Origin of the sequence: Desulfosporosinus sp. HMP52 (genome assembly GCF_000765145.1) — a bacterium.
In the GTDB taxonomy this organism is placed as follows: Bacteria; Bacillota; Desulfitobacteriia; order Desulfitobacteriales; family Desulfitobacteriaceae; genus Desulfosporosinus.
Genome location: NZ_JMGA01000050.1, coordinates 57,672 through 115,342, shown reverse-complemented (window position 1 = coordinate 115,342; position 57,671 = coordinate 57,672). Strand labels below are relative to the sequence as shown.

Below are 57,671 nucleotides of genomic sequence, written 5' to 3'. Positions count from 1 at the left end.
GTGGCAAAAACCTCTTTGATCTAAGCGAAAGCTTTGTGCAAGAAGCTGAAAAGATCAAAGAGAAAATTGATTCGTTGCTTAGGTAGAAAAAAACCTTAAAAGCAAGGCCTCCATCTGCAGATTTAAGATAACTGCAGAAGGAGGCCTTGATAATTTAATTTAATTTAATTTGAAACCACTACAAAATCGTCAATGGCCTTTATGTTCTAATATTGAATAACTTATAGAATTGCTTGAATGATGATAGGAGAAAATAGTTCCATTAAAGTAGATATCGTGGTTGGATAGAAGTTGTTTTTGATCTCATGATATAATGTAAGATAGTTTGATAAAACTTAGGAGGATTTAGCATGGACAATAATGATATCCTAATTAGATTAAGATATGCTCTAAATTTAAGGGATAAGGAAATGGTAGAGATATTTAAACTTGGTGGAGTGGAACTGGACGAAGAAACAGTGAGAAAGCTGCTCATAAAATCAAAAGATGTTTATCGTTACTATAACGAAGTTGACGAATCTAACGACATAGAAGATGAGGAAGAAAACATAAAATGCAGAAACAGTACGCTAGAGTCATTCCTGAATGGTTTTATTATTTATAAAAGAGGAAAGCAAGAGCCTAAACCAGATCAAGCGGAACGGCCGGGGCTGAAAAATAATGACAATCCTAATAATATGTTGCTTAAGAAATTGAAAATTGCCCTATCACTTACCAGTGAAGACATGATCGACATCTTAAAAGAAACTGGAGTCATCGTAACCAAAGGAGAATTAGGCGCACTCTTACGAAAGGAAGGTCATAAGAATTTCAAAGAGTGTGGAGATAAATACGCCAGAAATTTCTTAAAAGGACTAGCTAAAAAATACAGGGGATAGACACCCTTTAGATTTTCTGGAGAGAAAAGGTTCAGATCATTATTGTGGGGAAGAGAGGGATCGTTTAACAGAAATGATCTCTGCCAGAATACTTATGGCAATTTCGGATGGGGTTTGAGCATTTATATCTAAACCGATCGGCGCCTTTAAGCTTGTCAAAGCTTGAGAAGAATACCCTTTCTCTTGCAAGAAGCTTACAATGGCGGCGATCTTTTTTGTGCTGCCCAGCATACCCACATATTTAGTCGGAAATTTGAGGATCTCCTTAAGGCATTCCGCATCCGTAGGATGGCTTCTCGTCGCAATGACCACATAAGTATCCCTGTTAGGTTCATATTTCTTGATCCCGGCAGCAAAATCACTGCAGATAACTGAATGGGCACCGGAGAAAAACTCAGGCAGGGCAAATGTGGGACGATCGTCAATTATCGATACCTGGAAATCCAGTGCCTGGGCATAAAAAGCAACTTGTCTGGCCACGTGGCCTGCTCCTAAGATTAATAAACGCTCTGTTTTTTTGACCGGATCCACGAACCAGCGATACTCTTCACTGTTTCCAATCACTTCCGCTGGCTTGCCGGAGAGGATTTCTTGCCTTTTTATTGCTGAGAGAACCAAATTGTTTTGAGGTTGCCCTAAGAGAAGATTGCCATTTGTATCAAAGATACTCTTGGAATATGGAGGAACCAGAGCAGTTAGCAACACCGCATCTTTTCCCCATTTCAGAAAATCCTGAAGGAATTGCCAGAAATTCTTATCTTGGATGGGTTCTAATAAAACATCGATAGTAGCTCCGCAAACTGAAAACTTATCAGTGTGGGCCTTCGGATTTATGGCTTGGTGAAAAATTTCAGCGTTAGTTTCTTCGGTGGACGTTAAGAGTGCTAAGGCTCTGTTGGTGATAAGCTTTTCCGCAGTTCCTCCTCCAATAGTACCAATTGTTTGGCCGGTGTCCATAACCAACATTTGCGTACCTAAATCACGGGGTGTAGAGCCCTCAGTACGAATAATAGTGGCCAGTATTGCTTTTGCTGGCGTAGCTTGCGCCTTTACAATAGCATTTAGAATAATTTCCTCCATAGAGCACCCCCATATTGTTGTTTCCGATATCAAACGGCGTTGGATTTATAGCATTTTTATTTGAAGAGAAATGAAAACTTTGAGACTTATCGATTCTCTAGTATCATAATCGGTTATTGTTCTGCTATTCATTAAGAAAGAATATATTCCAAGAGTTCTTTTACTTCAGTTGGAAGTAGAATTCCCGTACCGTTACATTCCTCACAAACAATGAGGGGTGGATCATCTTGTTTTCCTGGTAATTTCTTTTCAACAACGATTAATTTCTTGTGTGTCGGGTTCGCGGTTTTTCCGAGGCCAAAACACTTGGGGCATTTCTTATCAAGAACATAACTTTCAGTCATAGTTAACTTCCTCCCTCTTGATTGATATTATTAATAGCATCATATTCAAAGGGGCTATGAAAGAATCTTAATCGTGGTATTGAATTATTATATGGTGAAGCTGAGCTTTTCGATGGGATATAATATCTATTATTGCAATTCTAAAATGAAATCTGATGATTGTTTAAATCACATTGATACCCTCATGTATAATAATAAAAAACAAGAACTCCAGTTGGTAGAGGTGAGCTTTGATGTCGGAGGAATTAGAGAGCCAATTTGAGACATTTTATCACGAGTACTATGAAAAGTTGTTTAGGACGGCCTTTCGTCTAACGGGTAATAGGGAAGATGCCCAAGATGTCATTCAAGAAGCTTATATCAATGCCTATCGATCCTTTTCGAAGTTTAACCACGCTAGTTCCTTTGGAACTTGGATCTATAAAATACTGCTGAATTGTACCTATCGCTATATGACGAAACGTGATAAAGTTCCAATTCATATTATAACGGCTGAAAGAGGTATATCTGAAACAGAGTTTTGGGAATCGATGAAATCCAAGGAGTCTGTTGAAGAGCATGCTATAGTTGAAGACATCCGCGAAACCTGCCTGCAGCTGTTTCTGAACTGTATCCCTAAGAAACAGCGGATTGCCTTCACTTTGAAAATTCTAATGGAGTTATCAATTGAGGAAGTCGCCGATATTATGGATATATCTGAGAGTGCGGTTAAAATAAATGTCTATCGAGCAAAACAGCATTTGAAAGACAACATGGAAGACAAATGTTCGTTTATTGATCCGGAAAATCCTTGCCAATGTGGAAACTGGGTGAAGTATCTGATCGATAACGGAAAGATAGACCTTATTTCTTCCTATAACCCAGTAAGAAGGAGAAGTACTGCAGAAATGTCTTCGATCTGGACGGAAATAGATTTTTTGAGAAAAACAATTCGGCTGTATGATCAACAGCCGGGCCATACATCCTATCAAGAATTTAGGGAGAAAATCAGGGAAATCATTGCTCAACAGACTCTAAAAATACTTACATAATTATAAGTTGTTTGTAACTTTTCTCCTCTCTTTGTATCTAAGTAAGTAGAGCAAGAATTTGAGGAGGAAATGGAATGAGTAACAATCAACTGGAAGTGAATCTAAGACTAGTCAATCAAAAAGTTCAATTTATCGGAGTATCTGAATCTAACCCTGACTACCCACTTACCTTAGACTATTTACCGCCTCTTGGCGACGGGCAAGGGTTTCGAGGCTTAGAGTTATTTCTGATGAGTTTTACTGGGTGTGTCAGCACGGCAATGGTGGGTTTATTGCGAAAAATGGGAAAAAAGATTTCTGGGTTTCATGTTAAGGCCAGCGGGATACCAGGGGAAAACCCTTTATCACTCCAAGGGATCCATTTAAAAGTGATTCTTGAATCGCTAGATGCAGTGGATTCAGACCTTCAAAATGTTATAAAGCTAGCAGAGGAAATATCTCCAGTGTGGTTAGTGCTAAACAAGAATGTTGAAGTTAAGACTGAATATGAAATTGTCAGGATGGATCCGATTAAAATGACTTCGGCAGTCTGCGGACTATTTTGTCCATCTTGCACGGTATTCATTGCGACAAAAGAGGAACCAGAACGATTAAAAAAAATTGCTGTAACTCTAAATCAAACCATTGAAGAAACTCATTGTGAAGGCTGTCGTTCCATACCCAAAACAGCATATTGCAGTAACTGTAGGATGATAGAATGTGCTAGGCAAAAAGGAATCGAGTTTTGTGGTGAATGTGAAGAGTTTCCCTGTAAAGAAATTAAAACCTTCCAAGCTCTTAAACCCCATCGACTTGATTTATGGCAATCACACCAAAGAATCAAGGATGTCGGGTATGAACAATGGGCAAGAGAAATGAGTGAGCATTATTCCTGTCCAAAATGTCACACACTAAACTCTGCTTATGATTTGGTTTGCCGAAAATGTGGAAATGACCCAAGTTGTGCTTATGTGGGAATGAACAAGGAGGCTATTGTTAGTCATATTTCCAAAGTCGAGTAATCTTAAAGCTAGACAGAAACCAAGAACCTGGAAAGGGGTTAAACGCTTTTTCCGAGAGAAGGCAGATAAGTAAATTAAGCTAGGCTGGCTCAGGGTAACTCTGAACCTAGCCTAGCTTTAACATGTCTAATAGGTTAAATTGCTTATAATTTGTACTCTATTTGGGTGTTATCGGATTCTATACCAAGGAGCTTGAAACCAAATGAATTAGAAGATGAGCTATTGTTAAGAAGGAATTCTTCGCATGGTTAGCAATTCGAAATTAATAATCACTATGGCAAAAAGAGTTATTAAGCCACCGATAAGCTGAATAGGCAGAACGCTTTCCTTCAAAAAGAGGTAACCGCTGAGCACTCCAACAACGGGGATGAGATTTAAATAGATGGTGGTTAGAGCCACATCCAAACGCTTTAGAGCATATATGTACAATAAATAGCCGACAACGGAGCAGAAAACTGCCAGAAACAGAAGATTACTCAAAGCGGTAAGAGAAAAGGGTTTCCATTCTTGATACTCTAAAAGTGACAAAGGAATAAAGAATAAGGTTCCAAAGATAGTTTGGTAAGTAGTTAAAAATAAGCCGGAATATTTTCCTTGCAGGGACTTATTAACCAAAGTGAAAAATGCCCAGGATAGCATTGCAAGAATCATTAATAGATTGCCAAGAAAATGGCTGGAATTCAGTTCAACGCTGCCATTGCCTGTAACAGCCAGGTAAGAGCCCACGACAGCTATCACTACTCCCAGTAGTTTCAGTAACGATAATCTGCCTTTAAAAAACAGTACATCTAATACAATTGTAATAACTGGAACAACAGAGACAATCAGTGAAGCATTTGTTGCTGTAGAGAATTTGACTCCGATGTTCTCAAAGATGAAATAAAGGGTGATGCCAAAAATTCCGCCTAAAACCATTTTAGGCAGATCCGATTTATGTAGCTTCGCCTGGGGTTCAACCCTCTGAATGATAATCCAGAGCATCAAGGAAGCCATCGCAAAACGGATAAGTGCCATTGTTATGGGGGGGATTTCAACAACCGCTACTTTAATACTAACATAGGAAATTCCCCAAACTATTATTACCGCAAGCATCGCCAAATTGGCCATAAATTGTCCTCTTGAAAGAAGAGCAGAGATTCTCCCGCTTCCTTGCAGCTCTTTGTTTAAAACGCTTTTCATCATATTACCTCTGTTCTTGTGGTCGCAACCATTGATTCTGCTATTAATTAGATACCCTTAGTTAGTGATGTGTTTTCGAGTACGTATAATACTACCATAATTGGTGCTTCATTGGTAGCAAAAAGGAGATTCTACACAGGACCTGAATGTTCAGAGTAAAAAAAAGCTCTTACTGTATATACTACAAATATCAACTAATTGTCTCCTAATATTAAACAGAAAGCTAAGGGAATCCTATGAATGACTTGAACTTTAAAGCCTTTGCAGTAACCAATGAAATCGATCTGAACAAAATTGCCGTGGAATGTAATATTCGAAAAAAATATACTTGGGAGGAGCCTCTTCTGCTCCAAGACCAGGTGTTAAAAGTAATCCTGGGAGAGGAGCCAGGTAAAGACGAAAAGATCTTAGTTTTTTCTTTTGGGAGTATTGTTTTTATTAACTCGACTCAACAACATATCGAGATATTGATGCGCTACCTAAAAACAATAAAACCGGACGTAGATATAGGGCGTTATGATAGGTTTCAAGACGTCTATGTACTTCATCCGGTTGCGGGTGAAGAGATTGAATTTACAGATCGCTTTGTTCAGATTCCCAATATGGAGTTGTTTTATCCGGAATTGATTTCAATCGTGATTGCCAAATCTGTAGCCCTGGAAAAGATTGAAGAACAACTGGGTAAAATTCTGGATGATCTGGAAAGTAAGATTGATAACCTAGAAAAGGGAAAACTTAATATTGGACACAAAGAACTGGCTAAGACAACTTCAAGGATTGTCAGGCATGAATACAATACCATTGCCTATATTATGATTCTTGATAAACCCGATATTACCTGGATTAACAGTGATGCTGCAGACTTCTACGAGAAGATGGCAGAATTTTTTGAGTTGAACGATCGGTACGAAGTGATCAAAAGTAAGACTGAGATATTGAAAAGCATCATTGACGGGTTTGGAACGATAAGCCATTCCATACGCGGATTGTTCGTGGAGTGGGTAATTGTGCTGTTGATTGTTATTGAAGTTGTACTTATGTTATTTGATTTAATAAGGTAAAGACAGACGGGTGGAATATGGAAAAAATAGTATTCAATACTTATAAAGTAGCAGTAAGGCTACCTCTCCTGCGGATAGCCTCCTTTATTAATCTGAAGAAGGATGCTAGCTGGAAGGAATATATTAAACTTGATGGGGCAGAGGTAGAAAAAATCTTAAAATATGCTTCAGTCAACAAATCAGTCTACATATATAGATACGGCTGTATGACCTTTCTAAATTGTAACCAAGACGAGATCTCGATTGTTCTTGAGTATTTGAGAACTTTGTATATTGATATTGATTATGAATTGTTACATAAGTTTAATGAAACCCATGAGATCCCTGGTTCCAGGGATAACTTTGTAAGCCTGTGGCCAGAAAGTGAGCTAAACTTTCATTATCAACCCTTCGTGGATGATATAGTGGCTGGTGTCTTAGCAAAGTCCGTCGAGCTTTACAATATTGAAACCGAGCTTTCAGAGGTACTGGATGCAGCGGGTCATTTCATAAGTCATCTTAATAAGGGATATCTAAGGGCTAATACTAAAAAGGTGGTTTCAGTCCTTACCAAAAGTATCCGGTTTAAGTACAGGAGCATAGAAAGCGTAAAGCTTCTGGATCGACCTTCAGAATTTAACAAAACTATAGAATCAAGGCAGATATTTGACAGGCTCAGTGAGTACTTCGAAGTTAATAAACGTTATATTGTTCTAGCCAATCAAATCAATATATTAGATTCTATAACGCGAGAATATTTCAGTTTTAGAACCAAACAATCAGAGAGGAGGCTGCTGCTCTTTGAGATATTGCTCCTTGCCAGCTTTCCGCTTCTGCATATCCTGTCGTGAGTAACGGCTAAAGCCGAGTGCTCAGATAATTGTGTTCCCTTTCTATAGAGGGGTGGTTAAAGAGGGGTTTGAGTAATTTTAGGATATTTGCAAATAATGCTAAAGAATAGACTGCATTCAGCTTTAACAACCTAATAGATCTGAAAGGGTGAAGATAATGAGTCAACCAGTCCTAGACTTAACTCGGTCCTTATATGATTTAACTGAGGATTATCCCGAACTGATCCCAATTCTTCATGAAATGGGCTTAGAGGGAGCCGCGAACTCCATTCTTAGAAAAACTGTAGGGCGAAAACTACCCGTTGCGGAAGGTCTGAAACGTCACGGTATATCATTAGAAGAGGCAAAAAGCAAGTTAGAAGCTAAGGGCTTCTGCGTAGTTAGTGAAGATGATCCGTCGAAAAATCGCAAAGAACGCAGGGAGCAGCTTAAAGAAATTATTCGAGATATTCATCGTCAAGAAGATCCAGTAGAATTGCGGGAAAGATTTAAAGACTTATTGAGGGATGTAGGGGCTACAGAAATAGCCCAATTGGAACAAGAATTAATCCAAGAAGGATTACACGAGACGGAGATCAAATCTTTGTGTGATGTCCATGTAGCGGTCTTCGAGGAAGGTCTAAATAACCAAGTTGTGGAAGAGGTGCAAGGCAGGCATCCCGTTCATACCTTTAAAAAGGAAAATAGAGAGATCGAAAAGATAGTCATCGAACTTGGTAAGCTTTTTGACCTATTAAGCCAAAATGAAAAGACACCTGCTAAACATGATATAGTTGAATGGCAGCAACTTCATGAACGATTATGCGAAATCGAGAAACACTATAGCCGCAAAGAAAACATCTTATTCGCTTACCTTGAGAAACATGGTGTTAACGCTCCTCCAAAAGTAATGTGGGCAATACATGATGATATTCGTGCCCTTCTTAAAGAAGTCAGTAAGTTTTTGCAGGATCACCAGCCAAACAATCAAGAGGTTAAGCAGATGATCGAAAGAACTGCTCGCCCGGCTTTAAAAATGATCACAGATATGATTTACAAAGAAGAAAATATTATGTTTCCCATGTGCCTGGACACGTTAACGGATGTAGAATGGGCAGAGATCGTGGAGCAAAGTGCGGAGATAGGATATCTGGTTCATCCAGATATTGGCTGGAAACCCGTTGAAGTACCAGAAGGAGCAGCTGCATTGAAACAGCCCCACATAGCGGGCGGGGCACTCGGAGGTTCTGAGGCGGAGATATCTTTTGAGACAGGGGTACTCACTCAGAAACAATTAAATCTTCTTCTTAATAACTTACCTGTGGACATTACCTTTGTGGATGAACAGGACAGAGTGAAGTATTTTACATTTGGCAAAGAACGTATTTTCCAACGCAGCAAGGCTATCATTGGTCGTCAAGTACAAAACTGCCACCCGCCGGATAGTGTACATATCGTGGAAGAAATTTTAGAAGATTTCCGCAGCGGTAAAAACGATGATGCTAAGTTCTGGTTGCACCTAGGAGATAAATATGTTTATATCCAGTATTTCGCACTGCGTGATGAACAGGGCAATTACGCCGGAACTATCGAGGTTTCTCAGGATATTCAGGGGATTCAACAGATTCAGGGTGAAAAAAGGATCTTATAATTGAAGAGGCAGTATTAAAGATTATTTAAGTCTTGAACCAAAAATTTAATATTATTGAAATCAACAAAAGTAGCGCCAGTCAGATTAAAAAGTCTGATTGGTGTCTTTATTTGTATTAAAACAGAAATAAAAGAAGGAAAAACAAATAAAATGTTGAATTTCAATGAAGTAAGAAAGGTACCAAACACCCATTTCTCTGTGTTTTGATTAATAGGGGATTTTTGTTTCCAGTATCCTGGAACCGGCTTATAAATTTTAACATATTATGGGGGGTAGAAAATGTCCAGATCTGATGAGCAAAAGACAGAAAAACAAGTATTTGAGAACTTTTTTACAATAAGCCAAGATATGTTGGGAATAGCTGATATGCAAGGGATTTTTATTAAACTCAACAATTCATGGAAGAATATACTAGGAAATACAGATGTTCTCGAAGGTAAGAATTTTCTAGAATTCGTTCATCCGGATGATATAAATATTACAGTTGCAGCTTTCAAAGTTCTTAAAGAGAAACATGAGTTAAATTTTATGAGTCGATATCAAAGTAAAAACAACTGCTTTAAAGATATTGAATGGCATATGCAGATTTATAAGAAAGTTATTTATATTACAGCAAGAGAAATTTCCAAGCAGAAAAAGTTAGAATTAGAAATGGAAAATGCCAATAAATTCTTAAACTCAATTATTGATGCTATTCCGGATGTGATTTTTTTCAAGGATAGAGACAGTAAGTATTTAGGGTGTAATAAATCTTTTGCCGAAAAGGTCGCAAACGCTAGTAAGAATTCGGTGATTGGCAAAGGGGATTTTGACTACGTAGATGATTTAGTGGCAACTCGAAATATATTACAAGACAAGGAAGTTATGGATTCGCAACAGAGCCGATTTAATTACATAACCTTGAAAACACCACAAGGGATTGGATATTTTGAAACAATTAAAAGTCCTTTGTATAACGAAAACGGAGAAGTTATAGGGGTCTTAGGTATTTCACGGGATATTTCTGCTAGAAAAAGCATTGAAGAAAAGCTTCGAGTAAGTGAGGAGAAAAAAAGTCAATTCTTAGCCAACATGTCCCATGAAATAAGGACACCCTTGAATGGAATTGTAGGATTCATAGAACTCCTCTCCGATATGCAACTGGAGAGTGAACAAGCTACTTACGTAGGTGAGGTCAAAGCTTCTTCGGACGCCTTGCTTTTGTTAATTAATAATATCTTAGATTTCTCAAAAATCGAAGCAGGGATGTTGTTAATAGACAAAATTCCCTTTAATTTACACAACCTTGTGGAAGAAGCAGTTTCTCTATTCTCGCCCAAGGCTTATAAAAAAGGAATCGAAATCGGTTCATATATTGCAACTGGAGTCCCTCGTGGAGTTCAAGGAGATCCAAGCAGATTGAGGCAAGTATTAAATAACATTATCGGGAATGCTGTAAAGTTCACCGATGAGGGTGAGGTTGTTGTTAAAGTAACCGCGTTAAAGGAATGCGCTGAAAAGGTACTCTTGCAAATAGAAGTTCAGGATACAGGCATCGGCATGTCAGAAGAAACAAAGAAAAAGTTATTCCAGATCTTTATGCAAGCGGATGCTTCAACAACCCGAAAATATGAGGGGACTGGTCTGGGGCTTTCGATCTCCAAAAAGATACTAGAATTGCTTGGCGGAGATATTGAAGTAGTCAGTGAGTTGAACAAAGGCAGCAGATTTATCATGACTCTTGAGCTGGAGAAAGGGATACCTGAAGATGAGCACCAAAGAATGTCTTCTTATACCTACAACAACTTGGACAAACTGACGGTGATGATTGTCGATGATAATCAGAGCAATAGGATGATCTTCCAAGAATATCTACGCATGTCAGGTTGTAAGGTAATTAATGCACAAGATGGGCAGGACGGACTTGCAATACTAAGAGATTTGCCCCCTGAAAGTTTGCCTCAAATAGTACTTGTGGACTATATGATGCCCGGAATGAGTGGGTATGAATTTGGAAGGCAGGTCTTTGAAGATGAGCAATTTAGAGATATCCGGTTAATTTTGATCACCTCTACAGCTCAAAAAGGAGAAGCCAGGTCAGCTAAAGACGCGGGGTTTTCCGGCTATATTTCCAAGCCTGTCCGAAAGATGGAATTAATTAAGATGATCTCGGATGTTGCCGCTTTAGAGACACGGGATGCAGTAAAAAATTGGGTGACAAGACATTCAATAAAAGAGCGACTGCAGTTAAAAAATGTTCGGATATTATTAGTAGAAGATATGATTGCAAATCAGAGATTAGAAAAGACTATGTTGAAAAAGCTTGGTTATTCTGTAGAATTAGCTATCAACGGTCAACAGGCTCTTGAAAAGTGTGATTCTGAAAAATTCGATTTGATCTTTATGGATTGTCAAATGCCTGTAATGGATGGTTATACAGCAACGAAAGAAATTAAGAAGGGGAGTATCTTTAACCGAAAAACTCCGGTCATTGCGATGACTGCCTATGCTATGGAGGGTGACCGTGAAAAATGTCTCGCCGCTGGGATGGATGACTATATTAGCAAGCCGATCACAATCTTAGGTCTTGAAGGGATAATCCGTAAATATTTAACTCTTGAATCTTTCTAGATCGATTAAACACAAGTAGACATCAAACACCCTTGGAAGGTTTAAACTCCCAAGGGTGGTTTTGATATTACATATTAACAGCCTTAGTTTGGGACGTTATCTTGTCTGACCTGCTAATAATATGGTTTACCACTTTGACAACAGTAGCCGGTGAATAGGTTAGTATAACAACACGAAATTCTCTGGAATTTTCACCATATAATACTCTTAGAATTCCTAATACTTTAGCTTTTGTATCAATGAATCCAGCCTCATCATTCGCTATACGAGAATCAGGCATACAAAGCTGTTCGATTTTATGGGATAATTGTAAAAGTTCTGTAAGGTAATGGAAATGCATAGGAGCCTCCTTAGAGTTGATTTATCACAAATACGCACGCTGTTATTATACGCAGATCGCCTTTATTTGTGTTTAAACTAAGCAATCAATTAAAACCAAAATGGTTCGAAATACAAGGTTAAGGTTTTACCAAGGTAGTCATTGTCAATGATATATAGATAAGGTACATTAAGATAAGCTTATTAAGGCAGTAAAAAACATGGCAGTGCTATAAATAGTATTTTAATAGAGATGGGTGTGGAGGTTACAATGAAAATCGACTGGAATCGGCAATACACTACGATTGCTATGTATAGCTTCATTGTCGTTGCGTCAAGTATACTGTTCTATCTTACTATGTCAGGACTGGAATACTTCAATCGAATATTGGCAGGTTATTATTCCGCCCTCTATCCCTTTATTTATGGGTTCATAATTGCTTATCTGGTGAATTTCCTATTAAATTTCATCATAAAGCTTTTAGGGAAAATTCCGGCAATGAAAAGAATGAAAAAATCCCAGTTCCATATGCTTTCGATTCTCCTAGCATATCTGATTTCAGGTTTTTTTGTCTATCTCTTCCTAGCCTTTATTTTTCCCCAGCTTATGGCTAGTGTCATAGGGCTTGTCCGCAACATCCCAGACTATGTGCGATCTGCGGCAGAATATATCGAAACTATTTCTGACGATATTCTTCTTCCGCCGGATGTTGTAGATTTTATCAATAAACGCTTAGACGAGCTGGCGATTTTTATTAGCGAGATCGCACGGGATCTGGTTCCCATGGTACTATATTTTCTTCGCAGCACAGCTCTCTCCCTTTGGAACGTATTTCTCGGCATCATCATCTCCATTTATATGCTGGTAGAAAAAGAACGGTTCATCAGTATGGCGAAAAAAGTAAACTATGGTGTATTCAGCGTTAAGACTGCAGATAAAATCATTGAGCTCTCAAAGCGCACTCAAAAGATATTTAGCCGCTTCTTGGGTGGGAAAATAGTTGACTCTTTGATTATCGGATTCATAGCGTTTATCGTACTGACCATCGTCGATATGCCCTATACGCTATTAGTTTCATTCATTATCACAGTAACTAACGTTATCCCTTTTTTTGGTCCTTTTATTGGGGCTATTCCCTCGGTGATCATCATCTTCTTCGAGTCACCGACCATGGCTTTTTGGTTCCTGATTTTTATTTTTATCCTTCAACAGCTGGATGGGAATGTCATTGGACCGAAAATTTTAGGAGATTCTTTGGGAATCTCTTCATTCTGGATTCTCTTTGCAATTCTTTTAGGTGGCAAGTTCTTCGGATTTATCGGCCTGATCATTGGTGTGCCGCTCTTTGTCCTTATCTACTCTATTATTAAAGAGGTTATAGAAATGCGTTTACAAGCCAAAGGACTTCCAATCGACACAAAAGATTATGGTAATGAATAGTGAGTCAGAATCACTGAAATAAACTTAGGGCAACTCAATTTTGAGAAATTCTAGGATTTTATAGGAAAGATAAAGTTGAAATAATACGTCACCATCATTCAAATCTACATCCAAAAGATCTTGGATCTTTGCAACTCTATGAAACATAGTGTTGCGATGGATTTTCAAACTATTGGCTGAGTCTTTGATGTTTTTGAAATTGCAGAGATAAGTGTAAAAGGTTAGCACATAATCGGTACTGTTTTCCCTATCATATTCAATCAGTCTTAACAAAGAACGATGAATCAACCTTTTTGCTTTTTCTCCATGGGAATAGTTGCTTATAAAATCAAAAATAATATAATCTTCGTATTGGTAGAAGTGTTGTTCACTATCTATATAATTTCCTAATTTTATCCCTTCGAGTGACTCAAAGTAGTGCTCTTTGACCTCCGTTAATTTTGAAAATGGGCGACTGATGCCTGCCAGCAGATTATTGGTCTTAATAAATTCTTTTAAAGATTTTAATTCTATCTCTTTAAAATGCCTTTCATTGTCAAAACTGGCCAGTATTATTATGTTTTGCTTATAGACTATCGCTTTAGCATAAGAAAATTTATGTTCAATTTCATCCCTTATGTAAGGCAGGGTTGACCTTGATTTATCAAGATTTTGTATATCAATGCTTATAACAAACAGCTTGCTTTTGAATTTTAAGCCTAAGATTTTTATTCGTTCAAGAATTATTCCTTCGTCTTCCAACTTACTATCCAACAAATCCTGCAAAAAGCTCTGATGAGTCAGTCCCTGTGGGACATCATACTTAGCTTTTTGCAATTCAATTGAAAATGCATCGCAAAGCAAGGCGACGACTTCCTTATCCCTTTCTTCAAAATCTCTATTATGAGCGCAAACCACCATATTGGCAAAATCCCTGTTGTTAATACGTATCTTCCCGATCAACCTGGGGTATTTGCAGTAGGGATCTGACCAGTAAAAAGGAACTTCATTGCTTGCAATTTGGCTAAATAAACTACTTTTTACATAGTATGAGTAGGTCTGGAAGATAAAGTAATTATTCATCTTAAGCTCGTTCCAGACAGGGTCATCAGTCACCGTTGTATTGCCGGTTGTAGCCAGTAGCTTTACACTGAAGTCGGTGATCGTAAAAGGGTTGCCCAGAGTTTTATACCCTAGATCAACCAGGGCTTGTAGGCCAGAATCGTTACTAAGTGTTTTGATTAAGCTCAAGGAAAGTTGAGACAGAAGGGAATTTTGTTCCATAAAGACCTCCTTGTCCTAGATCGAGTGCAAAATATACAGTCCACACCTTAAATTTTGTCATATTGCCCAAAGGTAATAGTTCGAAAAGAGCGAATATTAATTCATATATACAACTATACAACTATTCAGAAAAGAAAGGGGATTAAGGTTACTAATATTTTAACATGAAACATTGGATGAACGTAATTGATTAACGCAACCGATTATTCAAAATAGGGGTGACTGAACTTTGATAATTATTGGTGAAAAGATCAACGGAGCTATTCCTTCCGTAGCAAAGGCAATTGCTGCAAAGGATGCAGACTTTATTCGAAATCTGGCTAAAGCTCAGTCAGATGCAGGATCCGCCTTCATAGATGTGTGTGCCTCGGTGGAGAACAGCATTGAACTTGAAACGATAAAGTGGCTTATTGACTTGGTACAGGAGGTTACAGATACTCCCATTGCCATTGACAGTCCTAATGTACGTATCTGTGCAGAGGCTATGAAATTCTGCAAAAAGCCAGGTCTTATAAATTCAGTCTCCATGGAAGGGGATAAAATTGAGGTTATATTTCCGTTAATAGCTGATACAAAATGGGAATGTGTCGCTCTCTTATGCGATGATACAGGTATTCCCCAAGATTTAGAAAAACGTCTTGAAGTTTTTGCAGGAATTATGAAAAAAGCTAAAGAATATAACATTGATCCCTCCCGCTTGCATATTGATCCTTTAGTTCAAATGCTTTGTACCTCTGAAGACGGAATCAATACGGTTGTTGAAGTTATTAAAGAAATTAAAAAACAGTATCCGAACATTCATGTCACAGGAGGAGCAAGCAACATTTCTTATAATCTCCCTGTAAGAAAGCTTGTAAACCAGGCATTCCTCGTGCTGGCCATCAACGCAGGAATGGACAGTGGGATTATTGACCCGATAAACAGAGATATGATGGGTATGATCTATGCCACGGAGGCACTCTTAGGACAGGACGAATACTGCATGGAATATATCGGAGCATACAGGGAAGATAAATTTGGCCCCAAGAAATTATCATAAATACAAGGAGGAATTGAAAATGACAAAGATCGCTGAAGTAAAGGCTAAGGTAGAGGCTGGAAAAGCTAAACTAGTTCCGGCTTTAGTACAGGAAGCAATTGATGAAGGAAACGCAGCAGGAGATATTCTTCAGGCTATGATTGACTCTATGAGTGTGGTAGGTGACAAATTCTCGGCAGGAGAAGTATTTGTCCCTGAAATGCTAATGGCTGCTAAAGCTATGTCCAAGGGAGTCGATGTACTCAAACCTCTTCTCACAGGGACGAGCACCTCTTCTTTAGGAACTTGTGTTATAGGTACAGTTCAAGGTGATCTTCACGATATCGGTAAAAACCTTGTTTCCATGATGATCGAAAGTGCAGGATTTAAAGTCCTGGATCTGGGTGTAGACGTTTCCGCAGAAAAGTTTATGAATGCTGTTAAAGAGAATGAAGGTGTTACCATTGTAGCATTATCGGGGCTGCTTACAACAACACTGCCGGCAATGAAAGAGACCGTTCAGGCTCTGAAGTCTAGTGGGTTAGCAGGATTCAAGGTTATTGTTGGCGGTGCGCCAGTAAGCCAGGAGATGGCGGATGCAATCGGAGCAGATGGTTTCGCTCCGGACGCGGGGAGTGCTGCTGTAAAAGCCAAAGAACTGGTAAGTGCTTGAATTGACATTTTGGCTTAAGTTATGCTTGAACTAAATTAAAGGAGGCCGAAAAGGATGTTAACTAAAAGACAGAATTTATTGGAGACCATCAAAGGTGGAAATCCGGATCGATTTGTAAATCAGTACGAATTCATGGATATTATCCTGGAAGTCCCGGTACAACTGATGTGTCCACCAGGCTCAGAGTTCAAGAATAGTTGGGGGATTACTTTCAGATGGCCGGAAGGTCAGCTTGGTCAGTTTCCGGTGCATGATGATGAACACAAAGTCTTAAAGGATATCACAGAGTGGAGAAAATACGTTAAGGCTCCTGTCATTGATAATTCTGATGAAGCTTGGGCGGCAGCTGTAGCCCATGCCAATTCAATTGATCGCAATGAACAATTTGTAACGGCTTTCGTCGCCCCTGGTGTCTTTGAAATGTGTCATCACCTTATGAGTATGGAAGATGCCTTAATGGCTCTCTATGAAGAACCGGAAGCAATGCATGAGCTTATCGATTATCTTACGGAAGCTGAGCTAAATTATGCAAAAATCCTGATCGACCGTCTCCATCCTGATGCACTTTTCCATCATGACGACTGGGGCAGCCAAAAATCTTCCTTCATTTCCCCGGCCATGTTTGAAGAGTTCTATTTGCCCGCTTACAAGAAAATCTATGCCTTTTACAAAGCCAATGGTGTCGAGTTGATCGTCCATCACAGCGATTCCTATGCAGCTAATTTGGTTCCCTATATGATCGAAATGGGAATTGATATCTGGCAGGGAGTTATGACAACTAACAACACACCTGAATTGATTAAAAAATATGGGGGTCAAATCAGCTTTATGGGAGATATCGACAGTGGCGTTGTTGATTTTCCGGGGTGGACACCAGAAATTGTGGCCAAAGAAGTGGAGAGGGCCTGCAAAAATTGTGGGAAGTTATACTTCATTCCTAATTTAACTCAAGGTTTGAATTTTAGTTCCTTCCCTGGCGTATATGACTCGGCAAGTGAAGCGATTGACAAAATGAGTAAAGAAATGTTCTAGAAAACCAAAGACCTCCGAGGTACGTCCTCGGAGGTCTTAGTTGCCCGCATAGTAAAGAATTTATGATGTTTAAACCGATGCTTTAATTCAAAAGGAGTTGAATGTATGAGCTCAGGCATAGATAATCTGATGTCTTTGCTTAAGTCTCTGGGTGTGAATCAATCAGCTATTGTAGCAGTGGAAGATGTTCAATTTAATGAAGACTTTAGAAAACAATGCGAGCAAAACTCATGTGGAAGTTATAATAAGAACTGGATGTGTCCCCCAGCGGTGGGTTCCATTGAAGAGTTAAAGCTGAAAGCCTTAAAGTTCAAAAGTGGGCTATTATTCCAGACGGTGTATCAACTCGAAGATTCTTTTGACTACGAAGGTATGCAAGAGGGCATCAAAAAGCATACAAAGATATTAAGACAGGTAATAGACAATATTAAGGGAACAGGCGTTTTCAAGGAATTCCTCCCGCTAAATGTTGGACCGTGCACTTTTTGTGGCCGCTGTTCTTTTCTTGACGGTCAGGAGTGTCGGTTTCCTGATGAAGCTGTATCCTCCGTCGAGGCCTACGGGATAGATGTCATGGCCTTGGAGAAGGGGTGTGGGATGTCCTATAATAACGGCAAAGATACTATTTCATGCATCAGCCTTATTTTCTTCAACTAGGATAATAATTAATTTCTTGAATAAAACTAAATTTATTCCTTTTAGTTAAGATGAAAAATCCTCAATTCTGAGGGTTTTCTTTTTAATAATAAGGAATATTAAAGACTGCTGTATTCCCTGCAGTGGAAGGTAATGGTTAAAAGACGGAGAATCATTATTATTACAGCAAGATTTCCTAACAGGATTCAACCTACGTTTAATCTTAATCGGCATTTTGCTGAGCCATAATACTACGGTGCGATGGGAGCAAAATGCTGATTAACAAAGTAACCATTGAAATAGCGAACACCATGATAAAGACCACATGCAGGCCTTGGGCCATACCGCTTTGGTTCATAGTATTATTGAATACAGTACCAAACACAGCAATGCCCACGGTTTGTCCCAGCGAACGCGAAAAAGTATTGGAGGCTGTAGCCGCACCGCGTAAATTCCAACCGACAGCTGACTGGACTAGAACGGTTAAAGGAGTAAAAGAGAACCCCATCCCAAAGCCTATGACAACCATGACCCCAACGAAATACCAGTAAGGGGAACCCGTGTGGACAAGTAGCAGCCAGGCTGAACCTGCCATAATTAGTACTGCACCGAATACAGCTGTAGCTTTTGAGCCGATTCTGTACATAAACTGCCCGGCTAACGTTGATGCCAGCGGCCAAGCGAATGACATGGGCATCAGGGTTAGTCCGGAACTAGTCGCGCTATGACCAAGTAGTGTCTGTATCCAGATTGGCAAATACACATTGACGCCAATCAATACACCACTGGCCACAAAGCCCACAGCATTGGACACAGCAATGACTGGTATCTTAAAGAGTGATAGTGGAAGCATGGGTTCCTGTGTCTTAGTCTCCACATAAAGAAACGCTATCAGAAAAGCAACTGCGGTAGTAAATAATAAGATAATCTCTAGAGAATACCAGGCATATAATTGTCCTCCACTGATTAAGGCGAAGAGAAGTGAGCTCATAGAAAGAGTAAACAGTGCTGCTCCCCAATAATCAATAATTTTATTTGATTTTTCAAGGGGTGTTTCGTGCAGAAAACTAAGCACCAAGAAAATCGCAACCATCCCAATCGGGACGTTAATATAAAAAATCCAACGCCATGAGATGTGATCAACAAAGAGGCCGCCTACTAAAGGTCCCAGCAATCCAGCAACGCCCCAAACTGAGCTAAAGACACCTTGCATTTTTGCGCGGGCTTCACCCGGATAAAGATCCGCAATAATTGTAAACGTCAGCGGCATCACGGCACCGGCGCCGAGACCTTGAAATCCACGAAATATAATTAGTTGATACATTGTCTGTGCCATTCCGGAAACCATGGACCCGATGACAAAAAGTACGATCCCGAAGATGAAAATGGACTTTCTGCCGAATAAATCGGCAAGTTTTCCATAAATCGGGGTGGTTACCGATGATGTAAGTAGATAAATAGCAAAAACCCAACTTAGTAGATTCAAGCCGCCTAGTTGTTCAACAATGTGCGGCATAGCGGTAGTAACGATAGTCGTATCGATAGCAACCAGTAAAATCGATACAAGCATCGCAGTTGTGACCATTTTGCGCTGTGTAGTTTTCTCCATTAGTTAAATATCTCCTCTAAAATTATTAGCTAGTGTAATTATTATTACTTTCGAAATTATACCACTTCCTATGTATGTAACATAATCTGATTTTCAGTAGAAACTTAAGTTCAGTCCCTTTACGGAGAACAACCGACTGGTTAATGGATTTAGGGTGAATATGGTTATTAGTCATTTGTGACCAGTGGTTAAGAAACCACAATTTTCAAAGTAAATTTGTCAAGAGGTAGAAAATGATCGGAACATTAAGGATGTATGGAGTCTTTACTCGTAAATCTTTTCAAAGGGCAGCAGCTTATCGATTTGATGCTTGGACAAGAATTCTGGGCAATGTAATGATGCTCTTTATGTGGGGGTTTGTTTGGTATGCACTTTATCAGGGAAAAGGGTCTGTAGAAAGTGTTTCCTTCCATTCGATGTTGAGCTATATCTTAGTAAGCCAAGCCCTTCAGGGAATTCATGGTGCAGGGACGCCTCTGTGGGAGATTCAGGAACGGGTGAGAACCGGGGATATTGCTATGGAGATGCTTAGGCCCTATGATTATCCTTTGCGTATGCTGTTTACGGATTTTGGAAGTATCTTTTTTCACTTCTTAACGGCAGTCTTACCTCTATACACAGTTATCTTTCTTGTTTTTAGTCCTGCAGTCCCTACAACCCTTGGGCAGGGAATGCTGTTCATTATTTCAGCCGTGCTGGGGTATTTCATCCGTTACTGTATAGAACTGACCTTCGGGTTGTTTACCTTTTGGTTGGTTGAGACGGGAGGGGTAGAGGATATTTTCTATTTTTCCATTTCTTTATTCTCAGGGTCAGTGGTTCCTCTGTGGTTTTTTCCGGATTGGCTGGAGCAAGTGGCTCTTTACTTACCCTTTCAAGGAATTTATTTTGTGCCGAATTCTATTTTTGTCGGACAACTAAGCGGAAAAGCCCTGTTGATAGGGCTCTTTACTCAGGTCGTCTGGCTCGTAGTGTGTTACGCAATTCTTCGCTATGTCTGGGCTAAGGCGTCCATGAAAATTGTCATTCAGGGAGGGTAGATCATGATGCAGTCTTGGCTAAGAGGAATAAAAATGTATTTTTATATGATTGGGGTCAGTATTCGAACCCAGCTGCAATATCGTTATGCCTTTGTCATGAATATTCTTGGTTGGGCCATGACCTACGCCGGAACTGCTATTACCATGTGGGTATTGCTCTACTCCTTTGGAGCTATCGAAGGTTGGAGTTTCTGGGAACTCCTTTTTCTATTTGCCCTTTCCGTATTATCATGGGGAGTTTGTGTGGTTCTCTTCTTTCATTTCCGGACTTTGGATCAATTCATTATTCAAGGAACGTTTGACCGATTTTTAGTTAGACCTATTCATCCGTTTTTCCACTTTATGGCTATGAAATTTGATATAGGAGCTTTCGGGCAGTTTCTCTTTAGTATTGTTGCTGTGGCAATGGCTTACCAACGTCTGGGGCTGCACTGGAACCTTTGGCAGTGGTTAGTTTTCCTCGGAGCTGTAATTGGAGGAACTCTTATTCAAGGAGGACTTTTGATAGCGATCTCAGCAATGGCCTTTTGGACGACTCGTTCGGAGCGTTTTTACTGGGTCGTGATGTGGCCGGCTAAAAGCCTTATGAACTATCCCCTCTCCATCTATCCTCGGATGGTGCAGATATTAGTGGCTTTTATCCTGCCCTTTGCGTTTGTTAACTATCTTCCTGCGTTGCTTTTATTGGGGAAAAAGAGTGGGATTTATCCGCCCTATTGGGGTTTCTTCAGTATCTTGGTCGGAGTACTTTTCTTCTGGCTTTGTTTTCAACTTTGGATGTTGGGTTTAAATCGTTATAAAAGTGCTGGATCATAAAAGTTAATTTAGACTTGGGGAGGACATAATTACATGAGTCTAATAGAGGTTAATCATCTCTCGAAGGAATTTCAAATTGCTAAACGTCAAGAGGGTATAGGGGGAGCGCTGCGAAGTCTATTTCATAGAGAATATACAACGAAAATGGCTGTGCAGGATATCTCTTTTGCTGTAAACTCTGGGGAGATTGTAGGGTATATCGGCCCTAATGGAGCAGGCAAGTCTACGACTATTAAGATGCTGACGGGTATTCTTGTGCCGACTTCGGGGGATATCCGGGTCAATGGGATAATACCTTTTAAAGAACGCCAAAAAAATGCACGTCAGATAGGTGTTGTCTTTGGACAGCGAACACAACTTTGGTGGGATTTGCCGACGATTGAATCCTTTGAACTCCTACGACAAGTATTTCAAATTCCCCATGAACAATACCGGAAAAATATGGCTCGATTTTCTGAAATCTTAGCGCTCAATGAGTTCCTTCAAACCCCCGTCCGACAACTATCCCTCGGGCAACGAATGAGGGCAGACATTGCCGCTTCTTTACTCCATAATCCACGGATACTCTTTCTTGACGAACCGACGATTGGCTTAGATGTGGTGGCCAAGGAACGAATGCGAAACTTTATTCGGGAGATTAACCAAGAGAGTGGGGTTACTGTCATTCTTACGACCCATGACATGTCCGACATCGAAAAGCTCTGTCAGCGAATGATTCTAATTGATGGTGGACAGGTGATGTATGATGGGGAGTTAGCGAAGATCAAAGAGCGGTTTGGTAAGAACCGGGTATTAATCATCGAGCTTGAAGAGGAGACAGGCGGTTTTTCTGTCGAGGGGGCTAAAGTGATTAAGCAAGAAGGAAATCGTCAATGGCTGCAGTTTAACCGTGACGTAATGAGTGCAGCTCAATTGATTAGCCGGATCTCGGAGAACTATGAAATTAAGGATTTATCAATCCAAGATCCAGAAATCGAGGTCATGATTCGTAACATTTATGAAACTGGAATCACTCAAATATAGGAGATGCTATATAGTACGGTTGTTAGTACATGTATGGGAATTTGCTAAAGGCCCAGAGTAATAGTTAGTCAACGAATAGTAAGAGGCGACACAAGAAAAAAACCACCTTAAGGAAGCAAGTCAGCTAGGATGACTTGCTTTTTTTACCTAAAGTGAATGATTGCTAACTTGTGATTACGATAGTTTAATAGATTTGTCCTGAAGGTTAAACTTCAAAGTACTTATCCTGAATTGACAAGCATAGGATATTTACAAGTTATTAACTGGAGGTGGATGATTTTGGAGACATATTTTCATAATGATCCCCGAATTGGAAAGTGGATTAATCAAATCATTGAGAGGATCTTTACCGTCTGTATATTAAAAGGGGTGGATTCAGAAGAAGAATTTCAAAGAGGATGTCAGATCGTTATAAAGCTTACATTATTATTAAAGAATACTCTAACCCTCCCATCCGAATTCTTAGAGGATGGTATTAAGCAACTTCTACAACAACAGCTTCCTGATGCACGTGTTATTAATAACTTTCCTGAATTTCATAACATCATGGAAAGAATGTTACGTGAGGGGATAATGAAAGCCACTGAAACTCATAACCAAGAGTCAATAGAAAGTATTAACAAAACAGTTCATGCAACAGATATTCAATCTCATCTCTTGGATCATTCCGTTGTTTCTATAACCCACACTGACATAAGGGCAACTAAAATCGAAAAACAAGCGGAAGCTGACGCCCTGGCTTTAGCAGAGGCACGAGAACAAGTTAAGGCTTATGCCCAAGCAGAAGCTAAGGCTAGATCAGAAGCAGAGACACTTAGAGAGACACTTGCGCAGGTTGAAGCCCAGGCAAGAGCGGAAGCTGAGGCACTCAATGAGACTCTTCTCCAGATTAAAACTCAAGCGAGAGCGGATATAGAAGTACTCACAGAGAGGCTTATCCAAGTCGAAGCTCAAGGGAAAGTGGATGCAGAGAAGTTAGCAGAGGCTCATGCCAAGGCCGAAAAACAAGCGGAGGCGGATGCCCAGGAGCTAGCAGAGGCACGAGCACAAATAGGGACTCACGCCCGAGGAGAAGAACAAGCAAAAGCAGCAACTGCGTCACTTAGTGAGAAACTGGCGCAGGTTGAAGCTCAAGCAAAAGCGGATGAACAGAAGTTAGCAGAGGCTCTTGCCAAGGCTGAAAAACAAGCGGAGGCAGATGCCCGGGCGCTAGAAGAGGCAGGAGCACAAATAAAGTCTCACGCCCAAGGGGAAGAACAAGCAAAAGCAGAAGTAGCGTCACTCTTAGAGAAACATGCCCAAGTCGAAGCTCAAGCGAAAGCGGATGAACAGAAGTTCGCAGAGGCTCTTGCCCAAGCCGAAAAACAAGCGGAGGCAGATGCCCAGGCGCTAGCAGAGGCACGAGCACAAATAGAGACTCACGCCCAAGGGGAAGAAGAGGCAAAAGCTGAAGTATCGTCACTCACAGAGAAACTTGCCCAAGTCGAAGCTCAAGCGAAAGCGGATGAGCAGAAGTTCGCAGAGGCTCTTGCTAAGGCCGAGAAACAAGCGGAGGCAGATGCCCAGGAGCTAGCAGAGGTACGAACACAAATAGAGATTTATGCCCAAGGGGAAGAACAAGCAAAAGCAGCAACTGCGTCACTTAGTGGGAAACTTGCCCAAGTCGAAGCTCAAGCGAAAGCGGATGAACAGAAGTTCGTAGAGGCTCTTGCTCAAGCCGAAATACAAGCGGAGGCAGATGCCCGGGCGCTAGAAGAGGCAGGAGCACAAATAAAGTCTCACGCCCAAGGGGAAGAACAAGCAAAAGCAGAAGTAGCGTCACTCTTAGAGAAACTTGCCCAAGTTGAAGCTCAAGCGAAAGCGGATGAACAGAAGTTTGCAGAGGCTCTTGCCCAAGCCGAAAAACAAGCTGAGGAAGATGCCCAGGCGTTAGCGGAGGCACGAGCACAAATAGAGACTCATGCCCAAAGGGAAGAACAAGCAAAAGCAGCAGTAGCGTCACTTAGAGAGAAACTTGCCCAAGTTGAAGTCCAAGCAAGAGCGGAAGCTGAGGCACTCAATGAGACTCTTCTCCAAGTTAAAACTCAAGCGAAAGCGGATGAACAGAAGTTCGCAGAGGCTCTTGCTCAAGCCGAAACACAAGCGGAGGCAGATGCCCGGGCGCTAGCAGAGGCAGGAGCACAAATAAAGTCTCACGCCCAAGGGGAAGAACAAGCAAAAGCTGAAGTAGCGTCACTTAGAGAGAAACTTGCCCAAGTTGAAGTCCAAGCAAGAGCGGAAGCTGAGGCACTCAATGAGACTCTTCTCCAAGTTAAAACTCAAGCGAAAGCGGATGAACAGAAGTTCGCAGAGGCTCTTGCCAAAGCCGAAAAACAAGCTGAGGCAGATGCCCGGGCGCTAGAAGAGGCAGGAGCACAAATAAAGTCTCATGCCCAAGGGGAAGAACAAGCAAAAGCAGAAGTAGCGTCACTTAGTGAGACGCTTTCGCAGGTTGAAGCTCAAGCAAGAGCGGAAGCTGAGATGCTTGCAAAGAAATTTGCCCAAGTCGAAGCCCGAGCGAAAGCAGATGCACAGAAGTTTTCGGAGGCTCTTGCTCAGATAGATACAAAGTTAGAAGCAATAAACAGGATAGAACGCTTTGGACAGAGTGAACCCATGTCTCCGTCTAAGGATTATTTCCTAGAGCCTTGTAGTAAGACTGATAAGCCTTTCGATGTTGTAAATGACCTACAATCTGGTGGAAATATTAAAGTTCCCGCATTATTCACATCCATCCACTCCAAAATTTCTCAATTATCCAGCACTTCTATAGTTCCTAAGCAGGCAGATACTCTTAGGCATGTTCTAAGCAATATCTTCCCAAAAGGGACTGTGTATTGGAATAAAAGAATAATGGGTAAGACATTTCTGGCCCAGGTTGAAGATATCTTGATATGCCTGGATGATCCAGAGCATCTAAGTGATCTTAATAAGTTAAAATCAGATGGCTGGAAGGTACTGGTTTTTAATAATGAAGATCTATCATTTCCGCGTAGGTTGGAAAGACGAATCAGACAAATTCAGCGTTTAGGAAAAATATCGATAAATGTATAGTAAAGTTTCTAGCATCTTCTGAGTTGCAGGCACAAAAAAGCAGCTAACTAAAAGGTTAGCTGCTTTAATTATCCCCGGATTAATGTTTTATGAAGGTTACCATTTGTTTCAATTGAAATGACTAGGTAGTAATTTTATTCTGTTTTGGAAAGTGGGAGCATGGCCGGAGGAGTCAGAGCAACAATAACTTTCGCAGGGGTATGAGTAGCGTTTTGGCAAAGGTGGGGATAACTTCCGTCCCAGTGAATACTATCTCCTTCTTCCAGAATTGCCGAAAAGTCCCCTTGGATAACTTTAACTTTACCAGCAAGTACCATAATCCACTCTTCTCCGTCGTGGGTATGCGCACAATTACCGGCTTGATATCCAGGAGGTAACTCTACCATTAAAATCTGTAGTTGCCTGCCAAAGGGTGCTGATAAAATTTCAAGTTCAGGTTCATCCCCGAATTTTATTTTAGGACGGGCGTTTTTGGTAACAAGTTCTGGTGGAAAAGGTTCATCGGCTAAGAAATTTCTAATTGGTACTTTTAAGGCAATAGCCATTTTTTGAAGACTTTCTAAGGAAAGGGAAACCTTGTCATTCTCCACTTGACTGATGAAACCCCGTGACAGTCCTGTCATATCTGCCAACTGTGGAATCGTTAAATTTAATTCTTGTCGGAATGCTTTAATTTTAGGCCCAATAGACATAATTACATCCTCTCGGAGTTTAGTGTAATAAAAATAATATTGACATCACTAATAAAGATTGTTAATATGTTACACAATAATGTTATTATAACAAATATATTATCTCTTTTACTAAAACACAAGTAGTTGGGGAAACTTTTCAGTATTGTACTAACAGGGAGGAGAAAAAATGGTTAGTAGCTTTCATTGGTTGCACCAAACTCTAACAACTCTGGTTCTATTAATGGTATTATGAAGGGCCTTTGTAGCTTCACTGGGACAGTGGAGAGGAAAACAGGTATGGGGACATAAAATGGTAAGTGTTACGGCGAACTCCCTCTTGGATACTCAAATATTACTAGGTGTCATTCTTTTGTTATTTGGTGGGAAACTATCTCTAAACCACATACTATTAGCGCTAGCAGCTGCTGTCATGGCTCATTATAGCTATTCTGTGGAGAAGCGCCGTGGAGGCAGTATTGCTACATTGGCAAGTGCATGGGGAGCAGCAATTCCTGTGATAATTCTTTATGTCTAGCCGATAGAAGTGAATGTAGACTTAAAAGTAGAGCGCATATTAATTATTGTTAGAGAAACCTCATTGAAATTGCTTCTCGGAGAAATTTCAATGAGGTTTTCAGCACTCAGTAAAAGATACAAAATAATTGGGCAGGAATGTGAGTCGTTAAAGGATCTTTTAGCATAGACTTTAACTTACTGGGCAAAATTGCCGTTTTTGAAGATGGGGACTTCTTTACCGTCGCAAGTCGTTCCTAAGATTTCCAGATCCCTGGTTCCAATCATAAAGTCTACGTGCACTAGGGATTCGTTGATTTCCAGTGTTGTAAAGTCTTCTTGGGTTAGCTTTTCACAATTTTTCATACAAACAGGATAAGCTTTTCCTAAAGCCAAATGGCAGGACGCATTTTCATCGAAAAGGGTATTATAAAACAAGATCTTTGAATTTGAAATTGGAGAATCAAAGGGGACTAAAGCAACCTCTCCGAGAAAATGAGAGCCCTCATCTGTTTCAATAATTGACTTTAGTGTTTCATAACCTTTTTCAGCACTAAAATCTACAATTTTGCCATTCTTAAAGGTCATTGAAAAGTTCTCTATGAGATTTCCATTATAGTTTAGAGGTAATGAACTGACGACTTTACCATTCACTCCTGTTTTTTTAGGTAAGGTAAATACCTCTTCTGTAGGCATGTTAGCTATAAACTCGATACCTTCCGGGGTATACTCAGAACCGCCGAGCCAGATATGGTCTTCAGGTAGCTCGATTGTTAAATTAGTTCCTAAAGAATTTGTGTAACGTAGTGATCTTAAGGTTAGAGAGTTCAAAAAATCCATTCTTGCTTTAAGGTTAGTTGTATGTTCTAGCCAAGAGAGAATAGGGTTTTCAGTATCGACTCGTACCGTTTGAAAAATAACCTCCCATAGTTTTTCCATCGACTCTTCTGTAGAAAGGTGTGGAAAGACCTTCTCGGCCCAAGCTGTCGTTGGTATTGAAACAACGCACCAGGTGTTTTGGTTGCTCATAAGCCGATCCCGATAATCCTTGAGGGCAATGTTGCTTGTTTTTTGAGCCTTGGTTATTCTTTCGGGGTTAACATCCTTCATCAACTCAGGATCTGAAGCGGCTATACTTAAGAAAGCCGCTCCTTGGTGTACATAAGAAAGGTAGAATTCCTTTTGCCACTCTGGAAATTCCTCGAAAATCTCTTCTGGAGCATGGAGATAGCGGATCTTTGAAAATAATTCATCTCGCCATTGGATGACAACATCTCGTGCGCCTTCTTGGTAAGCATTCTCTGCGACCATTCGTGTAAAGAGTGCACATTCAATAGGAGAAGAAATAACTAGAGTTTGATTTTTTTGGAGGTTTAAACCTGTTTTAACAATAAGTTGAGCATATTTCTTTAATGAATTTTTATTCATAGCAAGCTCCTTATATATTTTAATAAAAAATAACAAACTTGGAAAAATTATACCATATACATCTTGAAACACAAACTAGTCTTGGAGACTATCTTTTGAGAGATAACAAAGATATTTAACCTAGATTCACAAATTATGCTATAATCTTTATTAATTTAATTGTGAAGGAGTACAGATATGATTAAACATCCAGAAGAGTTAAGAACAGATTCCGTATCTAACTTTCGCGGGGGCAAAGGCGAAATTCAAATGACACATTTTCTTGAAACAGAGAAAGATGAGTTTAAAGGTAAAGGTCGGCTATTTGCTAAAAATGTGTTGAAACCTGGAACCTCCATTGGTCTGCATGAACACGTGGGTGATTTTGAAACTTATGTTATTCTAAGTGGCGAAGGTATGGTCGATGACAATGGAGAGCAGAAATCGGTTAAACCTGGAGATGTGATTATTACAAAAAATGGAGAAAAGCATTCAATTGAAAATACTGGGACAGTTGATTTAGAGGTTATGGCTTTAATTTTATTTGACTAGAAATAAGATAAATTACTACGCAATAACCGCCCGCTTAGCAAGGCGGTTATTCTCATTCTTAGTAAGAAATGCCTCCATATAAATAGTGTTCAAAGTATTAACTCTTGACCTTTTTGAGAGAACTTTATAATTCTACTGGGACTATCCTTCATCTTGGTTTCAAATTTTGTGACTACATCAGGGCTATCGGCAAAATGCATTGGGATAAAAATTCGGGGGGTAAGCTCTTGAATGAAGTACTCGGCTCCTGCACTATAGTTTAGTTCAAGTCTTGGATCAACAGGGAAAAAAGCTACATCAATTGCTTCCCCCTTGATTTTTTGAATTTCCTCTTTGAAGTTCTTTTCAGCCTTTATCATTTCCTCAGGGGTATCAATCCAATACCACCAGTTTAAATCTCCGGCATGAAAGTATCGCATTTCCTCATCTTGGACAAGGAAGGCTACACCTAGATCCGTTGAATTATAAGCCTTGATACTTAAGTTGCCTATTTCAAGAGTCTGATAGGGGGCTATGAAATTTACGTTTATATTTTTTTGTGGCACATTGATGTCATTGCTGAAGATATATTGAATGTCTGGTCTGAATTTGTGCCATTCTAGTATTATTGGATTGAAATGGTCAGGATGACTATGTGAGGAAAAGATGAAGATATTCTTATTCGGACTTTCTTTTAAGAGACTATCGACGGAACCTTGATAATAATCAAATATGAGTAGATTTGTATTTGTTTCTACTAAAAAACCACTGTGATACAAATATTTGATTCTCATTGAATTAGTCATTGTTATCACCCCGATCTAATTATACAATAATTATAAACTCTATTATTAAACTAGCAGAAGTCTTTTTCCAAATATAATAATTTAATAGTTAAAATGAGGGAGGGTAAATAATTATGAAATTTCGATTTGAGCATAACAACATTAATGTTTTGAACCTTGAAAAGAGCCTTGACTTTTATAGGGAAGCGCTTGGCTTAGTTGAGGTTAAGAGGCATGTCCAGGCTGAGGGAGAGTTTATCCTAGTTTATCTAGGAGATGGTGTTACACAGCATAGCTTGGAATTGACTTGGCTGAGAGATAGAACTGAAGCCTATAACTTAGGAGAAAATGAATTTCACATTGCTTTTAGAGTCGACGATTTTGAAGCAGCGTATGAGCATCATAAGAGAATGGGTTGTATCTGTTACGAGAACCGAGAAATGGGGATATACTTCATTAATGATCCGGATAATTACTGGCTAGAAATTCTCCCTACACGATAATGATGATCAAAGCTGCATGAAAGCAGGTTCTTTCTTATCTGATAAGAAAGAACCTGCTTTTTGTAATTGTTACAATCTAAAAGATAATCACGCGAATATTAGTAAATGAAAAAAGAAAAAACCGCTTGCAGCGGCTATTAATGAAGGATATATAAGAGCACGTAATGATCTACCTAACACCAGTATAGATCGCTGATTACCTAACTAGGATCTTCCGACCATAATCAAGCAGGTTACCACCCATACTAATGATTCGTTCGACCTTACAAGATATCTACTCAGCTATAGACAACCTCTCGGCCGAATATAACCGACTTCTTACACATGCATATATCATGGGATATATGACTGAGTAAGAAACTCAACACCCGGTAAAATCTTAGCTCGACCTATTAGGATAAGTTAAAACCCTAAAACAATCAAAAAGACTGCCATAAAGCCCTTTTCCCACCACTAAAAGATCTTCCCTCCGACTACATACAAGCGTTTTACCACCTGAATATAATCTTTGGCCGACCCATATATACCTGGTGAAAAACATATATGAATCTTGGCTCAACCATTACGTACCCTTATGATCGTATTATGGCCTGTTGAGCTTTTAATTATGCATGAAAGATTTCATAAATAATCCAAACATCATTCCTGTAATTAAGGAAATACTGTAAAGGTATTTTAAGTTGAAATTAAAAGGAGGTTACAAAACATGACTCATAAGAATGAATCAAGAAGAGAGGCTTTAGCAGATAAATTCCCTGAGATGGATGAACATTTTCAAGAATTGAAAAAACAGGATTATGAACCTAAGATTGAACGTTTAGGGCAGACCAAAAAGGACCAAAGAGCAAGAACTGAATAGTAATCGTGAGAATCTTTTACCGATAAAATTTAGACACCCTTGCGAAGTCTGAGTATTTCCGAGGGTGTCTATTTATAATACAACACTTCTTGCTGAGATTCTATTGACGAACAAATTCAATAATACGTTCATAAGTGCTTTTAGTATCCTCATACCCTTGTTGAAGTAGTCTTTGAAGTTTTTGAGGATCTTTTTCTAAGCGGTCAACTTCTAATTCTTTCGATGGCCTTATGACAATAATTTGTCCTATGTTTTCAAGGTGATCAATATAATCTAAGGTTTCATTGTAATTCTTGTAGCGATTTAACATGGTTTCGATTAATTGCGGGTAATTTCTATATTTTAATTTGAGCAGAGCCTTAAATTTTCCGGGCTGCTTTTTGTAGCCTTTATTTCTGGTTAAAACAACTATATTCTTGAGGTTGCCGTCTGCAATGGATTTTTTGAGAGGAATGGCATCGGAAATTCCACCATCTAAGAGTTCAAGTCCCTTATAGTTGATGATAGGGGATATCATTGGCAGAGAAGCAGATGCCCTTAAAGCCTGGAATTGATCGCCTAAATCATCTTTATTCAGATATATTGGCTTACCAGTTTGACAATCAGTTGCCCCCACTAAAAAATCACCTGGATATTCATAAAAGGCTTTGAAGTCAAAGGGAACATGCTTATTGGGAATTTCATCAAAAATAAAGTCCATACCAAAGTAAGATTTACTTAGAAATAAATTTCTTAGACTCATGTACCGCCAGTCCTTAACGAAACCAATGATAACCTTTTCATTTCTTTTCTGTTGCCGAGAAATATATGAGGCAGCATTGCAAGCTCCTGCTGATACACCTATCACATACGGAAAATATAAATTATTTTCCATAAAATACTCTAATACACCGCAGGTGTATAGCCCTCTCATGCCTCCGCCTTCAAGTACAAGTCCTACGTTTTTCATCGGAACACCCCACCATTTATTATCTCTACTTAAGATAAGCACTTAGTAACTAGAATAACTATAACATGGCAACTTTTAACATACAATTAAGACTAAATGCACTAATTATGTATTAGTTAGTAGTTATGGTATATTATAGGTATTAAACTTAAAGTAGTCAGTGGGTATCCTTATTATTAAGAAGCCCTAAAAATTGCGCATACTGACTTAATTAAAACTAATTAGGAGGGAAACTTTATGAACGGTAAAACTTTAGACAATTTGATGGAGGCTTTTGCAGGAGAATCACAGGCTAATCGCAAGTATCTTGCCTACGCAAAGAAAGCAGAAGCAGAAGGTAAAAAGAACGCGGCGAAGCTTTTTAAGGCTGCTTCAGATGCCGAAGCAATACATGCTCAAAAGCATTTCGAGGTTGCAGAAAAAATCAAGGAAACTGCGGAAAATCTAAATGATGCAGTGGCAGGTGAAAATCATGAATACCAAAGCATGTATCCGGAGTTTTTGAAAGTGGCTCAAGAAGAGGGTAATCAAGCTGCAATAAGGACTTTTACATATGCTTTAAAAGCTGAAGAGGTGCACGCTAGACTTTATCAAGAAGCACAAGACAATTTGGATCAGGAAGAAGAAGTGTATTATTATCTTTGTCCAATTTGCGGGAACATTGAGAAGGTTGTTCCTGAGAAATGTCCAATTTGTGGTGCTTTAGGATCGAAATTTATAAAGTATTAATTAATTTATTTCATAAAGAATGTGAGAAAACAAAAATCCTTACTATCACTGGTAAGGGTTTTTGTGTATGATTGGGAAAAAGTGTGACTTGCCAGGAATAATCTCGTAAGCTATAGTTTTTTTAAAAGAATATCTTAAATATTCTAAGTATTCTTGGGGCGAATTAAAATAAGGTTATCAGATAATTGGACAGCTAATAACCATCCTCGATAGAGTTTAGGTTAAGATAAGAAAAAATATAATGGAGGGCCTATGATTGATGATAAAGCTTATAGTCTATCAAAAATTGAGCTGCTTTCAGATTTATCATCAACTGAGTTAGCAGAACTCGCTTTTGACTTTCAATGGGAAAGTTATGGTGCTGGCGCTGAGATTATTAAACAGGGTCAAGCAGAACATTCTTTTTACATTCTGATTAAGGGAAAAGTCGATGTTATGATCAGAAAAGAAGGACAACGTGTGAGGCGAGTCAGATCGATTGAGCCGGGAGGCAGCTTTGGAGAATTTTCGTTGCTTGATGGAAAGCCTGCAGCCACAACAATTCTTTGTCAAGAAGAATGTTCAGTTCTTAAGTTGGGTGCAGAGGGTTTTGCCCGTATGCTTTTGCGCTGGCCGTTGTTGTATCAAAGGTTTATAGGTAAATTGACTCAAAATTTAAATGAGGCAAACCTTATCTTATCTGAAGCAAAGTATAAAGAAGTACTGCGCTCTGCTTTGCAGCTTACCCAATATAAAGATAAGTTTTATGGACTTTGGGGAGGTCCCCGTACAACGGCTGAGATAGAAAGAAAGCTGGAAGAATTCTCCCAAGCCAAAGGACATATACTTCTGACAGGTGAGCGAGGGACGGGTCGCCAGATGATGGCCTGGTACATTCATCAGCGCCAGGCTTTGACAGAGGCCCCATTCGTAGTAGTGGATGGAAGACGCTTTGATCAACAGTGGAGAGATTTAATCCTTGAATCTGACAACCAAGAGAATCCTTCTTCCATTTATAATTCAAATCTTTTTGATATTGCAGAAGGTGGAACCTTATTCATAAGGGAAATAAATCTTCTTTCACCCCATACTCAGCTTAAACTCGCTCAAGCCATCAACTTCCATAAAAACAAATGCATTGTTATTGGTAGTCTGAACTCGGAACCCGATGATTTAGACAGAGTTATAATTCCTGAGTTAAGAAAGTGCTTTGCCCACACCTACGAAATCGCTCCTCTTCGGAAACGCAAACGTGATATTCCAATCTTAGCCCAAGGATTCCTAGAGAAACTTGCTAAGAAAAACCAGAGAAATATCCCTGTCCTAAGTCAGGAAGCGACTCAATTGCTGTTGTCCCACCATTACCAGCAAGGTAATGTCTCGGAATTAATTCAAGTTATTGAAAGAGCTTTTCATATTGCCGAACAAGATGTTATCGGGTTAGAACAAATTTTTTTCGGACCAACTGCTGAACAAAATGGGCATACGATTAATCTTTTAGGATGGCCAACATTAAAGGGATTGCTTATGAAAGGGAGTCTTATTGGCTGGCTAAGGATATCAGTAGCAACTATGTTTATAGCGTTGATCTTACTATTGCTATTTAGGCCTGAAGTTGCAGTCTCCACAAAAATCTTTGCCTTGGTCTGGGGGTTATGGTGGCCGGCCTTGGCTCTTATTTCTCCTTTTTTAGGTAGATTATGGTGTACGGTTTGTCCCTTTTCGACCATTATGGATTTTGTGCAGAGAAGAATTCATAAAAACCACCCGATACCTCAGGTGATCATAAAGTACGATTACGTCATATTCAGTATTTTGTTTCTCACAATCTTTTGGGTTGAAGTAATTACTGACATGCGTTTTAATCCTGGTTATACTGCGATTTTATTAATATCAATCCAAGCTTGTGCGATCTTTATAGCAATTCTTTTTCCGCGCCATACATGGTGTAGACACTTTTGTCCTTTGGGAGGGTTCACCGGAACTGCTTCAGTAGGTGCAATGTTAGAGGTTCGTGCGGATACTTCAGTCTGCCTGAATAAGTGTACAACATTTGAGTGTTATGTAGGGACTAAAAGTGTTTCCGGTTGCCCAATGTCCCAACACCTTCCTTATTTAGATAATAATCTGGATTGCAAACTTTGCTTTAATTGTGTGAGGAATTGTCCAAATGGTTCTGTTCAAGTGAATTTGAGATTAGTAGGCCGCGAGGTATGGCATTTAGTTCGCGTTAACCAAGGATTTGTGGTCTTTATCGGGGTAATGCTGGGGATTTTAGTACCGCTAAACTACTTTGGAGCGTTTCAAACAAAGGAATTATCCGATGCCTGGAAGGCTTGGTTTACATTATTTTATTGGGGATCGGGTTTCATTGGTGGAATTGTTGCGTGGATAATTGCTAAACCCTTTAAGACAAAGTCAGCATCCTTGCGTGTCAAGCTGATTTTCGCCTTAACTCCTTTAGTCCTTGCAGGACATATTATTTATCAAGTGTCTTATATTCCGGGTATTCGTTCTCTTTTTTTCGCTGTTGTTTATAAGACCCAAGCGGGCTTAGAGATGTACAATATCTCAGCCGCATTTTTAGCCTATAGCATTGTCAGTGTTTTTGGTTTGGTTTTAACAGGGATAACCATTGCATTAGTGCTGTTGCGTACAAAGGTAAAGCGCTCAAGTCAATCAACCACTTAATAGACCGGTAAGATATAGAGCAATACTAAGATTAATGGCGCATTCAGGAGATTTGCTTCTGTGAGGGTTTATACACTAGGATACCTGTTAAATAATACACTTTCTATCCAATGCTTCTTGTGATAAACTCTTATTGGAAATGGATGGTTTTGAAGGATAATTTAGAGGAGGTAAGTATTATGATTGCTGAAGTAAACAAAGATGAATGCATTGGATGCGAATCTTGCCCTGCATTCTGCCCCGAGGTTTTTAAAATGGAGGATGATGGTTTAGCAGTTGCATATACTAACCCTGTCCCCGCTGAGTTCGAAGAATCTTGCAAAGAAGCTGTCGAAGGCTGCCCAGCCCATTGTATATCTCTAACCTAAAAAGTTTTTAGTTAAGACATAACCAATATATGACCTTATCCCCTAATTGTTAAGTTCTAATATCTAAGTTGCGGTGATCTACGCTTTGTAGATTACCGCTTGTTTTTTTGTTAATTTTTTCTCGTTAAATACTCTGAAACAAAATTTAAGAACCAAATTAATTTAAAGTTAAATAATAAATACAAATAAGAAAGTTCAAATAACAAGAAAAGTATAAAGTTACACAAAAAACTCAAAAAAGAAAACAATAAGAAATTAACAACATTTAAATTTCCTTATTTTGTTTAAGTTATGAGCTTGAAATATAATTATTTTTCTATAAGATTAAAGTAAAATGCTGTTTAATTCTATTGGTTTATATAATTATTAAATTGAGGAGCTCTGGACATGAATATTACTCTATTTAAGCAGATGGCACTAGACACGAGCTTTTTAGTAACTATTGCTTATCTATTAAGTCTTACTCCTTTATTTAAGAAAACTATGCGAGGGATGATTAATACACGAGAAAGAATCATTCTTATTCTGATATTCGGAATTATTGGGATAGTAGGAACCTATATGAGTCTGCCAACGAAAGGTGCTTTAGCAAATTCTAGAGTTGTGGGAGTAGTTGCCGGAGGACTTTTGGGTGGTCCGGTTATTGGTTTAGGTTCAGGTATCATTGCAGGAACCCATCGATATTTTTTAGGTGGGGCTACATCTTTAAGCTGTGCTATTGCGACCATTATTAATGGCTTAATAGCAGGACTTTTAGCAAAAAATTCTTCAAGCAAACTTTTGAGTTGGAAGCAGACTGTCTTAATCGGTTTTGGATCAGAGATATTGGAGATGTTAATGATTTTGGCAACCTTACCAGCCCCGGATGGTTGGGACGTTGTTAAAACTATGGGCCCCCCCATGATAATTATGAATGGAATAGGAATTGCAATTTTTTATGGAATCGCTCAAAATTCGATTCTGGAAGAAGAGCGGATTGGTGCTCTGCAGGCACAAAAGGCTTTATATATTGCTAATCTAACATTGCCTATCTTACGCCTGGGCTTGAATGAAGAGACCGCGGAAAAAGTGTGCGAAATAATTTTCAAACGTGCCGATTTTGCTGCGGTAGCCATCACAAGCGATCAGAGAGTTTTAGCTCATGTAGGTAAAGGGTCAGATCATCACACAGCTGGATTAGAGCTCCAAACAAAGGCGACCATCGAGGCAATTAGCACCGGGGAGATAAAGTTAGCAGTGAATAAAGAAGAAATTGGCTGCTCAGATAATTCATGTTGTTTAGGATCTGCCTTAATTGTACCTTTACGCTTTGAGAAAACTGTAGTAGGGACACTTAAAATATATCGGCAGGGGAAACGGAGTTTAACGAAAGTTGACCGTGAATTCGCTGCTGGGTTAGGACAGCTATTTTCGACTCAATTAGAACTGGCTGCTTTGGAAACTAGAGCTAGTTTAGTTAGTAAGGCAGAACTGAAGGCATTGCAAGCACAAATCAATCCTCACTTTCTTTTTAATGCTATTAATACGATTGTTTCCTTTTGCCGAACCAATCCTAAAAGAGCAAGAGATTTACTGCTAGAGCTAGGGGACTTTTTTAGGAAAAATTTGCAAAGTGGCGATCGTTTTGTTTCATTGCGCGAAGAATGTGATCATATACGTGCCTATTTAGCCATAGAGCAAGCACGTTTTTCGGATCGGTTAAATGTTATTGAAGAAATCTCTGAAGAGGTGCTGAACTGGCAGCTTCCAGGTTTGACCCTTCAACCGCTAATAGAAAATGCCATTAAACATGGAATATATCCCCTTAACTCAGGGGGGCAGATTATCGTATCTGCTGAACAAGAAAAAGGATTTTTAATTCTTAAAATCACGGATAATGGAGTAGGAATACCTCACGAAAAGCTGAAATTATTACACTCCGGTGAAACAGTTCAAAGTAAAGGATTGGGTATAGGCCTAAAAAATGTTGAGCAAAGATTAAAATATGCTTACCATGGACAAGCAGATTTTATGATTTCAAGTGTCTTTGGACGTGGAACTGTGGTAACTTTAAGGATTCCAGAAAAGCCTCATTTTGAAATAGCTTAGGAGTGGGATAGATGAGAGTTATCGTAGCAGATGATGAACAACCGGCAAGAGATGAGTTAATCTATTTGTTAGGTAAAATTCCGGAAATAGATATAATCGGAGAAGTCTCCACAAACGAGGAAGTACTGAAAAAAGTAAGTGAATTGAAGCCGGATGTGGTTTTCTTGGATATTGAAATGCCGGATGGATCCGGTATAGATACTGCCAGAAAAATTTCAAGAAACCTTGAAGATTCGCTGAGACCTGCATTCGTTTTTGCAACAGCCTACAATAATTATGCAGTTCAGGCCTTTGACTTAAATGCTGCAGATTATCTGCTAAAACCATTTAAAGAAGAACGGTTGGCAGACACTGTTCAACGATTGAAGGCTCGTCTTGATAAACAAAGCAATATAAAAGAAGCTGAAGAAGGATCAATCTCCAATGAATTCATGGATAAACTAGATAGAATCTACTCGATTCTCCATCCAAACAACGGGATGTCGAAACTCAAGGTTGAAGAGAATGAGAAGATATATCTAATTCCTTTTGAAGACATTCTTTATGCAACCATAGAAGATCGATCTGTTCGTGTATTCATAGATAAACGGAGCTATTTGACAAACTATAATTTGAACGAATTAGAAACAATTTTAGGTGAGTCTTTTTTAAGAGTTCATAAAAGTTATGTTGCCAACTTGAATAAAGTTGAAGCAGTAATTCCTTGGTTTAATAATACATGTAATTTGACAATGATCGATGGTTCAGAAATACCTGTGAGCCGAACCTATGTAAAATCCCTACGGCAACACTTGAAACTATAATACCTTTTAGGCAGGATTTGTGGCTATTCAGTCAAGGAATCCTGTTTTTTTTGTTCGATTTATGCTGAAGAATGTATTTTTTTTGTACAATCAGAATTGCAAATCTAAACATGTTTTTGTGAATTATTGAAGAAAGGGTGGTGTAAAAGGGTTTCCGGTTCTTTGAATCCTTTATTTCAAAAGAAAAGAGATGAATGAAAAAATGCCATGGAGTCAAAATTATGCGGCCTTAAACAATAGTATAGGGCTTACTGCACTTGTAGTTTCTATTCCGATTTTTTTCTTATTTTGGGCACTCGCTGTGAAACGAATGAAGGGTTATATTGCCGGATTATTAACCTTAGGAATAACCCTCGTGGATGTGGTACTTGTTTATAAAATGCCAGTAGGAACCGCCCTTTCAGCAAGTTTCTTAGGAATTCTTAATGGGTTATTCCCAATTGCCTGGATTGTTATAGCAGCCGTATTTTTGTATAACTTAACGGTGGAATCCGGACATTTTGATATTATTAAAAGTTCTATCGCTACAATTTCAGATGACCGTCGTATACAGGCCTTATTGGTAGCGTTTTCCTTTGGTGCATTCTTAGAGGGAGCGGCAGGTTTTGGTGCTCCGGTTGCAATTTCTGGCGCTATTTTAATTGGTTTAGGTTTTGAGCCTTTATATGCTGCCGGATTATGCCTGATTGCCAATACTGCTCCAGTCGCTTTTGGTGCAATTGGAAGTCCAATTATTGCTGCCGGAAGTGTAACCGGTATAAGTGATTTCGTAATTTCTCAAGCTGTAGGACGACAGCTGCCATTTTTATCTGTATTAATTCCTCTTTATCTAATTATTCTAATGGCAGGTTGGAAAGCTGCAAAAGAAGTTCTTCCTGCTATTTTAGTAACAGGCGTATCCTTTGCCGTTGCCCAATGGTGGTCTGCAAACTACCTGGGAGCTTATTTGCCGGATATTATCTCTTCCTTGAGCTCATTAGTAGCAACAACAGTGTTCTTGAAGTTTTGGAAACCTAAAACAGTTTGGCGTTTTCCAAGTGAGAAAAAGGCTACAGTTAATACGACCCATTACAGTACTGGAGAAGTCATGAAAGCTTGGTCACCCTTCGTAATCTTAACGGTTATGGTGGCAATTTGGGGAACTCCAAGTTTTAAGAATTGGGTAACTAAGGACTTACAATGGTTTGTCAATATACCTCATTGGCCTGGTCTGGATGGTTTGGTTTATAAAGTTTCACCAATCGTATCGAAGTCCACTGTTTATGCGGCATCCTATAAGTGGGATTTCTTTTCGGCTGGCGGTACTGCAATCCTTATAACCTCCATAATCTCTATGTTTATTTTAGGGGTATCTCCTGCAAAAGCGATTTCAGTTTTTGGTAAGACCCTAAAGCAACTGGTTTATCCGATTATTACTATGGGATCAGTACTTGGATTTGCTTATTTAGCAAATTATTCCGGGCTATCCTTTACCCTTGGATTATTGTTTGCTTCAACCGGAGTAGCATTCCCATTCCTTTCTCCTGTTCTGGGATGGATGGGTGTATTCCTGACAGGTTCTGATACTTCGGCCAACGCCTTGTTTGGAAAACTCCAGCAAGTTACGGCTGAACAAATTGGAGTTAATCCAGTACTAACCGTTGCGGCAAATAGCTCTGGTGGTGTTGTTGGAAAAATGATCTCGCCACAATCTATTGCCGTTGCGGCTGCAGCCACGTCCCTTGTCGGGAAAGAATCGGATCTCTTCCGCTTCACTGTTAAACATTCCCTAATATTCCTTGTGATAGTTTCGGTGATGATTGGTCTACAAGCTTATGTTGTACCGGAGATGATCCCTACAGTGGCGTCTGTACTTAAATAGTTCTGCTACATTGAAAACGGTTTAAGATCAAAACTTAATTAGAAATGAATTTATGAATGGATCAGGATAAAGATAATCTTTACCTGATCCATTTACATATATTGGTGATTTGAATTTAAGTAAAATATGCTATAATCAATAATGAACGGAGGTTCTATAATGCAATATTTGAAGGATGAGGTCAAGCAGAGGATTCTAGAATCTGCTTTAGCAGAATTCAGTTCTATGGGTTACACGGATGCTTCCATGCGTAAGATAGCGAAAAATGCCAAGGTGGCCTTAGGGAATGTCTATCACTATTGTACTAGCAAACAAGAGCTGTTTACCTCTTTGGTTGGCCCGGTCTATGATGGGTTAATGAATTCTATTCAAGAGATCAGGGAGATGGAAGGTGACGAAAGCTACTTTGGAATTAATGAATTAGTTGAAACCTTATTAGATATTTGCCAAAGGCATAATACTGAATTACTTATCTTGATGGAAAAGAGTAAAGGGTCCAAGAACAAATACGAAGATACGAAACAGGATCTTATTGACTTAATTGACGAGGTTTTGGCTGAAAAGATGCTTCCGAACTTCACCAATAGAGGCTTAGTAGTAAACAACTATCTTACGACTATACTATCTACAGCATTTATTGAAGGGTTTTGCTGTATCTTAAAAAAATATAATAATGGAATCGAAGTCAAGGTATTAGTTGATCAATTAATCGCTATCTTTTTTAAAGACATCTCTTTGAGGTTGTCTTAATTTTATAAGTTAATAATGAACAGTTGTTCTAAATAATTTCTTAGGAGTGAATTAAAGTATGAAAACAATGCTAAAAGGACGCTGGTGGATTGTACTCTTTTGGTTACTGGCTACCGCTGTTTTAACATGGTTCACACCTAATCTTGATCCCATTATTAATCAAAGAGGCAATTTATCCTTTGCTGATAAATATCCTTCTCAGACTGCCCAAGAGATGATGGATGAGATTTCAACTGCCTCAGGGGATTCGGGAATCTTTGTATTTTATGATAAGGATACTTTAACAACTCAGCATTTTGATGACATTCAGGCAACTCTTGAAAAACTGAAAACGAACAAAGAAACCCTTGGCATAACAGGATTAGTTGACGTTTTTGATTACCCTGAGGCTAAGGAAAAGCTGGTCTCTAAGGATAATACAACTATGATTGTGCAATTCACTTATGAAAAAGGCAACCGTGATACTCAAGTTATTGTTACGGAGCTTGAGAAAAGTTTTGAAGATCTTCAAGTGGAGCATTATATAACAGGTGGGGCCTTTATCACCAATGATTTCCTGAAGCAGACTAATGCAGGAGTCGAGAAAAGTGCTGTCATAACGGTGTTGTTTATCTTTATAGTGCTTGTTGTAATGTTCCGCTCCCCGGTAACTCCTCTTATATCCCTAATTACGGTAGGTATCACTTATTTGACGTCAATGGGAATCGTCGGACAGCTCATAGATAAATTCGGGTTCCCCGTAACCAGTCTAACACGAATGTTTTTAATCCTAATTCTATTCGGAATTGGAACGGATTATAATATTCTTCTATTCAACCGCTTTAAAGAAGAACTTAGTAATCATCCTAAAAATATTGATAAAGCAATCGCAACTACCTATAAGACAGCGGGAAAGACGGTCATTTATAGTGCACTAACTATTTTTATAGCCTTTCTAGCTCTCAACTTTGTAAAATTTAGTGTTTATCGTTCCGGAGTAGCTGTAGCAGTGGGGATATTTGTTCTTGTTGCACAGTTAATGACCTTGACTCCAGCTATATTGCGGATTCTCAATACCCGATTATTCTGGCCTTCAAAGAATGCGGCGGGACACAGTCAGAGTAAAACCTGGACGAAGGCAGCTGCGTTTTCGGTGAAACGTCCAGCCATTGCAATAGCTGCGATAGCAGTTTTACTAATTCCGATTTTCCTGGCGAGTTCTTATAAACTGTCCTTTGATAATCTTCAAGACATGAGTAATGAATATCCTTCAGTTATGGGATTTAACATTGTTGCCGAGCATTTTAACAAGGGAACCAGTATGCCGACTACGATTGTAATCAGCAACGCTTCTCCATTAGATAACAATACTGATCTAGCTGTTGTTGACAGCCTGACGAAAAAAATTGAAAAAATTGATGGAGTTAATGCAGTTATGGGACCAACCCAACCGCAAGGGTATGAAATTGCTGATTTTTATTCTGATAGTCAAACCAAGAAAGTTGTAAATGGCATGACCTCAGCAAATAATGGGGTTCGAGAGATAACTGATGGACTTGGTACAATCCAAGAAAAACTAACGACGCCAGATTTTTCCCAGGTGGATCAACTTGTAGAAGGTACCTCTAAACTACAAACGGGATTAGGAAGTCTGGCATCGGCGCTTAAGCAAGTGAGTTCGGGAATTGGAGAAGGTGCTTCTGGTGCTGAAGAAATTGCAGATGGAATTGAACAGATTAAGTCTAACTTGTTGATCGTTAATGGAATGGTTAATCAGTTGCATTCAGGATATGCGAGCCTCGAATCCGGTTATGAAACTTTCGGCAAGAACTATAAATCACTACAACAGTCTCTGCGGGGTCTGGCTCAACTAGCGGCGGGTATTCATCAAATTGTTGCAGCAAACCCGGCCTATGCTGATTTGCAAGTACAGGTCTCTCAGATGAATGAGGGACTGGCTGAACTCGATTCTGGATTTGCAGCTTTGAATGATCAGTATAACCTTACGCTGGACTCGTTTTCAAAACTTAATGAGGGCCTAAGTCAGTTATCCGGCGGAATAATCAGAATAAGTGAGGGATTATCCCGGCTTGAAAATGGACAGCGAAGCTTAGCAGAAGGTCTGAAGCAAGGGAATAACGGGGGAGATTTCATTGTTTCCAACATGGAAGAGATGACGGAAGGTCTTGCCCAAATTTCAGGCGGGCAGCAACAAATGGCAGGAGGGCTGTCGAGTCTTGGTGGCTCATTAACCCAATTAAAAAGTGGTATCGTTGCTAGTAGTGATGGCTTAGGACAGATTTCAGAGGGAATTGATCAATCAAATGATTTCCTGACAGGGTTTGAATCTACTAAGGTATTCTATCTGCCGGAAGAGGCTCTGCAATCCAATGATTTTCAGAAAGCTCTTGATGCCTATATGTCAAAGGATAGGAAGACGGTGAAGCTTCTTGTAACTCTTGACGATGATCCCTATTCTGATAATGCCATTAACACTATTGCGAGGATTAACCAGCTTATACCTTCATCCCTTGCTGGTACCTCTCTGGCTGATGGGCAATATGCCATAGGGGGTGAAACATCTACAACCAACGATTTACACGGAATAGCCATCAGTGATATGAAAACAACTCAGGTTATCGTGCTTATAGGAATTTTTATAGTGCTTGTGTTAATTATCAAGTCATTTTGGATTCCTGTTTATATCATTGCGTCACTACTTTTGTCCTTTTACACTTCTATAAGTCTAACCAGCCTATTTGCAAAACAGTTTTTGGATTCCAGTGAACTTGCCTGGAATGTACCGTTTTTTGGTTTTGTCATGATTGTTGCATTGGGTGTGGATTACAGTATCTTTTTGATGATGCGATTTAAGGAATATAAAGGGGTGACTCCTCATGAGGGAATTATTAGGGCATCTGGCAATGTAGGAGGAGTTGTTTTATCAGCGGCAATTATTCTTGCCGGTACCTTTGCAACACTGGCTCCTTCAGGAATCAATACCCTAATAGAGTTGGCTGTTTGTGTCTGTCTGGGTATCCTAATTCTTAGTGTCATATTATTACCTTTCGTAATCCCTGGGTTTATCTCTATTCAGGATAATCTAGTTAAAAAGTATTCATATGAGCAAAATGATATCTATCCGGAACCGAATCACAGCAATTCCCAAGCTTAATAAAATAATAGGACAGGCACTGTTGTAATTCTAATGAAATAACAACAGTGCCTGTCCTATCTAGGATGACAATTAGTAAACCATTATTTATGCTATAGCAAATGCCTCTTTTACGAAAGAGAGATACTCAGGTGCTTTATTAATATCCGGTTGGCCGTGGGTTTGCGCTAAGCCATGCCGTATTGCTCGTTTGATAACTGTCTCAAAAACTTTAATGTCTGGAGTTTCGGCAAAACGTTTTCGTAAATCTTGGAGCATCACATGATGAAGGTTAGTATGGTCTTGAACCATTGTAGGTAAAACTCCTAAGATATTGACCTTAGCTCCTTGTTCCTGAATGGTCTTGACTAAATTGATTGTTTCGTGAATACCATCAATTGAAAGCCCCTCGGGCAGAACCGGTATGATTATATCCGTAGAAGCTAATAAGGAATTTATGGTGGGCATATCATTGCTGGGAGAAGTATCAATTAAGATGTAATCATAATTGTTTTTAATTTGACCAATGGCATTTTTTAAAAGGAATTTGGGATTGGGAAATTGTTTGGAATTTTGCTGACCAATTACTTTGGGTCCCAGATCAGATAAAGAATTGTTTGAAAGATAGAGATCTACTCCAAAAGCGGTATGTTTAATGTCTTTCATTTTCGCTTCACCAATTAAGACCTCATAAATCGTTCTTTTCAAGTTAATCTTTTTAATTCCAAAAGAAAGCGCGATATGACCTTGGGCATCCATGTCTATAATTGCTGTCTTATATCCGAGGCTAACTAACCCTACGGCCATGTTTGTCACAGTTGCAGTTTTGCCAACCCCACCTTTTTGGGAGGCAACACATATTACCCGTGCTGATTTTGTGTTATTAACAGTGTTAGTGATTTTAGAATGTTTAGCCATATGATACAACCCCTTCTTTAATATGTATAGGATAATATTACCATATACTTCCAATCTAGTACATACCTGGAATGAAGTTGAAGCATAAAAAACAACAGAAACCTTTCGGTTTTCCTGAAAGGTTTCTGTTGTTTTTTATGGATTGTCGCTGGAAAAGTTAGTAGGGTTTACTTCGTTTTTTCAGTTCCACTAATAAGTTATATTTTAAGCGGGCCTCTTCGAGTTTTTTGGCTATAGTTTTTGTTGCTTCTTGACTGACACGCTGGGTAAGCTGTTCACTCAACTCATCTATGTCCTTTAATAGTTGTGCTTCTTCAGGTAAGAACCCCCCGTTTTTTAATAACATATAACCAGCACGTATTTCTTCCGGAAGGCTGGCCCAGTAGGTAAGATCGATTGGTTTGCCTTGAGAAGGGAGGTTATCAAATTCTCCATTTCTCATTGCCTCTTGAATCCTTTTTTCAGCGAGTTCATTAAAAATATCAAACATGAGCCTCGGCTCCTTATCAATGAGTTTATCTATATTAAGAAATATTTTCTTAGTTATTTGATAGAATGATATCTCTTAAGCCTTTATCAAGTCAACCCTTTCAAGCAGTTTAAATACTTTTCCAGGAGTTACATTGTGTTAGGAGTACTTAAAAATTCGCACTAAAATTATTGATCAAAAAAGGATTTCGTAAATACATAAAGAATAATAGAGAAATAAATCGTTTTGTGTCGTATTATATTATATAAAAAATTTCGTTATAATTGCGGTGAGATATTTGTGTTGCACTCGTTACCTTGAGTTACTTCGATAAGGGGAGAGTAAAACTAATGAAAAATGCACGACTAAATATTTTTTGGATTATGGGACTAGTATTTGTACTTATTTTCCTATCTCTTATTCAGCCGGCAGCCGCTTCTGATATAAAAAGTATTAGTGTGGTAATGGATGACAACTATCCCCCTTATGCATTTAGAGATAGTAATGGAGAGTTACAAGGAATTACCCTTGATCAATGGAAGCTTTTTGAACTGAAGACAGGGATTCAAGTAAATATAACCGGCATGACTTGGAGCAAAGCTTATGAAAGCATGACTCAAGGGAAGTTTGATGTTATTGACACTATCTCCTATCGAGAGGAGAGAACTACAATCCTTGATTATGCAGAATCATATGCTACTATTGTGGTTCCGATATTCTTTCAGAATAGTATATCTGGAATTACTAATGTCAACTCCTTAAAAGGTTTTACTGTAGGAGCAAAAAAAGGGGATAACTCTATCAATGTTTTGAGGGATTACGGGATAACTGACATTGAAGAATATGATACTGCTGAAGCTGTTGTACAGGCAGCAAAAGATCACAAACTTGTAGTGTTTGTGATGGGAAAACCCCCTGGACTCTATTACTTGTATAGATTGGGGATTCAGGATGATTTCAATTACACGAATTCTTCCCTATATACGAGTAATTTTTATAGAGCCGTTAAAAAGGACAACAAGGAAATGTTGACGACAATTAATAAGGGATTTGCTAAGATTTCTGAGAGTGAATATAAAGCGATTGATGAACAGTGGTTTGGATCAAAGAATTTGAATCTGTATGAACATCCACTATTAAAAATCATCGTATCTATCGGAGGAACAATTCTTGTAGTTGCCATGTTGTTATTCCTTTGGAACAGGACTCTACAAAGAATGGTTAGACAAAGAACCAGCGAATTGACCGAGGCTCTTATAGCCCGAAAACAAGTGGAGGCTGAGATTAGAACCTTGAATACTGAGCTGGAAAATCGAGTCCAGCAAAGAACTGCCCAGCTGGAAGCGCTAAATAGCGAGTTGGAAGAGAGTAATGCCCTGCTCGAGGAGGAGATTGTCAAGCGAGAGATTATTGAGGAAGAAATACGGAATCTAAATGATGGGCTTGAAGACACGGTGAAAATGCGTACCTGTCAGTTGGATATGCTTAATAGTGTTCTGGAACAGCAGAATTCTTTATTACACGAATCCCAAAGAGTAGCACATTTAGGAAGTTACGTTGCAGATATCCAAAAAAGAGATTGGCTTTGTTCGCCTGAGCTTTGTGAGGTTTTTGGGATTGACGACACCTATCCCCACACGGAGGAGAGTTGGATGAAGATTGTTCATCCCGAATGGCGTTCCAAGCTTTCAAACTATTTTTTACAGGCTGCTAAAGCTCATCAAGGTTTTGATTTTGTCTATAAAATTATCAGAATTAACGATGGAGAAGAACGTTGGGTGCATGAACTGGGCAAATTTGAGTTGGATGAGAATCATAAGGCATGTCGGTTAATTGGGATCATTCAAGATATTACCGATAGAAAGTTTGCAGAAGAGAAAATTGTTTATTTAAGTCTTCATGACCAATTAACAGGCTTATATAACCGACGCTTTTTTGAAGAAGAGCTAAAACGTTTTGATGTTCCTGGTAATTATCCATTGACCCTTGTAATGGGGGATGTGAATGGACTTAAATTAATTAATGATTCCTTTGGTCATGCTTACGGGGATGAACTTCTTAAACATGTTGCAGAGGTTCTAATTGAAGGCTGCAGAAAAGAAGATATCATTGCTAGATTGGGTGGAGATGAGTTTGTCCTTCTGCTACCAAACACGGATACTGTGGAAACGGAGAAAATCCTTAAACGAATAAATGAATTAGCCAAAAAGAAACGTGTTGGTACTGTCGAAATATCAATATCTTTTGGTTATGAAACTAAAAAGAGTGAAGAAAGAGATATTCTAGAGATATTAAAAAGAGCCGAAGATTATATGTACAAGAAGAAGCTGTTTGAAGGGCCGAGTATTCGTGGAAAAACCATTCAGACAATTATTAGAACTCTTCATGAAAAAAATACTCGGGAAGAACAGCATTCCTACCGGGTTTCAGAGCTTTGTCAAAAGATGGGGGAAGCGCTTTGCCTATTGGATGGAGAAGTTCAAGAGTTAAAAAATGTGGGTTTGCTCCATGATATTGGCAAAATTGCAATTGACGAAAATATCCTTAACAAGCCGGAAAAACTAAGCTTTGACGAATGGGAAGAAGTTAAACGTCATCCTGAAATCGGTTATCGAATTTTAAGCACAGCCAATGGAATGGCTGAAATTGCGGAATACGTCTTAGCCCACCATGAAAGGTGGGATGGATTAGGTTATCCAAAGGGGTTAAAAGGAGAGGAACTGCCTCTTCAGCCAAGGATTATAGCCATTGCTGATGCCTATGATGCTATGACAAGTTCGAGAAGCTATAGAGATGCTTTATCGAATAAAGTGGCCATCGAAGAGTTGAAGAAAAACGCGGGAACCCAGTTTGATCCGGTGCTTGTTGAACTTTTTATTCAAAAGGTCATTAATCCTACCCCGGATTTTTAGGAGCATTGATTGCGAGTGATTGTTCGAACTTGTCTCTCCTGGGGAACAGGTACCGCACGCCAGATTAAATGTGTCATGTCAGTGGCTAGCTTCATTACTGTATGAAGACGAGTGCATTGTAGAACCTGAAGCTCGAGGAAGCCTCCCATATTGACAATTCCAAGGATTGAGATATCACCTACAGTTGGCAAACTCTTGTTTAAAGCTGCTCCTGGGGATAAAGGAGAGTTGGCTAAGGATATTTTACCGATTTCATCATAGTTGCCAAGACAGGCATCGATGGCAACGACAATATCTGGGTTATTTATTGCCATTGCTTTTTCTAGATCTTTAATTAAATTTTGGGCGTGAAGAGGTTCGTCAAGTGTTCCTAATACCGTATAACCTAGTCGCTTTAGATTTGTTCCAACCAGTGGCCCCAAACAGTCACCAGTTGCCCGGTCGGAGCCTATGCAAGTGAAGAGGACTTTCTTCCTATATGTTAGTTCTTTCAACGTGGAGATAAAGGACAGCTTTTCGGTGTAGTCAATGGAAAATGAATTAAATGTTGCTAGGATACTCATAGATTTATTCGTAATATTAGTCACCCCCATTTTAGGTGATAGCGCTTATTAGTTATTGTATATATGAAGGTAAAATATATGCTTAAATTAGCAAGGGTATATAATGACGAACTGGTTTGGGTTAAGTGGACAAGTTAAAAATAATGTTGAATACAAGCATTTAAATTAAAAAAGTTGGAAAGCATAGATTAAAAGAATCGTTAAACTGGAGTAACTAAAATGAAAATATTTCCTGAAATCGATGACCATTTAATGAATGACCTTAAACCATCAGCCTATATTAATGAATTAAGCAACAGGGAATTATTTAAAGAATACCCCTTCACGTTACTGAGCGATTTAAAGAAAGTCCCTCAATCACCCAAACACCATCCTGAAGGATCCGTGTGGAATCATACAATGTTAGTTCTGGATAATGCTGGGGAAAGAAAACATCTAAGCCAAGACCCAAAGGTTCTTATGTGGTCAGCGTTACTTCATGATTTGGGAAAAGCATCAGCAACGAAGATGACGAAGGGGAGAATTACCTCATATGACCACGACAAATTGGGAGAGGGGCTTGCAGTAAAATTCCTTAAAGAGTTCACGAAGGATGAGGAATTTATCAATAAGATTTCCAAAATGGTCAGGTGGCACATGCAGATACTCTTTGTTACGAAGAGTTTGCCATTTGCTGATATTCGAAGAATGGCTTCCGAAATTTCCGTTGATGAAGTTGCCCTACTTGGATTATGTGATAGATTAGGGAGAGGAAACATGACCCTGGAAAAAAAAGTAAGTGAGGAAAAAAGTATCTTATCCTTTTTAGAAAAGTGCCAAATGTATTTGAGTGACCGGAAAAGTTCCTTAGATTTAGTCAGGTAAGAAGAGAAAATCCGACGAGGGTCGAAACTACTAGGAATAGGTTTAACAGTTAATAGCTGTTGAGCCTATTTTTGCATTCAATTCATATATATAAAGTGTAGAATTGTTGATTAACAAGAATGATCAATATTAAATTATCGAATCTTCAAAAGATTTTGGATTGATGGGAGGAAAATTAAGACATCTGGCGAACAAATGAGTTAAGAGTAATCGCCTAAACCCTGGGACCTGGGGACAAGTGCGTTGTTTCTTCATAGTTAAAGCAGTGAGAAAACAACGTACTTGTCCTTCTTTCACAAATGACTTTGGATATTAGGGAGATGGGAAGACATTGGTTACAGCAATTCATGATACTAGGGTAATTGTTAATGAGGATTGGTGCAAGAAATGCGGAATATGTATAGCCTTTTGTCCCAAAAAAGTTCTGGAAAGTAATGAACTAGGAAGGGTTGTGGTTGTCAGGCCAGACCAATGCATAGCATGTAAGATTTGTGAGAAACTCTGCCCAGACTTTGCTATCAATATAGAGGTGACTAAAGATGAGTAATCCAAAGCTAATGCAAGGAAATGAAGCTGTAGCGGAAGGAGCTCTGGCAGCGGGGGTTCTTTTCTATGCCGGATATCCCATTACACCCTCTACAGAAATAGCTGAAAAGATGGCTGAAAGGCTGCCCTTAGTTGGTGGGAGCTTTATCCAAATGGAAGATGAAATTGGAAGTATGGCAGCAATTATTGGAGCGTCCTTGACAGGACTTAAAGCACTTACAGCGACGAGTGGACCAGGTTTTTCATTGATGCAGGAAAATTTAGGTTATGCTGTAGCCACTGAAGTTCCATGTGTCGTGGTCAATGTACAAAGAGGAGGACCAAGTACGGGATTACCAACTTCACCCGCCCAAGCTGATGTTATGCAGGCTCGATGGGGTACTCATGGAGATCATCCCATAATTGCCATAACCCCTTCCACTGTACAAGAGTGTTATCTGCTAACAGTCATTGCCTTTAATTTGTCAGAGGAATATCGGATCCCAGTAATTTTACTAATGGACGAAGTAATCGGTCACTTGCGAGAAAAAGTAGTTTTACCTGATCAGTTGACAATCGTAAATCGCAAAGGGCCTGATGTACCACCAGGAGAGTATCTTCCTTACGAAAACGATGACAGCATGATCCCGGCAATGGCTAACTTCGGTGATGGTTATCGTTACCATGTAACTGGATTGACACATAATCAGAAAGGCTTGCCAACCGGAAATCCGGAAGTGACCAAACCCTTTATGCAACGCTTAACGCAAAAGCTAAATCCATACTTAGATCGGATTCAAATGGTTGAGGAAGTGCTGCTAGAAGATGCAGACTTGATTTTAATTGCTTACGGATGTAGTGCTCGTTCAGCTATGGAGGCCCTTCATATAGCTCGTGGACGTGGTTTGAAAGTTGGGCTTTTTCGCCCAATAACGATTTGGCCTTTTCCGCAAAAGCAGTTAGAGAAGTATGTTGGTCGCAAATTTCTAGTGGTAGAAATGAATACGGGACAGTTAGCTGGCGAAATTGAAAGAATCTTTGGCAATAAGGCTGTGGAACGGTTAAATCGTATAGATGGAGAATTAATAACTCCCAAAGAAGTTCTAGAAAAGATTGGGGGGTTATGTAATGTTTAATGATATCGCACAGTATTTTAGAACCGATACCTTACCTCATATCTGGTGCCCTGGGTGTGGAATAGGGACGATCACTGCTGCAATTGTGAGAGCTATTAAAACTCTGCAGCTTGATCAAAATAAGGTGATTTTTGTCTCCGGAATTGGCTGTTCTTCTCGAATGCCGGGTTATTTAGACTTTAATACAATCCATACGACCCACGGTAGAGCGCTGCCCTTTGCCACTGGAATTAAAGCAGCTCGCCCGGAACTGGATGTTTTTGTTATCATGGGAGATGGTGATTCAACAGCTATTGGTGGGAATCATTTGATTCATGCCTCTAGACGCAATATCGATCTGACAGCTATAGTGATTAATAATAGTATATATGGTATGACCGGTGGACAGACTTCTCCACTAACTCCCCATGACAAACGAGGAACGACCTCTCCTTTCGGTAACCTTGAGAGACCTTTTCAGGTACTAGAGCTGGCTAAAGCAGCTGGAGCAACATATGGGGCTAGAGCCACTGCCTTTCATAATCAACTCCTTACTAAACTCGTAATAGATGCCTACAATAATTCGGGGTTTTCTCTGGTAGAGGCAATATCCCAGTGTCCTGTATCCTATGGTCGGCGAAATAAGTTCAAAACCCCGGCGGATATGCTGCTGTGGCAAAAAGAGCATGCTTACAAAGCTGGGCAACGAATTGGACATGAGGATGACTTTGAGATTGGCGAAATTTTTCGCAGCGAGGCACCTGAGTACACAAAGGAATATGACAAATTACGACAAAGGCTAAAGGAGGTCAGTCGCTGATGGCAATGCAAAAATTTTTGTTGACCGGAACAGGTGGACAGGGACTGATTTTAGCTGCAATAATGTTAGCTGAGGCGGGAATTTATGCTGGACAAAATGTTGCTCAGAGTCAAAGCTATGGTCCTGAAGCTCGGGGCGGTGCTAGTCGGGCTGAAGTTATTATCGGGGATGAGGACATTTATTACCCTAAAGTTGAGAGACCGGACTTCGTCCTAACCCTTAGTCAGGAAGCTTACAAAAAATATGGCTTACATCTAGACGAAGAGGCTATTCTGATTGTCGATGATACTCAAGTAACAGAGGTCAAGCCGAGAAGTAAAAACTTTTATTCGTTGCCCATAACTAAGGCTGTCCGAGCCCATTTTGGCTCTGAACAAAGCGCTAATGTATTAGCCCTGGGAGTTGTGGCCTCAATAAGTGGTTACCTATCTATGGATAATGTTTTACAGTCAGTTAAGCATCGAGCCCCAAAAGGTACTACTGAGCAAAACATCAAAGCGCTGGAAATAGGATGGAAAATGGGATTAAAGGCGGGGGAAAACCAAGAAAATAAACATTGTCAAAACGAAGGTGATGAATCGTGACAGAGCTAAGGAATTGGGGTTGGACCCAAAATGATTTGTCCAGCTTGGCAGAAAGCCTCACTGCCGTACTGCTTGAGGAGTGGGGTGGGCCAAGAAGTCCACTTGCACTTAAATATATTAATGAAACTATCATTCCAGATCTTATTCATTGCTTTTGTTGCAATGCAGACTTGCTTACAAATTCGACCTATGCCGAAATTATTCAGTGGAAACTAAAAAATCAGTTTGCCAATCCTTCTGCTGTTGTAGAGGATTTGGCGAAAGACTTACTAGTCCCTGCGCAAAAAATCATCAAACGTCCACAAATAACCGATCCGAAGGAACCCTGGAGACGAATCTTTCGTCTCTGGATTGGTGGGGAATCATTGCCTAATATAGCCGAGAGAACAGGTTATCCTTTAGATTATCTGGATTTATTAATTCTAAGATTAAAAAGACTGAAAGCATTTATTGCAAGCACTAGGGCTAGTCTCCTGGAATGTAAGCAGAATGCAGAACTAAGAGATTATGGATTCGAACAATTAAGTTTCCTTTATCAATTCCAGACTGGGGTCTCTGGAGAGCCCTTATATAAAGAACGTCTGATTCTGGAACAAGTAATTTGGGATCTGGGAATGCCACTAATGGTTCCGGATTTGGTAACTCTATTAGAGATAATCCATACCCATGAAGGACGGTTGGATGAGCAGTCTTTAATATCAGCAATGAGCGAGGCTGCAGGAATGTGGGGGTCAGGGATTGGGGCTTCCGGAGGTGACCAAAGAGTTAACCTTTTCTCATGTGTCATTGATGGACTGATATCCTTGCACTATATTCAAAAGAACAAAGCCGGCAAGCTGGCACTAAGTGAGAAAAGTGCTCAAATAATCGCAGGTTTCTTACTACCGAAACTTGGCGAGCAACTAAAGAGAGCTGTTGAAATTGAGGATCTGGAATTAGCCAAAGGAATTTTATTAGGTCAAAACGAAGCTGTCTTAATCCATTTAATCGACTGGGTTGTCACTGAATTTAATAATGAGCAAGGGTTTGAGATGCTAAGTAATATCTATCAAAAGGTAAGTAGAAGGGTTGATATTCATCTAATAAAGGCCTTCGCCAAGCTTCCTAAGGCCTTTGATCTGCTAATAAAATGTTTAGGCGATAATGATAGCTTAATTAGAGGGAGAGCTTGCGACGCTTTGTCACAGATGGGAAATAGATCTGCAACTGTTTCATTACTTCAATTGTTGAAAGATCCTGTTGTTGGGGTAAGAGAATTGGCAGTGCAAGCCCTAGGAGAAGTAGGTGATAGCTCTACGATTGAGTATCTTTCCAGAGTATCTGAAGATTATGGGGAATCAGTAAGTATAAGAGAGAAAGCAAGGAAGGCTATTCTGAAAATTGAAAGTCACCGCAAGCTTTAGTGATCTTTTCAACCAAGATGTTTAGCAATCTAAGCACCTTGGTTGAATTTAATTATGTAATCAAAAGAAAAAAATATAAAAAAATCATTGAAATATTCAGTAAAGTGTGTTAGTATTCATTTATGGTTGAAATCAAGTTTCAAGTAGTTATAGGTATTCATCTCTAGTCAAGTGAAAATACGTGCAAGTTATAGGAGGGATGTATAAAAATAAAAAAATATCATTTCGATTTATCTTAATGTAGAGTATAAAGAAACATGTAAATTTTGTTTTCAATATGTAAAACATAGTTTCATGATGCAAAACAATACAAGTATATTAACGGAGGTTAGATCAGTGACTATTGAAAAAGCAAAAAAGCAGAGCGCTATCGGAAACATTCCTTCAATGGATACAAAAGATATTAGAAAAGAAAGTAAAAGAGGAGATTCGGCTGAGATTCGAACTAAAGTTAAAGAAGCAATTAAAGCTATTGAACTTTGTTACAATTATGAAACTGGGTTTCATTATATAAAACAATAAACCCCCTATATTGGGTTTTCTTAAGCTGGCCTGTCGTCATAGGGACTTTTTGAAAGGAGGATTGTTGACATGGTTATTCGAAACCCTGAAATTTTCGACCTGGGGCAAGATCGGACAAAGTTTTGGGGCGACCAGGGAAACCGTTTGGACTGGTTTAAACCTTGGGATAAAGTTCTGGAATGGAATAATCCTTTTGCCAAGTGGTATGCCGGCGGGAAACTAAATGCTGCATATAATTGTTTAGACCGTCACCTTAACGGGGCACGCCGAAATAAAGCTGCACTAATCTTCGAAGGAGAGTTGGGAGACTACAGAGTTCTTACTTATCAAGATCTCCACCGTGAGGTATCCCGCTTTGCAAATGTTCTTAAATCCTACGGAGTAGAAAAAGGGGATCGTGTGACAATATATATGCCTATGATCCCTGAGACTGTGATTGCGATGCTTGCGTGTGCTAGGATTGGTGCCCCTCATATTGTTGTATTTGGTGGATTTAGTTATGAAGCGTTAAAAGATAGGGTTTTGGATGCTCAGTCCAAGGTTATCGTCACATCAGATGGCAGTTATCGGCGAGGGAACATAATTCCTCTCAAAGAAAATGTAGATCAAGCGTTAAAGACCGTTACTTGTGTGGAAAAAGTAATTGTTGTTCAAAGAACCGGCCAGTCAGTTGCAATGAAAGAAGGCCGTGATATTTGGTATCACGAAGTTGTCAAAAATATACCAATAGTTTGTCCGGCAGAGGAAATGGATGCTGACGATATGCTATTCATTCTTTACACCAGTGGAACAACGGGCAAACCTAAAGGAATTGTCCATAGTGTTGGGGGGTACATGGTCGGGGTCTCAACAACTCATGAATGGGTATTTGATCTCAAGGATGAAGATGTGTATTGGTGTACAGCGGATGTTGGCTGGATAACAGGACATAGTTATTTAGTCTATGGCCCATTAGCCAATGGTGCAACTATTTTATTGTACGAAGGTGCGCCGGATTATCCTGATAAAGATCGGTATTGGGAGATTGTAGAGAAATACAAGGTTACTATACTATACACAGCGCCCACTGCGATTCGTACGTTTATGAAATGGGGAGAAAAATACCCAATGGGGCGGGATATTTCCAGTCTGCGACTTTTAGGTTCTGTGGGAGAACCCATTAATCCTGATGCGTGGATGTGGTATCATAAACATATCGGAAAAGAACGTTGTCCTATAGTTGATACTTGGTGGCAAACTGAGACAGGGATGATTATGATTACCCCTATACCTGAGGTTACTCCCCTAAAGGCGGGCTCTTGCGCTGTACCTTTTCCTGGGGTCAAGATGGAAATTGTGGATCATCAGGGAAAACCCGTAGAAAAAGGTGATAGTGGTTATTTAGTAGTTTGTGAGCCTTGGCCGGCAATGCTCAAAACTGTCTATGGTGATGATAAACGTTACGAAGACACCTATTGGGGACAGTATGCTGGTATGTATTTTACAGGGGATGAAGCCAAATGGGATGAGGATGGTTATTTTTGGGTAATAGGACGTGTGGATGATGTTATTAATGTCTCAGGACATCGGATTGGAACGGCGGAAGTCGAAGGTGCGTTAGTTGATCATCCTGCGGTAGCAGAAGCCGCTTGTGTTGGTAGAACTCACGCCGTTAAGGGGCAAGCAGTTTTTGCTTTTGTAAGTCTCAAAGAAGGTATAGTAATTCACGACAGTTTAATTGCTGAACTTAAGGCCCATGTTGTCTTAAAGATTGGTTCATTAGCACGGCCTGATGATGTTTTTTTAACGGATGAATTGCCGAAGACCCGAAGCGGAAAGATTATGAGGAGATTGTTAAAGGATATCGCTGAAGGCAGGGCAATGGGGGATACCAGCACTCTTGCTGATGCTTCGATCATTGATTTGCTTAAGAAAAATGTTAATCAAAAGACGGCTACAGTTCAAAAAACTGAAGTTGCTCATAGCGTAGCAATAAAATTGGGTAGAAATAAAATTTCCATTCCCGACACGGCTGTATTTAATCGCTGTAAAGATGAGTCCTACGAAGGATATAGTTATACAGTATGGTTCTCTACTCCGGCAAAGGATGGATTGCGTCATCCAGTTACTCATTTTTATTGCTTTCAGTGGATAGAAAGACTGAATTCTGTTTCCGAAATAATCTGTGCGGTTACGAACATAATGATAAACAATAAAGATACTTTCGATGCAATTTTCGCAAATGGGGCACCAGATTTTAGCCACGCAGTAATTAATGAAGGAAATATTACAGATGATTTAGCAGAAGAAGCGCAAATTTGTTTTTGTGGTTCCGAAGGCTAAAGACATTGATAAACAAAAACCATCCTTGGAATCCATTAGGATTGCCTAAGGGTGGTTTTTTGTGACTAGATATAGCCCATAAACTCACTTGAAAAAAAGTGAGTAGAGCACAAAAACCTGATATAATGATAATGAAACTCAAAATAGTAATTACCGTCAATATTAGAAATAATATGACTATGGAGAGACAGGGTACTTTACTATGGTAAGCAATGGGAAAAGGAGATGTTATGAAAAAGAAAATTATAATAATTACAAGTATAATGCTTTTACTGCTCACCGGAGCAGGTGTCTGGGGATATAATAATTTCTTTAAGTCTGACCCTAAAATTCAGCAACAACTTAATAATCAATTCGGAGAAGACTTTTTTAAATCTTTCGATGATGAAATTGCAGATGAAAATCCAGGTGCTTCAAATGAACAA

At 39.4% G+C, this 57,671-nt stretch carries 52 protein-coding genes (2 of these 52 cut by a window edge); 39 read left to right on the top strand and 13 right to left on the bottom strand.

The annotated features are described in order from the left end of the window. Together DP73_RS17420 and DP73_RS17415 are read left to right on the top strand one after the other, a co-directional pair. A protein-coding gene (locus tag DP73_RS17420; protein ID WP_034601206.1) for a carbon monoxide dehydrogenase accessory protein CooC crosses the window boundary here: on the top strand, window positions 1-86 show its 3' end. It extends 703 nt beyond the left edge of the window; 86 of the gene's 789 nt are visible here — the last part of the coding sequence; its start codon lies off the left edge, out of view; its stop codon occupies window positions 84-86. 264 nt (window positions 87-350) lie between these two features. After that, window positions 351-878, top strand: a complete 528-nt coding sequence (locus DP73_RS17415; RefSeq protein WP_034601204.1) for a DUF1456 family protein — start codon at window positions 351-353, stop codon at window positions 876-878. Between the two features lie 39 nt (window positions 879-917). Here the strand turns inward: DP73_RS17415 and DP73_RS17410 are convergent, their stop codons facing one another. Both DP73_RS17410 and DP73_RS17405 read right to left on the bottom strand, forming a co-directional pair. Next, a complete protein-coding gene (locus tag DP73_RS17410) occupies window positions 918-1,958 on the bottom strand; it encodes an XdhC/CoxI family protein (RefSeq protein WP_034601203.1) in 1,041 nt (346 codons plus the stop codon). A 131-nt stretch (window positions 1,959-2,089) separates the two neighbouring features. Then, window positions 2,090-2,302 carry a hypothetical protein gene (locus DP73_RS17405; protein ID WP_034601200.1) on the bottom strand — a complete coding sequence of 71 codons (213 nt, stop codon included), beginning with the start codon at window positions 2,300-2,302 and terminating at the stop codon, window positions 2,090-2,092. Window positions 2,303-2,535: 233 nt separating this feature from the next. Here DP73_RS17405 and DP73_RS17400 point away from each other — a divergent pair, with 233 nt between their 5' ends. Together DP73_RS17400 and DP73_RS24000 are read left to right on the top strand one after the other, a co-directional pair. After that, entirely contained in the window at window positions 2,536-3,333 is a 798-nt protein-coding gene (locus tag DP73_RS17400; protein ID WP_034601199.1) for an RNA polymerase sigma factor, read from the top strand. Window positions 3,334-3,407: 74 nt separating this feature from the next. Then, window positions 3,408-4,334 (top strand): DUF3795 domain-containing protein, encoded by a 927-nt coding sequence (locus DP73_RS24000; protein ID WP_081963079.1) that lies wholly within the window; start codon window positions 3,408-3,410, stop codon window positions 4,332-4,334. Between the two features lie 225 nt (window positions 4,335-4,559). Here the strand turns inward: DP73_RS24000 and DP73_RS17385 are convergent, their stop codons facing one another. Beyond that, window positions 4,560-5,513: a DMT family transporter gene (locus DP73_RS17385; RefSeq protein ID WP_034601198.1), complete on the bottom strand. Its 954-nt coding sequence runs from the start codon at window positions 5,511-5,513 to the stop codon at window positions 4,560-4,562. 236 nt (window positions 5,514-5,749) lie between these two features. On the opposite strand from DP73_RS17385, the gene DP73_RS17380 reads away from it, so the two are divergent. From DP73_RS17380 to DP73_RS17365, 4 genes are all read left to right on the top strand, one after another. After that, window positions 5,750-6,574, top strand: a complete 825-nt coding sequence (locus DP73_RS17380; RefSeq protein ID WP_034601197.1) for an RMD1 family protein — start codon at window positions 5,750-5,752, stop codon at window positions 6,572-6,574. Between the two features lie 17 nt (window positions 6,575-6,591). Beyond that, a complete protein-coding gene (locus DP73_RS17375; RefSeq protein WP_034601196.1) occupies window positions 6,592-7,404 on the top strand; it encodes an RMD1 family protein in 813 nt (270 codons plus the stop codon). 157 nt (window positions 7,405-7,561) lie between these two features. Then, window positions 7,562-9,034, top strand: a complete 1,473-nt coding sequence (locus DP73_RS17370) for a DUF438 domain-containing protein (RefSeq protein WP_034601195.1) — start codon at window positions 7,562-7,564, stop codon at window positions 9,032-9,034. A 279-nt stretch (window positions 9,035-9,313) separates the two neighbouring features. Beyond that, complete coding sequence (locus DP73_RS17365; protein WP_052090798.1) at window positions 9,314-11,644, top strand: response regulator; 2,331 nt, start codon at window positions 9,314-9,316, stop codon at window positions 11,642-11,644. Between the two features lie 67 nt (window positions 11,645-11,711). Here DP73_RS17365 and DP73_RS17360 read toward each other — a convergent pair whose 3' ends face one another. Continuing rightward, window positions 11,712-11,984, bottom strand: coding sequence for a hypothetical protein (locus DP73_RS17360; protein ID WP_034601194.1), 273 nt, complete (start codon window positions 11,982-11,984; stop codon window positions 11,712-11,714). Between the two features lie 249 nt (window positions 11,985-12,233). Between DP73_RS17360 and DP73_RS17355 the strand changes: the two genes are divergently transcribed. Beyond that, window positions 12,234-13,403 (top strand): AI-2E family transporter, encoded by a 1,170-nt coding sequence (locus DP73_RS17355; protein WP_034601193.1) that lies wholly within the window; start codon window positions 12,234-12,236, stop codon window positions 13,401-13,403. A gap of 24 nt (window positions 13,404-13,427) precedes the next feature. Here the strand turns inward: DP73_RS17355 and DP73_RS17350 are convergent, their stop codons facing one another. After that, a complete protein-coding gene (locus DP73_RS17350) occupies window positions 13,428-14,666 on the bottom strand; it encodes a helix-turn-helix domain-containing protein (protein ID WP_034601192.1) in 1,239 nt (412 codons plus the stop codon). Window positions 14,667-14,895: 229 nt separating this feature from the next. Here DP73_RS17350 and DP73_RS17345 point away from each other — a divergent pair, with 229 nt between their 5' ends. From DP73_RS17345 to DP73_RS17330, 4 genes are all read left to right on the top strand, one after another. Then, on the top strand, window positions 14,896-15,705 hold the full coding sequence (locus DP73_RS17345; RefSeq protein WP_034601190.1) for a methyltetrahydrofolate cobalamin methyltransferase: 810 nt from the start codon (window positions 14,896-14,898) through the stop codon (window positions 15,703-15,705). Between the two features lie 19 nt (window positions 15,706-15,724). After that, window positions 15,725-16,357, top strand: coding sequence for a corrinoid protein (locus tag DP73_RS17340; protein ID WP_034601189.1), 633 nt, complete (start codon window positions 15,725-15,727; stop codon window positions 16,355-16,357). A gap of 54 nt (window positions 16,358-16,411) precedes the next feature. After that, window positions 16,412-17,389, top strand: coding sequence for a uroporphyrinogen decarboxylase family protein (locus tag DP73_RS17335; RefSeq protein WP_034601186.1), 978 nt, complete (start codon window positions 16,412-16,414; stop codon window positions 17,387-17,389). A 105-nt stretch (window positions 17,390-17,494) separates the two neighbouring features. Continuing rightward, window positions 17,495-18,046 carry a DUF2284 domain-containing protein gene (locus DP73_RS17330; RefSeq protein ID WP_034601185.1) on the top strand — a complete coding sequence of 184 codons (552 nt, stop codon included), beginning with the start codon at window positions 17,495-17,497 and terminating at the stop codon, window positions 18,044-18,046. A 202-nt stretch (window positions 18,047-18,248) separates the two neighbouring features. On the opposite strand, the gene DP73_RS17325 is transcribed toward DP73_RS17330, so the two are convergent. After that, the gene (locus DP73_RS17325) at window positions 18,249-19,634 is read right to left on the bottom strand and encodes an MDR family MFS transporter (RefSeq protein WP_034601184.1); all 1,386 of its coding nucleotides are present in this window, start codon (window positions 19,632-19,634) and stop codon (window positions 18,249-18,251) included. A gap of 233 nt (window positions 19,635-19,867) precedes the next feature. Between DP73_RS17325 and DP73_RS17320 the strand changes: the two genes are divergently transcribed. From DP73_RS17320 to DP73_RS17305, 4 genes are all read left to right on the top strand, one after another. After that, the gene (locus DP73_RS17320; protein ID WP_034601183.1) at window positions 19,868-20,674 is read left to right on the top strand and encodes an ABC-2 family transporter protein; all 807 of its coding nucleotides are present in this window, start codon (window positions 19,868-19,870) and stop codon (window positions 20,672-20,674) included. Between the two features lie 3 nt (window positions 20,675-20,677). After that, window positions 20,678-21,490, top strand: coding sequence for an ABC-2 family transporter protein (locus DP73_RS17315; protein ID WP_034601182.1), 813 nt, complete (start codon window positions 20,678-20,680; stop codon window positions 21,488-21,490). A gap of 33 nt (window positions 21,491-21,523) precedes the next feature. Then, window positions 21,524-22,513, top strand: coding sequence for an ATP-binding cassette domain-containing protein (locus DP73_RS17310; protein WP_034601181.1), 990 nt, complete (start codon window positions 21,524-21,526; stop codon window positions 22,511-22,513). 279 nt (window positions 22,514-22,792) lie between these two features. Next, window positions 22,793-25,606, top strand: coding sequence for a hypothetical protein (locus DP73_RS17305; protein WP_034601180.1), 2,814 nt, complete (start codon window positions 22,793-22,795; stop codon window positions 25,604-25,606). Window positions 25,607-25,740: 134 nt separating this feature from the next. Here DP73_RS17305 and DP73_RS17300 read toward each other — a convergent pair whose 3' ends face one another. Further along, window positions 25,741-26,298 carry an XRE family transcriptional regulator gene (locus DP73_RS17300; protein ID WP_034601179.1) on the bottom strand — a complete coding sequence of 186 codons (558 nt, stop codon included), beginning with the start codon at window positions 26,296-26,298 and terminating at the stop codon, window positions 25,741-25,743. 292 nt (window positions 26,299-26,590) lie between these two features. Here DP73_RS17300 and DP73_RS17295 point away from each other — a divergent pair, with 292 nt between their 5' ends. Further along, a complete protein-coding gene (locus tag DP73_RS17295) occupies window positions 26,591-26,815 on the top strand; it encodes a hypothetical protein (protein ID WP_034601178.1) in 225 nt (74 codons plus the stop codon). Window positions 26,816-26,991: 176 nt separating this feature from the next. Here DP73_RS17295 and DP73_RS17290 read toward each other — a convergent pair whose 3' ends face one another. Continuing rightward, window positions 26,992-28,221 (bottom strand): aminopeptidase, encoded by a 1,230-nt coding sequence (locus DP73_RS17290; protein ID WP_034601177.1) that lies wholly within the window; start codon window positions 28,219-28,221, stop codon window positions 26,992-26,994. Between the two features lie 177 nt (window positions 28,222-28,398). Between DP73_RS17290 and DP73_RS17285 the strand changes: the two genes are divergently transcribed. After that, complete coding sequence (locus tag DP73_RS17285; protein WP_034601175.1) at window positions 28,399-28,752, top strand: cupin domain-containing protein; 354 nt, start codon at window positions 28,399-28,401, stop codon at window positions 28,750-28,752. Between the two features lie 89 nt (window positions 28,753-28,841). On the opposite strand, the gene DP73_RS17280 is transcribed toward DP73_RS17285, so the two are convergent. Beyond that, window positions 28,842-29,537 (bottom strand): MBL fold metallo-hydrolase, encoded by a 696-nt coding sequence (locus tag DP73_RS17280; RefSeq protein WP_034601173.1) that lies wholly within the window; start codon window positions 29,535-29,537, stop codon window positions 28,842-28,844. 113 nt (window positions 29,538-29,650) lie between these two features. On the opposite strand from DP73_RS17280, the gene DP73_RS17275 reads away from it, so the two are divergent. After that, window positions 29,651-30,019 (top strand): VOC family protein, encoded by a 369-nt coding sequence (locus DP73_RS17275; RefSeq protein WP_034601171.1) that lies wholly within the window; start codon window positions 29,651-29,653, stop codon window positions 30,017-30,019. A 706-nt stretch (window positions 30,020-30,725) separates the two neighbouring features. Beyond that, entirely contained in the window at window positions 30,726-30,878 is a 153-nt protein-coding gene (locus DP73_RS23570) for a hypothetical protein (RefSeq protein WP_165574426.1), read from the top strand. 100 nt (window positions 30,879-30,978) lie between these two features. On the opposite strand, the gene DP73_RS17270 is transcribed toward DP73_RS23570, so the two are convergent. Beyond that, entirely contained in the window at window positions 30,979-31,827 is an 849-nt protein-coding gene (locus tag DP73_RS17270) for a patatin family protein (protein ID WP_034601169.1), read from the bottom strand. Between the two features lie 237 nt (window positions 31,828-32,064). Between DP73_RS17270 and DP73_RS17265 the strand changes: the two genes are divergently transcribed. The 8 genes from DP73_RS17265 (at window position 32,065) to DP73_RS17230 (ending at window position 44,250) form a co-directional block, all read left to right on the top strand. After that, on the top strand, window positions 32,065-32,556 hold the full coding sequence (locus DP73_RS17265; protein WP_034601167.1) for a rubrerythrin family protein: 492 nt from the start codon (window positions 32,065-32,067) through the stop codon (window positions 32,554-32,556). A 252-nt stretch (window positions 32,557-32,808) separates the two neighbouring features. Next, the gene (locus DP73_RS17260) at window positions 32,809-35,226 is read left to right on the top strand and encodes a cyclic nucleotide-binding domain-containing protein (RefSeq protein WP_081963078.1); all 2,418 of its coding nucleotides are present in this window, start codon (window positions 32,809-32,811) and stop codon (window positions 35,224-35,226) included. A 179-nt stretch (window positions 35,227-35,405) separates the two neighbouring features. Beyond that, window positions 35,406-35,594 carry a ferredoxin gene (locus DP73_RS17255; protein ID WP_014903965.1) on the top strand — a complete coding sequence of 63 codons (189 nt, stop codon included), beginning with the start codon at window positions 35,406-35,408 and terminating at the stop codon, window positions 35,592-35,594. 387 nt (window positions 35,595-35,981) lie between these two features. Then, the gene (locus tag DP73_RS17250; protein ID WP_034601165.1) at window positions 35,982-37,682 is read left to right on the top strand and encodes a LytS/YhcK type 5TM receptor domain-containing protein; all 1,701 of its coding nucleotides are present in this window, start codon (window positions 35,982-35,984) and stop codon (window positions 37,680-37,682) included. 11 nt (window positions 37,683-37,693) lie between these two features. Further along, window positions 37,694-38,485: a LytTR family DNA-binding domain-containing protein gene (locus DP73_RS17245; protein WP_034601163.1), complete on the top strand. Its 792-nt coding sequence runs from the start codon at window positions 37,694-37,696 to the stop codon at window positions 38,483-38,485. A 202-nt stretch (window positions 38,486-38,687) separates the two neighbouring features. Beyond that, window positions 38,688-40,346, top strand: a complete 1,659-nt coding sequence (locus DP73_RS17240; protein WP_034601161.1) for a lactate permease LctP family transporter — start codon at window positions 38,688-38,690, stop codon at window positions 40,344-40,346. Window positions 40,347-40,505: 159 nt separating this feature from the next. Continuing rightward, the gene (locus DP73_RS17235) at window positions 40,506-41,096 is read left to right on the top strand and encodes a TetR/AcrR family transcriptional regulator (RefSeq protein ID WP_034601159.1); all 591 of its coding nucleotides are present in this window, start codon (window positions 40,506-40,508) and stop codon (window positions 41,094-41,096) included. Window positions 41,097-41,154: 58 nt separating this feature from the next. Beyond that, a complete protein-coding gene (locus DP73_RS17230; protein ID WP_034601157.1) occupies window positions 41,155-44,250 on the top strand; it encodes an MMPL family transporter in 3,096 nt (1,031 codons plus the stop codon). 87 nt (window positions 44,251-44,337) lie between these two features. Here DP73_RS17230 and DP73_RS17225 read toward each other — a convergent pair whose 3' ends face one another. Then, the gene (locus tag DP73_RS17225; RefSeq protein WP_034601155.1) at window positions 44,338-45,147 is read right to left on the bottom strand and encodes an AAA family ATPase; all 810 of its coding nucleotides are present in this window, start codon (window positions 45,145-45,147) and stop codon (window positions 44,338-44,340) included. Between the two features lie 157 nt (window positions 45,148-45,304). Further along, on the bottom strand, window positions 45,305-45,637 hold the full coding sequence (locus tag DP73_RS17220; protein ID WP_034601153.1) for a DUF1992 domain-containing protein: 333 nt from the start codon (window positions 45,635-45,637) through the stop codon (window positions 45,305-45,307). A 329-nt stretch (window positions 45,638-45,966) separates the two neighbouring features. Here DP73_RS17220 and DP73_RS17215 point away from each other — a divergent pair, with 329 nt between their 5' ends. Beyond that, complete coding sequence (locus DP73_RS17215) at window positions 45,967-48,528, top strand: HD domain-containing phosphohydrolase (RefSeq protein ID WP_034601152.1); 2,562 nt, start codon at window positions 45,967-45,969, stop codon at window positions 48,526-48,528. On the opposite strand, the gene yyaC is transcribed toward DP73_RS17215, so the two are convergent. After that, on the bottom strand, window positions 48,525-49,121 hold the full coding sequence (gene yyaC, locus DP73_RS17210) for a spore protease YyaC (protein WP_034601150.1): 597 nt from the start codon (window positions 49,119-49,121) through the stop codon (window positions 48,525-48,527). The two genes, DP73_RS17215 and yyaC, sit on opposite strands and share 4 nt — an antisense overlap. Window positions 49,122-49,310: 189 nt before the next feature. Between yyaC and DP73_RS17205 the strand changes: the two genes are divergently transcribed. From DP73_RS17205 to DP73_RS17165, 9 genes are all read left to right on the top strand, one after another. Next, window positions 49,311-49,955, top strand: coding sequence for an HD domain-containing protein (locus tag DP73_RS17205; RefSeq protein WP_034601148.1), 645 nt, complete (start codon window positions 49,311-49,313; stop codon window positions 49,953-49,955). A 331-nt stretch (window positions 49,956-50,286) separates the two neighbouring features. Beyond that, window positions 50,287-50,502: a 4Fe-4S binding protein gene (locus DP73_RS17200; protein WP_034601146.1), complete on the top strand. Its 216-nt coding sequence runs from the start codon at window positions 50,287-50,289 to the stop codon at window positions 50,500-50,502. Further along, window positions 50,495-51,616 carry a 2-oxoacid:acceptor oxidoreductase subunit alpha gene (locus DP73_RS17195; protein ID WP_034601145.1) on the top strand — a complete coding sequence of 374 codons (1,122 nt, stop codon included), beginning with the start codon at window positions 50,495-50,497 and terminating at the stop codon, window positions 51,614-51,616. Before DP73_RS17200 ends, DP73_RS17195 begins: the two co-directional genes overlap by 8 nt. Beyond that, a complete protein-coding gene (locus DP73_RS17190; protein WP_034601143.1) occupies window positions 51,609-52,415 on the top strand; it encodes a 2-oxoacid:ferredoxin oxidoreductase subunit beta in 807 nt (268 codons plus the stop codon). The genes DP73_RS17195 and DP73_RS17190 overlap by 8 nt, the downstream gene beginning before the upstream one ends. Beyond that, the gene (locus tag DP73_RS17185; RefSeq protein ID WP_034601141.1) at window positions 52,415-52,999 is read left to right on the top strand and encodes a 2-oxoacid:acceptor oxidoreductase family protein; all 585 of its coding nucleotides are present in this window, start codon (window positions 52,415-52,417) and stop codon (window positions 52,997-52,999) included. Before DP73_RS17190 ends, DP73_RS17185 begins: the two co-directional genes overlap by 1 nt. After that, entirely contained in the window at window positions 52,996-54,402 is a 1,407-nt protein-coding gene (locus tag DP73_RS17180) for a HEAT repeat domain-containing protein (protein WP_034601140.1), read from the top strand. Before DP73_RS17185 ends, DP73_RS17180 begins: the two co-directional genes overlap by 4 nt. 336 nt (window positions 54,403-54,738) lie before the next feature. Continuing rightward, entirely contained in the window at window positions 54,739-54,924 is a 186-nt protein-coding gene (locus tag DP73_RS17175; protein WP_034601138.1) for a hypothetical protein, read from the top strand. Window positions 54,925-54,993: 69 nt separating this feature from the next. Further along, the gene (acs, locus tag DP73_RS17170; RefSeq protein ID WP_034601136.1) at window positions 54,994-57,246 is read left to right on the top strand and encodes an acetate--CoA ligase; all 2,253 of its coding nucleotides are present in this window, start codon (window positions 54,994-54,996) and stop codon (window positions 57,244-57,246) included. Window positions 57,247-57,476: 230 nt separating this feature from the next. Continuing rightward, window positions 57,477-57,671, top strand: the start of a protein-coding gene (locus DP73_RS17165; RefSeq protein ID WP_034601275.1) for a hypothetical protein. It continues 471 nt past the right edge of the window; the window shows 195 of its 666 coding nt (coding positions 1-195); it begins with the start codon at window positions 57,477-57,479; the stop codon falls past the right edge of the window.

Excerpts from the sequence above, each read along its gene's own strand:
- DP73_RS17185 (WP_034601141.1), top strand. The coding sequence starts at position 52,415 with ATGGCAATGCAAAAATTTTTGTTGACCGGAACAGGTGGACAGGGACTG.
- DP73_RS17385 (WP_034601198.1), bottom strand. The coding sequence starts at position 5,513 with ATGAAAAGCGTTTTAAACAAAGAGCTGCAAGGAAGCGGGAGAATCTCT.
- DP73_RS17410 (WP_034601203.1), bottom strand. The coding sequence starts at position 1,958 with ATGGAGGAAATTATTCTAAATGCTATTGTAAAGGCGCAAGCTACGCCA.
- DP73_RS17240 (WP_034601161.1), top strand. The coding sequence starts at position 38,688 with ATGCCATGGAGTCAAAATTATGCGGCCTTAAACAATAGTATAGGGCTT.
- DP73_RS17380 (WP_034601197.1), top strand. The coding sequence starts at position 5,750 with ATGAATGACTTGAACTTTAAAGCCTTTGCAGTAACCAATGAAATCGAT.
- DP73_RS17235 (WP_034601159.1), top strand. The coding sequence starts at position 40,506 with ATGCAATATTTGAAGGATGAGGTCAAGCAGAGGATTCTAGAATCTGCT.
- DP73_RS17400 (WP_034601199.1), top strand. The coding sequence starts at position 2,536 with ATGTCGGAGGAATTAGAGAGCCAATTTGAGACATTTTATCACGAGTAC.
- DP73_RS17365 (WP_052090798.1), top strand. The coding sequence starts at position 9,314 with ATGTCCAGATCTGATGAGCAAAAGACAGAAAAACAAGTATTTGAGAAC.
- acs (WP_034601136.1), top strand. The coding sequence starts at position 54,994 with ATGGTTATTCGAAACCCTGAAATTTTCGACCTGGGGCAAGATCGGACA.
- DP73_RS17245 (WP_034601163.1), top strand. The coding sequence starts at position 37,694 with ATGAGAGTTATCGTAGCAGATGATGAACAACCGGCAAGAGATGAGTTA.
- DP73_RS17220 (WP_034601153.1), bottom strand. The coding sequence starts at position 45,637 with ATGTTTGATATTTTTAATGAACTCGCTGAAAAAAGGATTCAAGAGGCA.
- DP73_RS17290 (WP_034601177.1), bottom strand. The coding sequence starts at position 28,221 with ATGAATAAAAATTCATTAAAGAAATATGCTCAACTTATTGTTAAAACA.
- DP73_RS17325 (WP_034601184.1), bottom strand. The coding sequence starts at position 19,634 with ATGGAGAAAACTACACAGCGCAAAATGGTCACAACTGCGATGCTTGTA.
- DP73_RS17340 (WP_034601189.1), top strand. The coding sequence starts at position 15,725 with ATGACAAAGATCGCTGAAGTAAAGGCTAAGGTAGAGGCTGGAAAAGCT.
- DP73_RS17415 (WP_034601204.1), top strand. The coding sequence starts at position 351 with ATGGACAATAATGATATCCTAATTAGATTAAGATATGCTCTAAATTTA.
- DP73_RS17295 (WP_034601178.1), top strand. The coding sequence starts at position 26,591 with ATGGTAAGTGTTACGGCGAACTCCCTCTTGGATACTCAAATATTACTA.
- DP73_RS23570 (WP_165574426.1), top strand. The coding sequence starts at position 30,726 with ATGACTCATAAGAATGAATCAAGAAGAGAGGCTTTAGCAGATAAATTC.
- DP73_RS17230 (WP_034601157.1), top strand. The coding sequence starts at position 41,155 with ATGAAAACAATGCTAAAAGGACGCTGGTGGATTGTACTCTTTTGGTTA.
- DP73_RS17330 (WP_034601185.1), top strand. The coding sequence starts at position 17,495 with ATGAGCTCAGGCATAGATAATCTGATGTCTTTGCTTAAGTCTCTGGGT.
- DP73_RS17285 (WP_034601175.1), top strand. The coding sequence starts at position 28,399 with ATGATTAAACATCCAGAAGAGTTAAGAACAGATTCCGTATCTAACTTT.
- DP73_RS17375 (WP_034601196.1), top strand. The coding sequence starts at position 6,592 with ATGGAAAAAATAGTATTCAATACTTATAAAGTAGCAGTAAGGCTACCT.
- DP73_RS17280 (WP_034601173.1), bottom strand. The coding sequence starts at position 29,537 with ATGACTAATTCAATGAGAATCAAATATTTGTATCACAGTGGTTTTTTA.
- DP73_RS17320 (WP_034601183.1), top strand. The coding sequence starts at position 19,868 with ATGATCGGAACATTAAGGATGTATGGAGTCTTTACTCGTAAATCTTTT.
- DP73_RS17205 (WP_034601148.1), top strand. The coding sequence starts at position 49,311 with ATGAAAATATTTCCTGAAATCGATGACCATTTAATGAATGACCTTAAA.
- DP73_RS17225 (WP_034601155.1), bottom strand. The coding sequence starts at position 45,147 with ATGGCTAAACATTCTAAAATCACTAACACTGTTAATAACACAAAATCA.
- DP73_RS17370 (WP_034601195.1), top strand. The coding sequence starts at position 7,562 with ATGAGTCAACCAGTCCTAGACTTAACTCGGTCCTTATATGATTTAACT.
- DP73_RS17255 (WP_014903965.1), top strand. The coding sequence starts at position 35,406 with ATGATTGCTGAAGTAAACAAAGATGAATGCATTGGATGCGAATCTTGC.
- DP73_RS17300 (WP_034601179.1), bottom strand. The coding sequence starts at position 26,298 with ATGTCTATTGGGCCTAAAATTAAAGCATTCCGACAAGAATTAAATTTA.
- DP73_RS17270 (WP_034601169.1), bottom strand. The coding sequence starts at position 31,827 with ATGAAAAACGTAGGACTTGTACTTGAAGGCGGAGGCATGAGAGGGCTA.
- DP73_RS17250 (WP_034601165.1), top strand. The coding sequence starts at position 35,982 with ATGAATATTACTCTATTTAAGCAGATGGCACTAGACACGAGCTTTTTA.
- DP73_RS17215 (WP_034601152.1), top strand. The coding sequence starts at position 45,967 with ATGAAAAATGCACGACTAAATATTTTTTGGATTATGGGACTAGTATTT.
- DP73_RS17335 (WP_034601186.1), top strand. The coding sequence starts at position 16,412 with ATGTTAACTAAAAGACAGAATTTATTGGAGACCATCAAAGGTGGAAAT.
- DP73_RS17405 (WP_034601200.1), bottom strand. The coding sequence starts at position 2,302 with ATGACTGAAAGTTATGTTCTTGATAAGAAATGCCCCAAGTGTTTTGGC.
- DP73_RS17350 (WP_034601192.1), bottom strand. The coding sequence starts at position 14,666 with ATGGAACAAAATTCCCTTCTGTCTCAACTTTCCTTGAGCTTAATCAAA.
- DP73_RS17195 (WP_034601145.1), top strand. The coding sequence starts at position 50,495 with ATGAGTAATCCAAAGCTAATGCAAGGAAATGAAGCTGTAGCGGAAGGA.
- DP73_RS17190 (WP_034601143.1), top strand. The coding sequence starts at position 51,609 with ATGTTTAATGATATCGCACAGTATTTTAGAACCGATACCTTACCTCAT.
- DP73_RS17260 (WP_081963078.1), top strand. The coding sequence starts at position 32,809 with ATGATTGATGATAAAGCTTATAGTCTATCAAAAATTGAGCTGCTTTCA.
- DP73_RS17275 (WP_034601171.1), top strand. The coding sequence starts at position 29,651 with ATGAAATTTCGATTTGAGCATAACAACATTAATGTTTTGAACCTTGAA.
- DP73_RS17310 (WP_034601181.1), top strand. The coding sequence starts at position 21,524 with ATGAGTCTAATAGAGGTTAATCATCTCTCGAAGGAATTTCAAATTGCT.
- DP73_RS17315 (WP_034601182.1), top strand. The coding sequence starts at position 20,678 with ATGATGCAGTCTTGGCTAAGAGGAATAAAAATGTATTTTTATATGATT.
- DP73_RS17355 (WP_034601193.1), top strand. The coding sequence starts at position 12,234 with ATGAAAATCGACTGGAATCGGCAATACACTACGATTGCTATGTATAGC.
- yyaC (WP_034601150.1), bottom strand. The coding sequence starts at position 49,121 with ATGGGGGTGACTAATATTACGAATAAATCTATGAGTATCCTAGCAACA.
- DP73_RS17360 (WP_034601194.1), bottom strand. The coding sequence starts at position 11,984 with ATGCATTTCCATTACCTTACAGAACTTTTACAATTATCCCATAAAATC.
- DP73_RS17265 (WP_034601167.1), top strand. The coding sequence starts at position 32,065 with ATGAACGGTAAAACTTTAGACAATTTGATGGAGGCTTTTGCAGGAGAA.
- DP73_RS24000 (WP_081963079.1), top strand. The coding sequence starts at position 3,408 with ATGAGTAACAATCAACTGGAAGTGAATCTAAGACTAGTCAATCAAAAA.